The sequence below is a fragment of the Streptomyces sp. NPDC088124 genome (assembly GCF_040685895.1).
Classification (GTDB): Bacteria; Actinomycetota; Actinomycetes; order Streptomycetales; family Streptomycetaceae; genus Streptomyces.
The window spans coordinates 1-57,671 of sequence record NZ_JBFBJB010000012.1 but is presented as its reverse complement, the minus strand read 5'-3'; the positions used below and the strand labels follow the sequence as shown (position 1 = coordinate 57,671).

The following is a 57,671-nucleotide window of genomic DNA, read 5'->3' as shown; positions in this document are numbered from 1 at the left end:
TCGCTGGTGACGTGCGTGTCACCCTGCGGCTTGACGTCCCCACTCGTGACGTGTGTGTCCAGCGGCTTGGGCGTGGTGTCCGGCTCGTCGGTGACGTGCGTGTCGCCCTGCGGCTTGACGATCTGCTCGGTCTTCTTCTCGCTCATGGCCTGAACTCCCTCGTATAGAGCGATGCGGTGGGGCATGAGGCCCGTCCGGCCGTTCCCCCGAATGACCGGACGGGCGTCTCAAGGCCGCTCACCCTAGGGGTTCGGCCTCACATCGATCCGTCTGCCCCCCGACGCAACGGATTCGACGGGGACGACAATGCCGTGTCGTGCTAAACGAATGATGAACGTGCAGCCCAGACCGGTTATGCGACGACGGCGGAGCTGATGAGGCTGTGTACTTCCGTTGCCTCCGGTGACCCCAGTTCCTCGAAAATGGTCAGTGCTTCCTGCCAGCAGACCTGGGCGCGTCCCGTCTGCCCTATGCCGTTCAGGGCCCGGCCGAGCGCCGTCAGCACCTGCCCGCGCCGCCACTCCCCGCCGATGCCGCGCAGCACGATCAGCGCCATCTCCGCGTTGGACGCGGCCGGCGCGGGCCGCCTGCCCGCCAGATCGACCTCGGCGAGGCGGAAGAGCGTCATCCCCTCCCAGAGCCGCTGCCTGCTGTCCCGGAAGGTCTCCAGGGCCTCCGAGAACTGCTGGGCCGCGTCGGAGAGATGGCCGATCTTGGTGAGCGCCATGGCGAGCGCGTAGCGGGCGTTCGCGGCGCGCAGGGCGTCGCTGCCCATCTGCTCGTAGATCCGGATGCCCTCCTTGGCGAGGGAGACCGCGCTGGACGTACGCCCCATCGCGAGATGCGCGCGGGAGAGGTTGCAGAGCGCGGACGCCTCGCCCGGCAGGTTCCCGTCGGCCCGGAAGTCGTCGATCGCGCGCTTCAGATGGACCTCGGCGTCCGCGTTCCGGTTCTGGTAGAAGGCGATGGCACCGCGGAGGTTGCTCACCCAGCAGACGGTCAGCGTGTCGCCCGCGGGCTCCGCCAGCGCCATCGCCTGCCGGGTCCCCTCGTCGGCCTCCTCGAACCGGCCCGTGGACAGCCGGAGGTTGCTCAGGGCGATGAGCGCCCGGCCCTCGGCCCGGTCGTCGCCGAGGGCGTGCGCCGCGTCCCGTACGGCGGTCGCCGTCGCCTCGTACTCCTTGGCGTTGGCGCCCGACTCGCCGAGGTCGAGCGAGGCCCAGAGCAGGTCCACGGCCCGGCGCAGACCCTCCGCGTCGGGACCGCAGGCGGACTGGCGTACGCACGCCAGCAGGCAGTTGGCCTCCGCGTACAGCCAGTCCCGCGCGTCGTGCCGGTCCGTGAACGACAGTCCCTCGTACGACGCCGGCTCCAGGTGGTCGACCAGCCGGTCGCCGGGCCGCTCCAGCGCGTACACCCGCGCCGAGGTCGTCAGGTAGAAGTCCAGCAGCCGGGAGAGGGCGGAGCGCCGCTCCGAGGGGTTCTGCTCGTCGCGCTCGGCGCAGGCGCGCGCGTAGAGCCGTACGAGGTCGTGGTAGCGGTACCGGCCCGGCGCGGCCGATTCCAGCAGCGACGTGTCGACCAGCGACTCCAGCAGGTCCTCCGCCTTCCGCGGCGCCAGGTCGAGCAGCGCGGCGGCGGCCGCCAGGGAGATGTCGGGGCCGTCGGCGAGGCCGAGCAGCCGGAAGGCGCGGGCCTGGGCGTGGTCCAGCGCGCCGTAGCCCAGTTCGAAGGTGGCCGCGACCGCCAGATCGCCCGCCTGCAGCTCGTCCAGCCTGCGCCGCTCGTCCGCGAGCTTCGCCGCGAGGACCGACACCGTCCAGGTGCGGCGGGAAGCGAGGCGGGACGCCGCGATCCGGATGGCGAGGGGGAGGAAGCCGCAGGCGGCGACCACGTCGAGGGCGGCCTCGCGCTCCGCGGCGACCCGTTCGAGACCGACGATGCGGGTGAAGAGCTGAAGCGCCTCCTCCGGCGACATCACATCGAGGTCGACGAGATGCGCGCCCACCAGGTCGACCAGCCGGACCCGGCTGGTGATCAGCGCCGCGCACCCGGTCGTCCCGGGCAGCAGCGGCCGGATCTGCGCCGCGTCCCGGGCGTTGTCCAGCAGCACGAGGACGCGCCGGCCGTCGAGCACGGAGCGGAAGAGCGCGGAGCGCTCGGCGAGCGAGTCGGGGATCTCGGTGTCCGGGGTGCCGAGCGCGCGCAGGAACGACCCCAGTACGGCCTCCGGCTCCGCCACCCGCGTCCCGGCGCCCTGGAGGTCGACGTACAACTGGCCGTCGGGGAAGTGCGCGCGGGCCGCGTGCGCGACATGGACGGCGAGTGTCGTCTTGCCGACGCCGCCGATGCCCGCGAGCGCGGAGACCGCCATGACGGACCCCTCGGCGGTGGCCAGCCGGTTGCCCAGCTCCCGTACGAAGGCATCGCGGCCGGTGAAGTCGGGGACGGTCGCAGGGAGTTGAGCGGGACGCGGCACGGCGTGCACCGGCTCGGGCTCCTCCGGCGGGCGCGCCAGGTCCTCGTCCGCCTGGAGGATGCGGCGCTGCAGCTCCGACAGTTCGGGCCGGGGGTCCACCCCCAGCTCGTCGGCGAGGAGCCGGCGCGTGTCCGCGTACACGGCGAGCGCCTCCGCCTGCCGGCCGCTCCGGTACAGCGCCACCATCAGCAGCTCGCGGAGCCGTTCCCGCAGCGGGTGGGCGGCGGTCAGGGCGGTCAGCTCGGAGACGGCCTCCGTGTGGGCGCCGACCTCCAGATCCAGGTCGAGGAGGGCCTCGGTGAGCTGGAGGCGCCACTCCTCCAGGCGGGTGCGCTGCGTCTCGGCGTACGGTCCGGGCACGGAGGCCAGCGCCTCGCCGTCCCACAGGTTCAGCGACTTGCTGATCAGGGAGCGCGCCTGGCCGCGGTTGCCGGCGGCGCGCGCCTTGTCCGCGTCGGCGGCCAGCTCCTGCGCCACATTGAGGTCGAGGGCGTCGTGGCCGGTCCGCAGGGCGTAGCCGCCGGACTCGCTGACCAGCACGCCGGGGGAGAGGACCTTGCGCAGGCGGGAGGCGTACGTACGGACGGCGGCGAGCGCCTGCGAGGGCGGTTCGTCGCCCCAGAGCCCGTCGATGAGTTCGGCGGCGGTCGCGGTGCGGCCCTCGCGCAGCAGGAGCGAGGCGAGCAGGGCGCGCTGCTGCGGCGAGCCGGGGGGCAGCGCCTCGCCGCCGCGCCAGGCGCGTACCGGGCCGAGCACGCTGAAGCGGAGGAGCGCGGACTCGTTGGGTTCACCGGCCACGGTGCTGTCGGCCTTTCCGCCCATCACCTTGTCGAACGTGCCGAGTCTATCGGGCCTCATCGACGTGCCGTTGCCGTTGCGGGTCCCGTTATTGGGCCCGTTGCCGGTCTTGTTGACGGTCTCGTTGACGTGGCCGGTCCGGTTGATGTGCTCGCCGATCGGCGCCGCGGTGGTCCCGGTGGGCGCGGTGGCCGCCGCCGTAGCGGTGGTCGCGGTCGTCGCGTGACTCCGGTCGGAATCAACGCCGTTGGCGTGTCCCACGCCGCGCACGGTGTCGGCGCCGCTGCCGTTGGTGCCCCTGCCGTCATTGGTCGCGCCGGTCCTGTTCCTGTCACTCGGCGCGGCCGGAGCCCGTTGCTCCGGTACGCGCGGCCCGCCGTCGAGGCCCATAGCTCCCCCTGCCCGCCACTCACCGGTATCGCCCCGGACAGTCTGCCTTGCCGGAGGCTGTCCGTCAGCAGTGAGCAAGGCTCTGCACAAGCCCTCGACAGGATCAGGACCCCAAGTGGCCGAAGGGCTACGGGGTGAGCGAGGGGGCGGAGTGGCCCGCCGCCTCCCCCTTGGTCTTCCTCGGTCTTCCTTTCACTTCCCCCTCTTCCCGCCCGTACGAAACTGTCGTGTGAGAATCACGGACCGGGTGAGGGATGCCCGGCGAGCGACGCGCGGTGCACGACGCCGAGGGAACAGGGAGTGGAGTCATTGGAACCGCTGGACGCCCAGGATCCGCGCCGGGTGGGGGAGTTCCGGATACTGGGCCGCCTCGGTGAGGGTGGTATGGGACGCGTCTACCTGGCCCGAAGCCCTGGTGGCCGGGCCGTGGCGGTCAAGTTCATCCACGCCGACATGGCCGCGACGCCCGGGTTCCGGGAACGGTTCCGGCGTGAGGTGGACGTGGTCCAGCGGGTCGCCGGCGTGGCGGGGGCCGCCGGTGCGCCCGGCACGGGCACCGTCCCGGTGGTGGCCGCGGGCGTGGACGAACGCCACCCCTGGTACGCCTCCGACTACGTGCCGGGACCGTCGGTCCAGGAGGCCGTGGACCGGTTCGGACCACTGCCCGAGGAGACCTTGTGGAGGTTCGCGGCCGATCTCGCGAAGACCCTTCGGCACATCCATGCCGAGAGCCTGATCCACCGTGACCTCAAGCCGTCCAACGTGCTGCTGTCCAGCGCCGGGCCGCGTCTCATCGACTTCGGGATCGTGCACGCCGCGCTGGAGAGCGCCCTCACCATCTCCGGCGCCCGGATCGGCACGCCCGCGTTCATGTCGCCCGAACAGGCGTACGGGGAGCGCGTCACCCCCGCCACGGACATCTACAGCTACGGCCTGACGCTGGCCTTCGCGGCGACCGGGCAGGTCTCGCGCCGGGCCAGCCAGGAGGTCGATCTCGGCGGTGTGGACGAGCGGTTGAGGCTGCTGATCCTGCACTGCCTCGACCCGGAGCCCGAACGCAGGCCGACCGCGGCGGAGGCCCACAGCCGGGCCGCGGCCATGGACCGGACGACCGACACCTGGCTGCCCGCCCCGATCGCCTCGGCGATCGCGGGCACGTCGGAGCGGCTGCTCAACCTGGAGTCGCGGGACGACGGAGAGCGGGAGCAACCCGGGACCGTACGGGACGAGTTCCACCACGTGCGGACCCAGGGCCCGCAGTCCCCGCCCCCGCCGGCGTACGGCCCGCCGCCGCACAGCGCGCCGCACCCTGTGGGCCCGTACGGACAGCCGCTGTACGGCTCGCCGACGCCGCCCATGTACGGACCCGGGTACGGCTACCCGCAGGCGCAGGCGCAGGCGCACGCCCACCCCCAGGCGCAGGCCCACGTCCGGACGCCGCCGCCCCCGCAGCCCGCGACCGGCGCCCTCGGCTGGGCGTACGGCGGGCTGATCGGGCGCCCGGCACTCGGGCTGCTCTGGCTGGCGCCCCTCAGCCTCGGCTCGTTCCTGCTCCTCTTCGCCCGGTTCACCCTCCTGGGCGGGCTCACGGCCATGCTCCTGCCGGGGCTGCTCGTGCTGGCCGGCTGGCTCACCGTCACCAAGGGCCGCACGGAGCACCGGGTGTGGCACCGCTGGAACCACCGCTACTGGCTGCTCCTGGCCTACGTCGTGGTCCAGGGGTGCTGGGACCTCGTCACCTACGACACGCAGGACATCCTGCTGAAGCGGGGAAGGGCGTCGGCCTATCAGGAAATGATGATCCCGGTGGCAGGCCTGCTCGGCGCGCTGCTCAGCCTCGGCGTCCTCGCCCTGATCTACGTGGTGCCCACGGTCATCTCCCACCGACGGCGACTGCGCGCCGAGGGGCTCTGAGCCGCCGGACGGGCCCGGCCCCGTGGCCGGACCCGCTCCGCCGTCACTCCCCGAGGAACACCGGGTTCGTGAACGCCGCCAGCGCCCCAGGCAGCCCCGTCACCTTCGGGGCGTGCCGCACCTCCGCGCGTACGTAGGCGGCGTACGCGGCGGTCGTACGCCACTCCACCGTGCCCGCGCCGGACTCGGGGAGCGCGGAGCTGTACAGCGGCCCCTGGTCGGTGACGAAGTACACGGTGCACCCCGGGGCGCCGGTCACCTCCAGGCGTACGGTCACCGGGGCGTCCGGGGCGACGCCCAGCCGTTCGCCGATGCCCGCGTGGCGCCCCCGGCCGCCCGCAGCGCCGAAGGCCAGCGAGACCGCCGCGGACTCGGCGACGTAACTGCGGCCCGCCCGGATCCCGGCGAGGATGGCCTCGCGGGTGAGGTCGTCGGCGAGGACGACGGTCTGCGGTGTGCCGACCGGATCGGGGTCGCGGTGCGCGTCGCTGTTCCCCATCGCCGGGGTCCACTTCCGCCCCGTACCGCCCGAGCGGACCGACGCCACCAGGAGGTTGTCCCACTCGGCGAGGGAGATCTCGTCGTCCGGCGTGTACGCGCCGTTCCAGACCTCCACCGCGTCGGCGTCCGCGAAGCCGAACTTCCAGTTGCAGCCGATGCAGGTGCCGTGCGGGTGCGCGGGCACGACGAGGCCGCCCGCGCGGCCGATCTCGCGGGCGAAGCGGCCGAAGCGGTTCTCGCGGGCGCGGTAGCGCCAGTCGATGAAGGTGCCCGGGTCCGTACCGACCGCGAGGACATGGCCGTTGCGGGTCGTGACCTCCTCACCGGTGAGGATCAGCAGGTCGTCACCCCACAGGCCCTCCCAGGCGCGGTGCCCGGAGTATGTGTTGTGCTCGCTGGTGTTGATGAAGTCGAGCCCGGCCGCGCGGGCGAGCGCGGCGATCTCGGCGGGGGTGCGCCTGCCGTCGGAGTGCACGGAGTGGAGATGGCAGTCACCCCGGTACCAGGCCCGGCCGCGCCCCTTGGCCCGCAGCGGCGGGTGGACGGGCGGCGGGGTGGTGCCGGGGGCGCCGAACGTGAGCGTGATGGTGACCTCGTACGGCAGCCCCTCCGGCGCGACGGTGTACGGGCCGAGCGCGATGTGCCAGACGCCCGCGCGGACCGGGCCGGGGATATAGCCCGGGGTGGCCGCGTCGGCCCGTACGAAGAACTCGGTGCGGGCGCCGCCGGACCAGCCGCGGAAGCCCTTGCCGCCCAGCTCCGTGCCGCGCTCGTCGAAGAGGCCGATGTCGAGGGCGTTGCCCTGGGTGCCGGCCGGGACGGCGGGTCGCTCGTACGAGTAGGCGACATGGATCTCGTTGACGCCGCGCGGTACTTCGACGGGGAGGTACACGAAGTCGGGGGAGCCGGTCGGCAGGGTGCCGCGGACGGTCCTGGCCTGTCTGCCGTCGGCGGGCGGGCCTGCGGAGGCGGGGTCGGGGGAGTCGGCGGAAGCGGCGTTCGCGAAGCTCACGGTACTCAACGTAAGCGCGGTGGCGGCTCCCGTCACCAGGAGTCCGCGTCGTCCGATGGGCTGGCTCGTACTCATACCGGCTGCTCCAGAAGGCGAGAGGGGCGAGGATGGCGGCGGGGCTGAGGGGCTGAGGGGCTGAGGGACTGAGGGGCTGACGGAAACGGTGAGACGTTCCGTCACTCTCGTAGCCCGGGGTGAACCGGGGTACAAGGGTTGGCGGGTGGCGGATTGCGGGCAGACACCGGGCGGATGGCCCGGCGTGGGGTCCCGCTCGCCCCCGACGTCCGGCCCGGGGTGCGGTTCACGTCGCCTCCCCCGTGATGCCGAGCATCCACTTCCGGCGTGGGAAGTCACCCGGGGAGGATCAGCGGCCAGCGCCTTCTCGTCCAGTTCGGACGACCGGTCGAAGGGGACCTCGCGTTTGTCGGCGAAGTGGCGGAAGAAGGTGCGGGCGGTCACGCTGGCCCGGTCGGCGATGTCGGCCACCATGGCCTGTTCGAAGCCGGGTTCGATATACAGGGCCGGCGCGGCCTCGCGCAGTCGGTCACCGGCTCCAGGCTCCCACCCCCCATTCGCCGGTCGGTCTCAGTGCGGTCCTTTAGGCCCAGGCGTGGGCCCACGGGCCCTGTCGCTGGGCCCGGGCCGGACCATAGCCTTCGTCGTGCTCCGGGGGACTCGCAAGCGGGGGGAGCGAACAGAGCGACGGCTCACGTGAACTGACGGGCTGTCAGTTCTGACGCGACCATGTGTGTGAGTGCAAGTCAATTCACTTACATAAAAGTTGGGTGAGTCACTTGTCCGGGCTCGGTCTCCAGTCGCACACCGGAATCCTCGCGCGGTTCGCCGGCGATCAGGGGAAGCACGAACTCCCGCCGCCCCTCCGCGCCGCGCGTGTCCTGCTGCACGTGCTCTTCGGGCTCACGGCCGTGGGCGGGCTGGGGCTGGCAGGCGAGGCCGTGTCCACGGGGCTGATGACCCCGACGCTCTTCTTCCTCGCCCTGTACGCGGCGGCTCCGGGGGTGCTCGCCTGGGTGCTCACCTGGCGGCTCCGCGAGGGTGCCAACCGGGTCTGGGGCGGCCTGGTCGCCGTACAGGTGTGGCTGGTCTGCGGCGGCCTGTTCAACATCGCGAGCGGCTCGGTCCGGGGCCTCACCCAACTGGTGCTGCCGCTGGCGATCCTGGCGTTCCTGACCCGGCCGGGGAGCCGTATCTGGCTGGGGGTGCCGCTTCCCGCGAAGACCCTCCGGGAGCTGTTCTCCCGGTTCTCGTTCACGCGTGTGTTCTTCCGGCGGGGTGACCGGGCCCAGACGGCCGTGGAGTACCTGGGGATGATCGTGGTCGTCTCGGTGATCATCCTGGCGATGGTCACCGGGGGCATCTCCAGCCGCTTGACCGGCGGACTCCAGGAGGCGGTCTGCAACCTCGTCGGCGAGTCGTGCGAAGGGTCGGGCGGCACCGGCGGAGGTGCGTCGGGCGGTGCGTCGGGCGGTACGTCGGGTGGTTCGACGGGCGGAACCACCGGGGGCGCCAGTGGCGGCGCCACGGGTGGCTCGACCGGCGGCGAGGACAACGGCGGTACGACCACCGGCGGCACGGCCAACGGCGGGGGCGACAACGGGGGCACCACCGCTTCGGGCGGTGCCGACGGGGGTACGACCGGCGGCGACTCTGGGGGCGATTCCGGGGGAGCGAGCGGCGGCGCCAACGGCGGTGCGAACGGCGGTGCCAGTGGCGGGAGTTCCGGCGGTACGAGCAACGGCGGCCGCGACAACGGAGGCAGCACCGGCTCCGGCGGCGCGACCGGAGGTGCGAACGGCGGCGCCACGGGAGGCGATTCGGGAGGCGACTCCGGCGGTGATTCCGGGGGCGCCGCCACCGGGGGCACAGCTTCGGGCGGCAGCGGCTCCGGTGGCTCGGGATCGGGCGGCTCGACCGGGGGTGCGGTCGGAGGCACGAACAGCGGCGGCCCGTCGTCCGGCGGCTCGACGGGGGGCGACAGCGGCGGGAACAACGGTGGAAGCACGGGCGGCAGCACCGGGGGTGACGACGACAGCGGGGGCGCCGTCGGCGGCGTGGTCGGCGGTACGTCCGGGGGGACCAGCGGAGGGACGAACTCCGGTGGTGCCAGCGGGGGCGCGAGCGGCGGGGACAGCGGCGGCTCCGATTCGGGCGGCGCGACCGGTGGGGCGAGCGGCGGTTCCAGTTCCGGTGGGGCCAGCGGCGGTGCGAGCGGCGGGGCTAGCGGTGGAGCCAGTGGTGGGGCTAGCGGTGGAGCCAGTGGTGGTGCCAGTGGCGGGGCCAGTGGTGGTGCGAGTGGTGGTGCGAGCGGCGGGGCTAGCGGTGGTGCGAGCGGCGGTGCGAGTGGTGGGGCCAGCGGCGGTGCGAGTGGTGGGGCTAGCGGTGGAGCCAGTGGTGGTGCCAGTGGCGGGGCCAGTGGTGGTGCGAGTGGTGGTGCGAGTGGCGGGGCCAGTGGTGGTGCGAGTGGTGGTGCGAGTGGCGGGGCCAGTGGTGGTGCGAGTGGCGGGGCCAGTGGTGGTGCGAGTGGTGGGGCCAGCGGCGGGGCCAGCGGCGGGGCCAGTGGCGGGGCCAGCGGCGGGGCCAGCGGTGGTGCGAGCGGCGGTGCGAGCGGCGGTGCGAGTGGTGGGGCCAGCGGCGGGGCCAGTGGTGGTGCGAGCGGCGGTTCCAGCTCCGGTGGGGCCAGCGGCGGTGCGAGTGGTGGGGCGAGCGGCGGTTCCAGCGGCGGAACCAGCAGCGGTGGTTCCTCGTCCGGAGGTCCCTCGCCCGACCCCTCCAACTCTTCGGACGAGCCCGACGACCCTGACGACGAGCCCGAGGAGAAGCCCAAGGACGACTGCGACACCGCGCCCAGGGCCGCCGGCTTCCCCGCCGTGATGGACGCGGGATCGACCGGTCATCTCATCCTGGCGACCGGTGCCAAGCCCGGCCTCGACGCGCAGGCTACCCAGTCGATGCTGGAGCAGGCGGCCGCCGCCGCCAAGCAAATGGGCAGTTCCGCGGTCCCCGGTTACGACACGTACCAAGAGGCCGAAGATGCCGCCAAGGCGGCCTTCGGCAATGAGTGCAACAAAGACAACAAGGACGCCGACAAGGAGCAGGACAAGACCAGCGATGAGCTGGACAGGGCGGGGAGCGACAAGGACAACCGTCCGATGCAGGACCCGATGCACGCCCTGGACGGTATCCCGGACTACAAGCCGGGACTCGCCGCGCGCAAGGAGTGGGCCCGGGAGGTCGAGGAGATCGCCAAGAAGAATCCTCTGACCGAGAACTTCACCGCCAAGGACGCCCTCGTCATCGCGGACTACACCGGTAGTTGGGCCGCCGACCTCAACAAATACCTGCGGACCGGGAGCGCGCCCGGATCGTTCAGGAACCCCGATGCCAAGGTGCAGGCGATGGACGAGGCGCTGAGCCATCTGCCGCCGGTTCCCGATCTCACCGTCTACCGGGGCACGTTCATGCCGGAGAGCATCCTCCAGCAACTGACCGGCGGTAACGAGGTCAACTTCCCCGAGTACCTGAGTACGTCCACGGACCTCGGCAAGGCGGAAACCGCCCTGGGCCGGGCCAACGGCGGAGGTATGGCCGGTGAGAAGGTGCTGCTCGAAATCGAGACGAGCAACGGCCGCAACATCGACCCGCTCTCCCGCTACCGGGGCAAGGAGTCGGAGGTCCTCATCCCGCGTGACGGGAAGTTCACGATGACGAGTCAGGAGACGCGCGTCATCAACGGCCAGGAGGTCAAGGTCATCAAGGTGACGCAGACGGGCTGACGGCGGACCCCGTGCGGGCGGGCCGGCCGAGCCGGTCGCGTCCGCACGGGGCGGGCGGCCCCGACGCTCAGGCGGGGGAGCCGGCCGGGCCGTCCTTCTCGCCCAACTCGGCGAAGTGGTCGAACTCTCCGGCCATGACGCCCTTCACGAACGCGTCCCACTTCACCTGCGTCGTGGTGACGATGTTGTCGGGGTCGCTGGTCTCCCGGAGATGAATGAGATCCCCGGCCCCGGCGGCCACCTCGATCCACGGCCCGGGGCCGTCGTCGCCCTCGGCGGTGGCGCGGACCCATTCGAGACCGGTGGGTACGTCAGCCATGGTGATCGGACTCCTTGAGTGAGCGGATGAAGCCGGCCCAGGTGGCCGGATCCGTCGTCAGTATGGATTGCGTGGGGTCGGCGCTCTCGGTGAGCCGTATCGCGCGGTCGGGTGTCGCTGCGACGCTCAGACAGGCCTCGCCCTGAGCGCAGTACGACGACTTCTGCCAGGCGGACTCCGCCACGGTTTCCCCTTTCACAGGCACTTGACGATCTCGTGGATGAAGTCCCGGGACGCCGGCTCCGCCAGCGCCACGGAGTCCAGCCGCTCGAAGAGCAGCCGGTACTGGTTCAACTGGGCCTCGGCGTCGATGAACGCTACGCCGTGGGCCTGGTCGAGTTGCACTGTGTCCAGCGGAGGCACAGGCCCGTATCCGTAGTACGCGGTCTGCCCCGAGCCAGGGAAGGACCCGTGCGCGAAGGGGATGACGCGGATCGTGACCTGCGGCAGCTCACCCAGCGAGAGGAGCTGGCGCAGCTGTGCCCGTGTCACGTCGGTGCCGCCGAACCGCATGCGCAGGGCGGCCTCGTGGATGATCGCCCGGTACGGAGCGGGGTCGTCCCGGTACAGGACGGCCTGGCGCTTGATCCGGTGCGAGACGCGGTGCTCGACGTCCGGTGGGGTGAACGGCGGTACGGCCTGACGGTAGATCTCGCGCGCGTGTTCTCTGGTCTGCAACAGGCCGGGAATGTGTGAGGTGTGCACCGTGCGGAATCCGGTGGCGTAGTGCTCGAACTCCGAGAGATCGAGGAGCCCGGCGGGCAGGATGCCCCGGTACTCCTCCCACCAGCCGCGTGTCCGGTCCTGCGCCATGTCGACCAGCGCGGAGATGAAGGGCTCGTCCTGGCAGCCGTAGGCCAGGGCCATCGCGCGGACCCGTTCGCCGCCGACGCCGAATCGGGCCGTCTCGATATTGCTGATCTGCCCCGGCCGCGTACCGAGGAGCTCGGCGGCCGCTGTTGACGTCAGCCGGGCACGCTCCCGGAGCCTCCGCAGCTCAACGCCCAGGCGTACCCGCCGAGCCGTGGGGTCGGGCTTGGATGCCATTGCTCAACTTGCCTTTCGGGACCTACGGACGCACAGGGACGGGGCATCACTCACACGGGTGAGATCTGGGAGTATTACTTGGAACGCTATCAAGTATTCCTTTTTCTCGGTCTGGTCTCCAGGGTAGGCCACCGCCTGGAAGTACCCCGCTCGACGGAGCGACCTGGTCACCGGGCGCCGCACATGCCGCCCCCATATCTGGGCAAATCCCCGCCGTAAACGGAGACCTCCATGCAAACCGTATCCCCGCACTGGGCCTACACGCTCCAACTCCCGCCCGATCCCCGCGCCCCCGGAATCGCCCGTGGCACCGTGCGTAACGTGGTCCAGGCGCACCGCCTGGCCGAACTCGCCGACACGGCGGAGCTGCTGGCGAGCGAGCTGGTCACCAACGCGTACCGGCACGCGCCGGGCCCGTACGCCCTGCGCATCCGCGCCCTGGAACCGCACCGGCTCCGGGTCGGGGTCTGGGACAGCAACCCGGGGATTCCGCCGCCGTTCAACGGTGAACCTTCCCCCGGCGTGCCCGCGACGGACTCCCTGTCGGAGCACGGGCGCGGGCCTTCTCGGACCGGGAGATGACTTCGACCGCGAGCGCGAGCCCTACGTCCCGTGGGTCCGCGAGCCAGTTGTCGTCGTCGTCCCACGCGTCGGGCAGGACGATCAGATCCGGCGTCGCGTAGTCGGTGCGGGGCAAGTACGGCGAGGAGGTCCGCCTGCCCGCGCCGTTCTCCCTGGAGCTGGCCACGGACGGCCTACCGGTGTACGGGACGCCCGGCCCGCGCTGAGGGGCCTGCGTCCGGGCGGCCGTTCGGGTCACCAGGTCACGGGGATGGTCTCCGGGATGCGGAAGGCGACATCGGGCCGCCATGGCACCTCCGCGTCCGGTCCGGCGAGGCGCAGGGTGGGGGTGCCGGGGGCGGTCAGGGCTTCCAGTACGGCGGCGATCTGCATCCGGGCCAGCCGGTTGCCCGGGCAGTGGTGCTTGCCGTAACCGAAGCCCAGGTGCGGGCAGTGCTGCCGGTCGGTGGAGAAGCGGCCGGGGTCGAAGCGCTCGGGGTCCGGGAAGGCCACGGGGTCGTGGTTGGCGGATTCCAGGGAGAACAGCACGCACTCCCCGGCCTTGATGGTCAGCCCCTCGATCTCCACGTCACGCGTGGCGAGCCGCTTGGCGCCGCCGGTGGCCATCGGTGTTCTGCGCAGCAGTTCCTCCACCGTGGCCGGGATGAGTGCGGGGTCGACCCGGACGGCGGTGACGATGTCGGGGCAACGGGCCAGGGTCACCAGGGCGTTGGCGAGGAAACTGGCGGAGGTCCGGTATCCGGCGATGAGGAACACGTTGGCGACCTGGGCGAGTTCGGAATCGCTCAGCCTGCCGCCCGCTCCTTCGCGCCCCGCCGGGATCTCGGCCTCGGCGAGCCGTCTGAGCAGATGGTCGCCCGGGGTGGCGACCAGGCCGGGGAGCCGCCGCAGGAAGAAGTCGTACATGCGGGCGATCGCCGCCGTCATCGCCTCCGTGCCGGGGCCTCCCCAGGTCAGGACGGTGTCGCAGGCCTCGTTGAGCAGGCGCTTCTCCTCCTCGTCCAGCTCGCCGAGGAGGACCTGGCAGGCCACCAGGTAGGGCAGCGGTACAGCCAGCCCGGTGTACAGGTCGGCGGGCGGTCCCTTCCGGACGAGGCCGTCGATCATCGCCGTGGCCTGGCGGCGGGTCCAGGCGTGGTAGCGGCGTACCGCGCGCGGGCCGAGCGCGTCGCTCATGACCGAGCGCAGCCCGGTATCGCGGAGGGTGGCCATGATGTCGCCCCGGGTGCCCTCGGCGCGCGGGGCGATGGGTTCCTGGCGCGGGGCGCCCGGTCGCAGGGCGGCGGAGAGGCTCAGCCGGGGATCGCCGAGGAGGGCGCGGGCCACGTCGTACCGGGTGACGAGCCAGGCGTGATCGCCGGTGACCGTCCTGACCCGGGTGGCGGGTTGCGGGGTGTCCCGCAACAGGGCGTACACCGGGGAGATCGTGTCGCTCCAGTCCCCGAACGGGAAGTCGAGGGGCGGCGGTTCCGTACCCATGGTCAGCCTCCCGTGCGGGGTCGCGGGAGCGTGACGCCCGGCGCCGGGGCGGGCGGCGGGGCCGCGTCGGCGGGCCGTACCACCGCGAACGCCTGGCCGGGCGAGGCGAACAGCTCCTCGAACATCAGCGGCATGGTGGGGATCATGTGGTGGTAGATGTGCACGGAGGAGGGCACGCCGAGGATGGCCGGCGTGTCCGCGCACACGGGCAGCTCCGCGATCAGATAGCCCATGCCGACCTCCAGTTGCCGCTCGCTGGGCTCGACGCCCTTCAGGTGCGAGGCGAGGGCGAGCCCGCTCGCCTGGCGGAACACGTTCCGTACGCGGGGCTTCTCCGCCACCACCTGCTCGATGCGGCGGAGCAGCGACCGGTACGCGGGGTGCTCGGTGAACTCCGAGAGCACACGCACCCGGTGCCGGTACGCGGGCACCCCGGCGGCCGCCCAGGCCCGCGCGATACGCCGCCGCAGCCGCCGGGTCTCGCGCTGTGTGCTCGTCCGCACGCGCTCGGGGTCCCAGCCCAGCGCGCGGTACGTGTGGGTGAGCGACGTGTCCGGGATGACGGGGTCCACCTCGTCGAACACCGAACTGGTCCATCGCAGCAGGGCGGTGAGCCGCTGCTCGTTGAAGTACCCGTTCCCCGGGCTGACCCCGATCAGGGCGTGCTCGCCCCGTTCGCAGATCTCCCGGCAGTGGTCGGTGTACGGCTCGATGGTGAATTCGGGCGGGATCCTTCGTCCGGCGACCTCGTGCATGGGTTTCTCCCGTACATCAGGAAAAGTGATGACACGTGGCAGTGTGTTCGGCGCCGGGAGCGCGCGACAGCTTCCGCCGGGAGACTCCATTCGAATGAGTGGCCACCGCTGATCAAACGTGCGAGACGTGGCGTGTACTCGTCAAGTTCGGGCGGCGTGGTGGCCCACGGCCCGGCCCGTCAGCGCTCCCGGCGGGCGTTGAGCCGGGCGGCCTGGCGGGTCAGGTGGTCGCGTTCGGCGAGGTTGGTGGCCTGGTGGGCGGCGTCGGCGTACAGCCGTGCCGCCGTCTCCAGGTCGCCGTCGCGCTCGTGGAGGTACGCCGCCACCGCGGTGCGGCGGGGCAGGGGGTGTCTTCCCTTCGGGGCGGCCGGGGCGGCCGGGGAGGAGGACTCGTCCAGTGCCGCGAGCGCCGCCAGGCCCGCGCGCGGCCCGTCGGCCTCGCCGACGGCCACCGCGCGGTTGAGCCGGACCACCGGGCTGTCGGTCAGGCGGACGAGTTCGTCGTACCACTCGACGATCTGCACCCAGTCGGTCTCCCCGGCGGTGGGCGCGTCGGCGTGGAGGGCCGCGATGGCGGCCTGGGCCTGGAACTCGCCCAGCCGGTCCCGGGCGAGAGCCGTCTGCAGGATCCCGATGCCCTCGGCGATCGCGACGGTGTCCCACCGGGCCCGGTCCTGCTCGGCCAGCGGCACCAGGCTCCCGTCGGGCGCGGTCCGGGCGGCGCGCCGGGCGTGGTGGAGCAGCATGAGGGCGAGCAGCCCCGCCACCTCGGGATGGTCGATCACGGCGGCGAGCTGCCGGGTGAGCCGGATGGCCTCGGCGGCGAGGTCCACATCGCCGGAGTAGCCCTCGTTGAAGACGAGATAGAGGACGCGCAGCACGGTGGCGACGTCGCCGGGCCGGTCGAACCGTATCCCGGAGACGGTGCGCTTGGCCCGGCTGATGCGCTGCGCCATGGTCGCCTCGGGCACCAGGTAGGCCCGGGCGATCTGGCGGGTGGTGAGCCCGCCCACCGCGCGCAGGGTGAGGGCGACCGCGGACGTCTGGGGCAGCGACGGGTGGGCGCACAGGAAGTAGAGCTGGAGCGTGTCGTCCACCGCGGACGCGGGCCCCGGCGCCGGTTCCTCGTCGACGCGGTCCTCACGCCGACGGCGGGCGGCGTCCGCCCGGGTCACGTCGAGGAACCGGCGCCAGGCCACGGTGACCAGCCAGCCCTTCGGATCCCGCGGAGGGTCGGCCGGCCAGACGCGGACCGCCTCGACCAGCGCGTCCTGTACGGCGTCCTCGGCCGCCGCGAAGTCGGCTCCGCGGCGGACGAGGATCCCGAGCACGCTCGGGGTGAGGCTCCGGAGCAGGACCTCGTTCACCGGGGAGGTCACTCCGTGACGGTGGGCGGCTCGGTCAGGAACGGGCGCAGTTCGAGCCACTCGTGGATCGGCTCCCCGCCCGCGCCGGGGGCGGCCGACAGCTCCCCGGCCAGTTCGACGGCGCGCTCGTAACTGTCGACGTCGATCACCATCCAGCCGGCGATGAGGTCCTTGGTCTCGGCGAACGGGCCGTCGGTGACCGGCGGGCGGCCCTCGCCGTCGTACCGCACCCACGTCCCCTCGGGGGCGAGCGCCTGACCGTCGACGAACTCGCCGGTCTCTGTCAGCCGGTCCGCGAAGTCCTGCATGTACCGCACGTGGGCCGAGATCTCCTCCGGCGTCCACCGGTCCATGGGCACGTCGTTGGCCGGGGCCGGGGCGCCGCGGTAGTGCTTGAGCAGCAGGTACTTGGCCATGGTGTTCTCCTCGGTGCTGGTGCGGCCCATTGTGGCCGCGTTCACCCCTGGGACGGAGCGGGCCACGGGTTCTCGACATCCCCGTCCCATCTTTTTTGGTTCTCCTGGCCGAGCCCTCTGCCGGGGAGGCCGGGACTCTCGTCGTGGGAGCCGAGTCCTCCGCCCCGGAGGCCGGGCTTTCCGGCTCGGAACCTGGGCTCTCCGCCCCGGAGGCCGGGCTCTCCGTCCCGGAGGCGGGGCTCTCCGTCCCGGAACCGGAGCCTCCGTCACGGAGAGAGACATTTGCCACCACTTGGCGCAGATCCAAGTTCCAGGCGCGCGCTCGTATCCTCGGAGCTATGACAACCAGCAGCGCACCCCAGGGCCCCGGGACCGGGCAGCCGACCGCCAACGGCATGCGCCGCGCCCTCAAACGGGCCCGGGACGGTGTCGCGCTCGATGTCGCCGAGGCCACCGTGCTGCTCCAGGCGCGCGGGGCGGACCTCACCGAGCTGGCCCGGTCCGCCGCGCGGGTGCGGGACGCCGGGCTGGCGGCCGTCGGGCGGGCCGGGGTCATCACGTACTCCCGCAACGTCTTCATCCCGCTCACCCGCCTCTGCCGCGACAAGTGCCACTACTGCACCTTCGTCACCGTCCCCGGCAAGCTCCGTCGCGCCGGGCACGGCATGTTCCTCTCGCCCGACGAGGTCCTGTCGATCGCCCGCGACGGCGCCGCCATGGGGTGCAAGGAAGCCCTGTTCACCCTCGGCGACCGGCCCGAGGACCGGTGGCCCGAGGCGCGGGAGTGGCTGGCGGCGGAGGGGTACGACGACACGCTCGCCTACGTACGCGCCATGGCGATCCGCGTCCTGGAGGAGACCGGGCTGCTGCCCCACCTCAACCCCGGGGTGCTGTCCTGGACCGACCTCCAGCGGCTCAAGCCCGTCGCGCCGAGCATGGGCATGATGCTGGAGACCACCGCCACCCGGCTCTGGTCCGAGCCCGGCGGCCCGCACCACGGCTCGCCCGACAAGGAGCCCGCCGTCCGGCTGCGGGTCCTGGAGGACGCCGGCCGTTCCAACGTGCCGTTCACGACCGGTGTGCTCATCGGCATCGGCGAGTCGTACGAGGAGCGCGCCGACGCACTCTTCGAGCTGCGCCGGATCCAGCGGGCCTACCACGGCCTCCAGGAAGTCATCGTGCAGAACTTCCGCGCCAAGCCCGACACCGCCATGCGCGGCATGCCCGACGCGGAGCTGGAGGAGCTGGCCGCGACCATCGCCGTCGCCCGGCACATCCTCGGCCCCGCCGCCCGCATCCAGGCGCCGCCGAACCTCGTCGCGGGCGAGTACGCGCTGATGGTCGGCGCGGGCATCGACGACTGGGGCGGGGTCTCGCCGCTCACCCCCGACCACGTCAGCCCCGAGCGCCCCTGGCCGCACATCGACGAACTCCGCGCGCGCACCGCCGAGTCCGGCTTCGAGATGCGCGAACGCCTCACCGTCTACCCGGAGTTCGTCCAGCGCGGCGAGCCCTGGCTCGACCCCCGGCTGCTGCCGCACGTACGGGCCCTCGCCGACCCGGAGACCGGGCTCGCCCGCGAGGACGTCACCCCGGCCGGGCTGCCCTGGCAGGAACCGGACGAGGGCTTCACCGCCACCGGCCGCACCGATCTGCACCGCACCATCGACACCGAGGGCCGCACCGCCGACCGGCGCGACGACTTCGACGAGGTGTACGGGGACTGGGAGGCGCTGCGCGAGGCCGCCGCCCCCGGCATGGTGCCCTCCCGTATCGACACCGACGTACGGGGAGCCCTCGCGCAGGCCGCCGACGACCCGGTGAAGCTCACCGACGACCAGGCCCTCGCCCTGCTCCACGCCGACGGGCCGGCCCTCGACGCGCTCACCAGGATCGCGGACGAGCTGCGCCGCGACACCGTCGGCGACGACGTCACGTACATCGTCACCCGCAACATCAACTTCACCAACGTCTGCTACACCGGCTGCCGCTTCTGCGCCTTCGCCCAGCGCCGTACGGACGCCGACGCGTACACCCTCTCCCTCGACCAGGTCGCGGACCGCGCGCAACAGGCGTGGGAGGTCGGCGCCACCGAGGTCTGCATGCAGGGCGGCATCCACCCCGACCTGCCCGGCACCGCCTACTTCGACATCGCGCGCGCGGTGAAGGAGCGCGTTCCCGGTATGCACGTCCACGCCTTCTCCCCGATGGAGGTCGTCAACGGCGCCTCGCGCACCGGCCTTTCGATCCGGGAATGGCTGACGGCCGCCAAGGAGGCCGGACTCGACTCGATCCCCGGCACGGCGGCGGAGATCCTCGACGACGAGGTCCGCTGGGTCCTCACCAAGGGCAAGCTGCCCACGGCCACCTGGATCGACGTCGTCACGACCGCCCACGAACTGGGCATCCGCTCCAGCTCCACGATGATGTACGGCCATGTCGACCAGCCGCGCCACTGGCTGGGCCACTTCCGTACGCTCGCCCGCATCCAGCGGGAGACCGGCGGCTTCACCGAGTTCGTGACGCTGCCCTTCATCCACACCAACGCCCCGGTCTACCTGGCCGGTATCGCCCGCCCCGGGCCCACCGACCGGGACAACCGCGCGGTGATCGCGATGGCGCGGCTGCTGCTGCACCCGTACATCCCCAACATCCAGACCAGTTGGGTGAAGCTCGGCACGGAGGGTGCGGCGGAGATGCTGCGCTCCGGCGCCAACGACCTGGGCGGCACCCTGATGGAGGAGACCATCTCCCGTATGGCGGGCTCCAGTTACGGCTCGTACCGCTCGGTGCGGGACCTGGTCGCCATCGCGGAGGCGGCGGGCCGCCCGGCGAAGCCGCGGACGACCCTGTACGGGGAGGTCCCGGCGGAGCGGGTCGAAGCGGCGGCCGCGTCGGACGGACACCTGCCGGAGTTGCTGCCTCTGCTGGCAGACTGAGAGCCAGGGAGTTGAAGAGCGGGACGGCGCGGGAGCGCGCGATCGGGGGAGTACGTACGTGGCACAGGCGCGGGCGCATCAGCCGTCGATGGCCGAACTGATCGCGCGGCGCCGCAGATTCATCGGCCGCAGCGCCGAACTGTCCGCGTACCGCGACAACTTCGGCTATCCGCCCGAGGACGAGCGGCACCGCTACCTCTTCCATGTCCACGGCAACGCGGGCGTCGGCAAGACCTCCCTCGTACGGGAGCTGGAGCGCACCGCCCGGGAGTGCGGCGCGCTGACGGCGTACGTGGACGAGTCGGTCAGCAGTGTCCCCGAGGCGCTGGCCGCGATCGCCGAACAGCTCGACCGGCAGGGGCATCCGCTCAAGCAGCTCGACCGGCAGCTCGCCACCTACCGGCAGCGGCGGCACGAGGCAGAGGCCGTGTCGAGCGCCGCTCAGGCGGGCCCCGGTGCCGTGGGAGCGGCGCCTCCCGCCCCGTCCGCCGGGTCCACCGCCGCCGTCACGGCCGGGGTGATCGGGCTGCGGATGGTCCCGGTCGTCGGGGCGTTCGCGGACGCCGTCGACACCCAGCAGCTCGCGTCGGGAGCCGACCGGCTGCGGGCCACGCTCAGCGCGCGCTTCCGCGACCAGGAGGACGTCCAGCTCGTCCTCAAGCCGGACCAGGTGCTCACCCCCGTCCTGGTCACCGAACTGACCGGGATCTCCCGCGACATCCCCTGGATCGCGCTCTTCTTCGACACGTACGAACGCACCGCGCCCTTCCTGGACACCTGGCTGCGGGACCTGATCAAGGCCGGCCGGTTCGGGGACTTCCCGGCCCGCGTCGTCGTGACGCTCGCCGGCCAGCGCCCCCTCGACACCGCGGTCTGGGGCGGTTACGGCGGCTTCGCGACGGACCTGCCGCTCGCGCCCTTCACCGAGGGGGAGGCGCGCACGCTCCTCGCGGCGAAGCGGGTCACGGACGAGTCCGTCGTCGAGGAGGTGCTCAGGCTCTCCGGCGGCCTGCCCGTCCTCGTCTCCACCCTCGCGGAGAACCAGCCCGCCGATCCGGGCGACGTGGGCGACCCCAGCGCCAGCGCCGTCGAACGCTTCCTCAAGTGGGAGCAGGACCCCGTGCGGCGCGCCGCGGCCCTCGCCTGCGCCCTGCCGCGCCGACTGGACGAGGACGTCTTCCGCGCGGTCACCACCGAGGACGTCCTCGGCGCCGTCGTCGCCGAGGACCCGGCGGGGCTGTACGACTGGCTGCGGGCCCTGCCCTTCGCCATCCGCAAGGACGGCGCGGTCACCTACCACGGCGTCGTGCGCGCCCCCATGCTGCGTCTCCAGCGCACCCGCTCCCCGCGCGGCTGGCGCGAGCGGCAGGCCGCGCTCGCCGCGTGCTTCGCCCGCTGGCGCGCCGAGACCGAGGGCGAGCTGCGCGCCGACGAGGTCTGGGAGAGCGCCGAATGGCGCGCGCTGCGCTTCGAGGAGACGTACCACCGGCTGTGCGCGGGACCCCGCGGCGCGCTCCCCGGGGCGCTGCGGGACGTCGTGGAGGGCTGCCGCGAGAGCCCGGCCGCGGCCCGCCGCGCGGCCCAGGTGCTGGCGGAGGCCGGCACGGACACCGGCGACGAGGTGGCCCGGGAGTGGGGACGGCGGCTGGTGGCCGCCCTCGACGACGAGGAGGACGGCGCCCGGGCCGCCCTCGGCGCCCTGCTCGACCGGCCGGGACTGGACACCCCGGGCCGGGCGGCGGCGCACACCGTACGGGGCCGGGAACTGCGCGAGGCGGGCTCGCACGAACCCGCACTCGCGGAGTACGACCGGGCGCTCGCGCTCGACCCGCGGGCGCCCCTCGCGCACTTCGGCCGCGGCCTCACCCACCAGGAGAGCGGGGCGTACGAGCCCGCCCTGGCCGATCTGCGCCGCGCCGACGAACTCTCCCCGGACACGGTCTGGATCCTGGAGGTGTACGGGGAGACGCTGCGGATCGTCGGCAGGAACGACGAGGCCGTCGCCCTGCTGGACCGCGTCCTCGCGCTCGACCCGACCGACGCCTTCGCGCTGGCCTCCCGGGGCGTCGCCCAGCACGCGCTGGGCCGGCACGACGCCGCCCTGGCCGATCTCGACCGCGCCCTGGAACTGGACGACGAGTATCTGTGGGCCCTGGTCCGCAGGGCCCGCCTGCTGCGCGACCTGGAGGAGCCCGACCGGTCCTTCGCCGATCTGGACCGCGCGGTCGAACTCGCCCCGGACAACGCGTGGATCGCCTCCGAGCGCGGCGAGGGGTACCGGCTCGCCGACCGCGACGAGGAGGCGGAACGGGAGCTGACCCGTGCCCTGGAGCTCGACGCCGAACACGCCTCGGCGCTGGGCGGCCGGGGGCATGTCCGCCACCAACTGGGGCGGGACGCCGAGGCGCGCGCCGACCTCGACCGGGCGATCGAACTGGACCCCGAGTACGCCTGGGCGCTGGCGCACCGCGCCCGGCTGCGGCGGGAACACGACGATGCCGCCGGCGCGCTGGCCGACCTGGAGCGCGCCGTCGAGGCCGACCCGGACGTCCTCTGGATCCGGCGGGAGCGCGGCGAGGCCCGGCTGGACGCGGGACAGCACGAGGAGGCGCTCGCCGACCTCACCGAGGTGCTGGACCGGCGGCCCGAGGACATCTGGGCGCTCACGCTGCGCGGCCGGACCCATCACGTACGGGGCCAATACAGTGACGCCTTCGCGGATCTGGACCGGGCCCTGGAACTCGATCCGGACGACTCCTGGGCGTACTACTGCCGGGGCAGGACGGGCCAGGCCGCGGGCCGCCCGGAGCAGGCGTACGCCGATCTCGTACGGTGCGCCGAGCTGTACCCGGAGGCGGACCACGCCCGGCGCAGGGCGGCGGGCATCTGCCTGCTCCAGGGCCGGCCCGAGGAGGCGCTGCGCCTGCTGGACGAGGTGACCGACCCCGGCGACAACAGCCCGGTGGACCGCTGCGAGGCACTGCGCCGCAGCGGACAGTGGGCCGAGGCGCGCGCGGTGGCCGAGCGGCACAGCGCCGAGGCGCCGGTGTTCGGCACGCTCCAGCTGGCCATGACGGTGACCGTGGCCGAGGGCGCGGAGGCCGGGGTCCCGGTCTGGCGGGAACTGGAGCGGCTGATGGGCGAGGCCGGTGACCTCCCGGCCGACACGACCGCGTACGCGGCCATGCTGAGCGGGGCCGTACGGGGGGACTGGGCGGCGCTCGACACCGCGCTCGCCGCCCTGTTCGACACCGCGGACGCGTGGGACGACCTCGCGAACATCGCCTGCGACCTCGAAGAACTGCTCCACGCACCCGGCGTCGACACCGCCGGCCTGACCCCCCGCCTCGCCCGGGTCGTCGCCGCGCGCGACGCGTTCGCCGCCCGCTGGGCATGAACCGGGGACGGGGCCGGGGAGGAGGAAGACCGAAGAGAACCGCCGCGCTACTTTGGTCGGATGCGGCACCGCGCCCGCCCTCCGTAACGTCGTACGGTATGACAGCACCGTTTCCCGCCCAGTCCGCCGGCGGACCGCCCGCGCCCGGCCCGCAGGTCGGCGGTTGGGCCGCTCCAGGTCCGCAGGTCGGCGGAACGCCCGCCCCCGGCAAGTCCGCCACCGCGCGCCTCGCGGATGTCGACGCGCTCCGCGGCTTCGCGCTCTTCGGCATCCTGATGGTCAACATCCCGTTCTTCGCGAGTGGTTACACCCTGCTCGACGTGGCCGACCCGGCCAGGACCGCGTGGCACGACCATCTCGCCACGGACGTGGTCCAGTTCCTCTTCGAGTCGAAGTTCTACCTCCTCTTCTCCTTCCTCTTCGGCTACAGCTTCACCCTCCAGCTCAACTCCGCCGCCGCGCGCGGGGTCTCCTTCCGCCCCCGCTTCCTGCGGCGGCTCGGCGGGCTGCTGCTGATCGGGGTCGCCAACGCGGTGCTGCTCTTCTACGGCGACATCCTGGTGACGTACGCCTTCCTCGGCCTGCTGCTCTTCTTCGTGCGGGGCATCTCGCCGCGCCGCGCACTGTGGGTGGCCGGGATCATCACCGGTGCCGTCACGTTCGCCTTCCTGGCCCTGGCCGTCCTCGTGGCCCTCATCGACGAGGCGTCCGCCTCCGCGACCCCCGCCGAGCGGCTCACCATGCTGGCCGACGGCCACGCGGCCACCGAGGCGATGCGCGGCGGACTCGGGGAGGTGCTCGGGGAACGGGGCTCCTCGCTGTCGACCGCGTTCCCGCTGATCTTCTTCTTCCAGGGCCCGCTGGCCTTCTCCGCCTTCCTGGTCGGGCTGGCGACCGGCAAGCACCGCGTGCTCGACCACACCGCCGCCGCGGACCCGGACGCGTACCGGCGGAAGCTGCGGCTCGTCCAGCTCATCGGCTTCCCGGTCGGCCTGGCGGGCGCGTTCTGGTACGCCGCCGCCGGCCCCGAGGACCTCTTCGCGCCCGCCGTGCACCTCGTCACCGCGCCCTGCCTCACCGCCGCGTACGTCGCCACCCTGCTGCGCTTCTTCCGCACCGCGCGCGGCGCCCGGCTCGCCGAGACGCTGGCCCGCCCCGGCCGCATGGCGCTCACCAACTACCTGAGCCAGTCGCTGCTCTGCGGACTGATCTTCACGGGTGTGGGCCTCGGCCTCATCGGGCGGATGCCGTACGCCGCGGTGATCGCCGTCGCGGTGGGGATCTTCGCCGTCCAAGTGGGGTGGAGCGCCTGGTGGACGCGGCGGTTCCGGATGGGACCGGTGGAGTGGCTGCTGCGCGCCGTCACGCACCTGGAGCGGCCGACACTGCGCGTCTGAGTGCGCCCTCAACCCACTGTTCCCGTTCGATTACAGTGCTGCGCAACCGTGCGCAGTCCGATCGGGGGCCGACAGGGGAAGGGGCCGCGTGAGCACACCGTCCGGAGTCGTCTGGGGCCGTGCCGAGCAACAGGACTTCCGCAGCCGGGTACGGGGCACCCTGCTCGGCGGCGGGCTGGGCGACGCGCTCGGCGCCGGGGTCGCCACGCTCACGCTCGACGAGATCAGAGCCGCGCACGGCGCCGCCGGTGCCACCGATGTCGTCTCCGCGTACGGCCGGCGCGGCGCGGTCACCGCCAACACCCAGCTCACCCTGTTCACCGTCGACGGGCTGATCCGCGCCCAGGTGCGCCGCGACATCGGCGCCTGGCACCCGCCCACCGATGTGCACCGCGCGCATCTGCGGTGGGCCGCGACCCAGCGGGACTGGGGGCCCGACCTGCGGCGCAAGGACAACGGGTGGCTCGCCCAGGAGGAATGGCTGTACGTACGCCGCGACCCGACCATCTCCTGTCTCACCGGCCTCGGCGACCAGGTCATGGGCACGCTCGACCAGCCGAAGAACCCCATCGCGCGGGACGCGGGCGCGCTCGTACGGTCCGCGCCGTTCGGGCTGCTCGTCGGGTGGGAACCCCAACTCGTCTGCCAGCTCGCGCTGGAGTGCGCCGTCCAGACGCACGGCTGTCCGGGGGCCTACGTCTCGGCAGGCGCCTACGCCGTGATCGTCCACGAGATCGCGCGCGGCGGGACCCTGGAGGCGGGGGTGGAGCGCGCCTGCGTGCTGATCGCGCCGCGCACCGGCCACGAGCCCGTCACGGCGGCCCTGCGGCAGGCGCTCGACCTCGTCCGGCGGGGCGTGCCGGGCCCCGAGCAGATCGCCGCGCTCGGCGACGGGCGCACCGCCGAGTCGGCGCTCGCGGTCGCCGTCTACTGCGCGCTGGTCGCCGAGGACGTACGCCAGGGGCTGCGGCTCGCCGTCAACCACGACGGTCCCTCCGCCGCCACGGGCACCCTCTGCGGCTCGCTCCTGGGGGCGATGCACGGTGAGACGGCCCTGCCGCCCGCCTGGCTGGCGGAGCTGGAGGGCCGGCCCACCCTGCTGGAGATCGCCGACGACTTCGCGATGGAGATGACCCAGGGGCCGGCCCTGCACAGCCCCGATGTCACGGAGTCGGGCTGGCTGACCCGCTACCCGCGCGGCTGATCCCGTTCCCCTTGCCGTTCGCGTCGCCCGCCCCGTCGGTCTCCTCGTGGCCGTCCCCGTCGATCCGCCCCAGCAGCGCGTCACGCTCCGGTGTGTCCTCCGGCTTCAGGAAGCCGATGACGATGTACAGCACGAGCGACACCGCGAGCGGCACGGAAACCTGGTACTGGAGCGGCACGCCGCCGTCCACGTTCCAGTTGATGGGGTAGTTGACCAGCCAGAACGCCAGCAGTCCCATCGCCCAGCTCACCAGCGCGGCCGTCGGCCCGGACTTGCGGAACGGCTTGAGCAGCCCCAGCATGAACGGGATCGCGATCGGCCCCATCAGCCCCGCCACCCACTTGATGACGACGGTGATGATGTCCTTGAACGTCGGCGAGTTGACCTGGGTGGCGATCGCCATCGACAGCGCGAGGAACGAGATCGTCGACAGCCGCGCCGCCAGCAGCCCCGCCCGGTCCGACCAGCTGCGCGCCGCCCGGGAGAGCACCGGGGCGATGTCCCGGGTGAAGACCGCCGCGATGGCGTTGGCGTCCGACGAGCACATCGCCATGGTGTGCGAGAAGAAGCCGACGATGACCAGGCCCAGCAGCCCGTGCGGGAGGAGCTGTTCGGTCATCAGGGCGTACGAGTCGGACGCGTCGGGCTTCTGCGCCTCCACCAGCAGCGGCGCGCACCACATGGGGAAGAACAGGACCAGCGGCCACACCAGCCACAGGACGGCCGAGAGCCGCGCCGAGCGCGTGGCCTCGCGGGCGCTGGCCGTGGCCATGTAGCGCTGCGCCTGGTTCCACATGCCGCCGTTGTACTCGAAGGTCTTGATGAAGAGGAACGCCAGCAGGAACGTCACGGTGTACGGTCCCGCCGTCGGCTCGGCGTGGCCCTCGGGGAGCTTGTCCCAGACCGTCCACAGCGCGCTGACGCCGCCGAGTTCGCCCATGACCGCGACGAGCATCGCGATCCCGGCGAAGAGCTGGATGATGAACTGGCCCAGCTCGGTGAGGGCGTCGGCCCACAGCCCGCCGACGGTGCAGTAGATGCCGGTGATGACACCGGTGATGAGGATGCCCTGGTTGAGGGAGATCCCGGTGAAGACGGAGAGCAGGGTGGCGATGGCGGCCCACTTGGCGCCCACGTCCACGATCTTCAGCAGCAGCCCGGACCAGGCGAGCGCCTGCTGTGTTCTCAGGTCGTACCGGTTCTTCAGATATTCCAGCGGCGAGGCGACCCGTAGCCGGGAGCGCAGCCGGTTGAGCCGGGGCGCGAAGATCTGCGCGCCGATCCCGATGCCGATGGCTATGGGGAAGGACCAGGTCACGAATGATGTGACGCCGTAGAGATAGGCGATGCCGGCGTATCCGGTGAACATCACGGCGCTGTACCCGGACATGTGGTGCGAGATGCCCGACAGCCACCAGGGCATCTTGCCGCCCGCGGTGAAGAAGTCGCTGACGTTGTCCACTCGTTTGTGCGACCAGATGCCGATCGCGATCATGACGCCGAAGTACGCGATGAGCACGATCCAGTCGAGGCTGTTCATGTCACCCCTCCAGGGGTCCGCCGGATGAACGTCGGAGCGCTTCGTCAGTGGGCGCGTTCCGGTCGGCGGCAACCCCCGTGCGGGAGCGGGGACTTGGGGGATTGAACCGCCTGGCGGGGCGGCGGGTCAAGGGTGTACACGGTCATGGACGTGAACGAAGGTCAGTGAGTCGAACGTTTTTACCTGTTCTTGACTCTCCGTGGCGTTGTCGCGACCGTGCCGGTTCACCCAGGATGAGCGGGCACTTCGTCAGCGGGCTCCGGTCGTGGGCCGCGGGTCTTTGGCGTACGGAGCGGGTGGGCCGTACGGAACGGAAACAGCCGCGCGGGATGCGGGTCCCGCGCGGCCGGGCATGGTCGAGCCCCCTCGGCCAGGACGGCGGACCGGTCGAGAGGGCTCTGTCTGTGCTGCGGTAAAACGCGGCGTGCCTCAGTCGAGGCCGGCGGCGCCCTTGCCCATTTCCTGGACGAAGGCATTCCATGAGCTGGGGACGAAGGAGATCGACGGCCCCTCGGGAGCCTTCGAGTCCCGGACGGCAACGGCCTGGACGAAGGGGGACCTGACCTCTACGCATGCGCCGTTTCCGCCGGAGTACGAGGACTTCGTCCACGTGTCCGTAGCGCCCTGAAGAATTGCCATATTCGCTCCGGTTCAGCAAGTGAGGTGACATAGCGCCAACTTCTGCTGGCATGATCGACGCTACTCGCCTCACGTGATGAGTGGGATGTGCGTTCACTCGTCCGGATGGTCTATTGGGGAACAGCCTTACGCCTGGCGCGGATTGAGTAGTACACTTCTCCCGCCGTCATGTGTAAAAGCGGATCAGTTCGACAATCCGGACCAATGTGACGAGTGCTCAAGGGGTGCTCAACGGGCGTAATCCTTGGCGATATCCGCGATGTACTGCCGCGTCTGATCCGCATTCAGGGCCTGTGCGCGCAGATGTTCGTACATCACGCTGTACCGCTGCACATCATTCGCCTTCTCCAGATAAAGGTCGCTCGTCACGCCCTCGATGTAGACCACGCTGGAGTCCGACGCGTCGGGGAATTCGAGAATCGCGTAGTGCCCGCTGATTCCGGGATGCGCGCCCATGTCGAAAGGAAGCACCTGGACCGTCACATGCGGCAACTGCGACTGCTCCACCAGGTGTTCGAGCTGCTCGCGCATGAGCTGACGGCTGCCGACGACCCGCCGCAGCGCCGCCTCGTCGACCACGGCCCAGAGCCGCAGCGGCTCCTCGGGCGCGTTGATCCGGTCCTGTCGCCGCATCCGTACCCCGACGCGCTTCTCCACATCCGGTACGGCCGACTCCGGAAGCGCGCCGTTGATCAGCGCCTCGGCGTACGGGCGTGTCTGGAGCAGCCCGGGAACCACCTGCGGTTCGAACACGCGCAACGAGGCCGCGTCCGTCTCCAGGCCGATGTAGACGCTGTACGGGATGTCGCCGAAGGCATGCCACCAGCCCTGCTGGCGGGAGTCCTTGGCCATTTGCATAAGCGAGTCGACGATCCGGCTGTCCTCGACGTCGTAGACCCCGCAGAGATCCCGTACATCGCGCTGGCTGATCGAACGGCGGCCGTTCTCCAGTCGGCTGATCTTCGACTGGGAGACCAGCAGGCGTTCCGCGACTTCCTCGGCCGTCATGCCTTTGAGTTCGCGAAGCCGGCGCAACTCCTGGCCCAATCGGCGTCGCCTGACGGTGGGATTGACGTTGGACGCCACGGAAACTGCACCTCCGGCTGTGTAGCTGTAGCTGTACGTATCTACTGCTCAGCAGACTGCCACCAAAGGTCCCGGCTGCGCTGGGAAATGGCTACAGAGGTGATTGCGCCGTTCTGCGCGCCGCGCCGCGCGCCCTCACGCGCGCCCTGGCGCCGTCGCGGGCCTCAGGGCCCCTCCCGGGGCTTCAGCGGCCCCGCGGACCCCTGGCCAAAGGTCTGGCCCTTTGCCGGGGCTCCAGGCGCCCGTGGGGCGGCCGCGAGGTGGCTGATACGCGACGCGCGGGGCAGCCAAATGGTGTTGGCTGCCCCGCGCGTCCTGTGCGGCTCCCGAACCGGGTCCGGTCTGCTGGACGACGACGGCACGTCGGTGCGTCGGTGCGTCGGATTGCGGTGTGTCAGTGCGCCGGCACGCGCGCCATGCCACCGCGCTGCGGCTGCATGGGCACGCCACCGACCGGCCGCGCGCCGGCCGGAGCACCGGCGGCGCTCTGGGCCGGGTTACGGCGTGGCTGTGCGCCCACCCCGTTCTGGACGTCCATCACGGCGTGCGCCACGAGACCGCCCATCGGGTCGTGCCTGATCAGGTCCCGGAGCCGGGAGCGCGACGAGCGCCCCTCGTTCCCGGGGTAGAGGTGCTTGCCGAGTCCGACCGCGTGGGCCAGCGCGGCGAGCGCCGCGGTCCGCGGGTCCGGCGGAACGCCGGTGCGGATCGCGCTGTCCAGCCGGGACCTGATCTCCCGGCTGATCGCCGTCTCCGTCGCCTGGTAGCGAGTCGTCGGCAACACCCCGCACATCTGGCCCGCGACGGCATGCACCATGCCGCACCGCTCCAGATGCGAGAGATAGGTCTGGCGCAGCCCCAGCCGGGGCCCGCCGATCCAGTGGACCGCCCGAACCGGGCTGCCGCGTCTGCGCAGCAGCTCCAGTGCGGAGTCCAGAGTTGGATCTCCGGTCGGCCGTGGCATCACCACGGCGATACGATCCCCGTCAGGGGCTATCCGTCCTGCCAGAGCCAGCTCCACTAGCTGTGCTCCGGCCAGGCCGAGGTCGAGCGACTGCGGCTGCGCTGTGGTACCCGTGGCCGGGTCCAGAGCGAGCAGCAGAAGCTCCTCCGGAATTGTTCTGCGGCTCCTGCCCATCCATGCCTCCCCGCGTGGATGAATGACAGGGTGACCCCTCTCACAATGGTCTGTCGAGGGTGCCTGGGTGCTTTGTGTGGGAACCGTTATGTATGTCGTTCTCGTCTAGCACTCGGGCCGAGGTCCCAGAGCGGGACACTGATAGATGCTTCGGACAGTGCGGTTTACGGCGCATGAGACATGAAGGAGACGCGGTGGCGGGCGAGTCCCCCGACAAATCGGATCAGCGGAAGTCGTCGGGGGAGACGACTCCTGGCGAACGTGACCCGAGGCTTTCGGTCTTCCGTGAATCGGCCGCGGCCGTACCGGACCGGAGAGACGGGGGCGAGGGGGCCGAGGGGTCGGAATCCGGCTCGGGGGTGTCGACAAAGGTTGCGACCGCAAATCGCGACGAGGACTCCGTGACGGAACCGGAGTCCGGCCCGGCGGCTGCCGAGGACGCGGCGAGCGGGTCCCCGGAGCGCCCGAAGTCCGACAACCGGACGATGACCCTGAAGGGCGCCGGGTCGCCTTCATGGGCGAGGTCCGGGGCCGAGCCGAAGGAGTCGGAGAAGGCCGGGGAGTCGGAGGAGTCGGAGGAGTCGGAGAAGGCCGGGGACACCTCGGCCGAGTCCGCCGCCGGGACAGGACCGGTCGGCTCGCCCGCCCCTGACGGGACGAAGGACGAGGAAGAGGCCGGGAAGACGCCGGGGAAGACGTCCGGAAAGGCGTCCGACGCGGGGTCGCAGGAGCCGGAGGAGCCCAAGGAGTCCCCGGAGTCGAAGGACTCCGACAACGCCGACGACGCCGAGAAGTCGGAGAAGGCGTCGGCGAAGTCGTCCGAGAGCGGGGGCGGGGGCGGCGACGACCGGCCCGCGCCTGCTTCCGGGTCCGGATCCGAGCCCGGGGCCAAGCCCGAGTCCGGGGCCACGACGGGGGCCAAGTCCGGGGCCGGGTCCGGATCTGACTCCGGGTCCAAGTCCGAGCCGGGGGCCGGGTCCAAGCTTGGTTCTGCCCCCGACCCCGAGTCCGGCTCCAAGTCCGAGTCCGGGGCCAAGTCCGAGTCCGGGTTCAAGCCCGAGTCCGGGGCCAAGTCCGAGTCCGGGCCGGTCGATCAGGCCACCGCTGTCTTCAAGACCCTTCCCAAGCCCGCCACCGACCAGCCCACCACCGCGCTGAAGCTGCCCAAGCCGGCCGACGTGGCCGAGGCCCCGGCGGAGCGGACGAGTACGTTCGTACCCCTGCGCCGCGACGACCGTCCGGCCCCGGCGGCGTCCAAGCCTGCCCAGCCCCAGCCCCAGCCCCAGGCATCGGCTCCGGCTCCGGCGCCCGCGCCGTCCGGGTTCCCGGAGGCCGAGCGCACCCGGCAGCAGCCGTTGCCGCCGATGCCCCCGCTCGACCTGCTCGCCGAGCTGACCAACAAGCCGGCCCCGCCGGAGACCCCGGTCCGCACGATGGTCCGCCGGGTCAAGATCTGGACGCCGCTGGTGCTGCTCGCGGTGGTCGTCTTCGCGATCGTCCAGGCGGTACGGCCGCTCCCCGCACCGGAGTTGATGCTCAGCGCGGACTCCGAGTACTCCTTCGACGGCGACAAGCCGACGCTGCCGTGGCCCGACCACGGGCAGGGCGCCATGTCGGTGGCGGGGCTGGGGGAGGTGGACTCCTTCGGCGAGCAGAAGCCGGTTCCGATCGCCTCCGTGACCAAGTCGATGACGGCGTACATCATCATGCGGGACCACCCCATGAAGGTGGATCAGGACGGTGCGATGATCCCGGTCGACGCCCTGGCGGAGAAGGAGGGCGGCTACGACGAGTCCGGCAACGAGTCGACGCTGAACACGATCAAGGAGGGCGACAAGCTCTCCCAGAAGGACGCCCTCAGCGCGCTCATGATCCCGTCGGCGAACAACGTGGCCCGGCTGCTCGCGCGCTGGGACGCCGGTTCGCAGGACGCGTTCGTCAAGAAGATGAACGACGCCGCCGAGGAACTCGGGATGAAGGACACGAAGTACACGGACCCGTCGGGTCTGGACGCCACGACCGTCTCCACCGCGTCCGACCAGGTGAAGCTGGGGCTGGAACTGGTGAAGATGCAGGCGCTGATGGTGATCACCCAGCTGCCGCAGTGGACCGACCCGTCCGGTAAGACGTGGCCCAACTGGAACACCCTGGTGCCCTACAACGGCGCCATCGGGATAAAGACCGGTACCACCACCAAGGCCGGCGGCAACCTGCTCTTCGCCGCGACCAAGGACGTCGAGGGCACGAAGAAGCAGTACGTCGTGGGCGCCATCCTCGGCCAGCGGGGCCCCTCGATCATCGACGCGGTCAACGCGGCGAGCAAGAAGGTGCTGATCGACACGCGTGAGCTGCTGGTGTCGCAGACGGTGGTGAAGAAGGGCCAGACGGTCGGCTACGTCGACGACGGCCTGGGCGGCCAGACCCCCGTCGTCGCCACCAAGGACCTGACGGCGGCCGGCTGGCCGAGCCTGAAGATCTCCCTCGGGATGACGGACGGCGGCAAGGCGGTTCCGCAGACGGCGTCGGCCGGCACGGTGGTCGGTCAGCTGACCGTCGGTTCCGGACCGGGCCAGGTGACCGCACCGGTCGCGCTCCAGGAAGACCTGGTCGAGCCCGGTTTCGGCGCGAAGCTGACCCGCGTCGGCTGACCGGTCGCGGGAGACGGGTGAAGGCCGGTGGCCCCGGAGCGCATGCTCCGGGGCCACCGGCCGTAGGGCCGCACGTGACGGCCCCGGAGCACGCGCCTGCCGTACGCGCCAGCCATACGTGCTAGCGTCGCGAAACGGACATCTGTTGGGCGCCGCCCCGTCATCTGCCCGGCCGGCCGTTCGGCGGGCCGCCCGGGCAACTGAGCACCACGGGTTCGGCGTCCTGGAAGATGCGGGCGTCCTGCAAGGATGCCGGGGTCGGCACACCGGGCCACGGGCCACGAACTACGCGTGACGAATGACGGGTTACGGAGAAGAGCTCCGGGCGACCGCGGGACGGCAGGACCGCGGGACCGCGCGACGGAGCGACGGGAAGACGTGGAGAGCCGCAGTGACGACCGCTGAGCCGCCGCGCGCCGACGGCGGCGCCGCCCGCAGTGCGCCCGCCCCCGGTGCGCCCGCTGCCGAGGCGCGAATAGATCTGCCCGCGGACCGATCCGCGGCACCGCCCACGGGACCGGCCCCGGAGCCGCTCACGGACGCGTCCGCGCGCCCCGCGCCCCCCGGGGGCAACGGGGACCCCGGCGAAGGCGGGCGGTTTGCAGGCGTCCGGGAGCGGGTGCGGCGGCATCCCGTCCTCTTCGCCACTCTCGTCGCCGCGGCCGTCCACGTCCTCTGGTTCTTCTTCTTCGCGAACAGCGGCGGCGACATCGCCGCTCAGGACGCCTGGGCCGAGTTCGTGGGCCGCCACCCCGACTCCGCGTACAACCTCGCCTGGTACGGCGGGATGCACCCCGTCTCGTACAGCGTCGTCTCGCCGTACCTGATGTCGGTCCTCGGTGTCCGTTCGACCATGATGGTGGCCGGGACGGTCTCCGCCGCCCTGACCGCGCTGATCCTCGTCCGTGTCCCGGCCGTCCGTAACCCCGTCGCGTGCGGGCTCGCCGGGGTGTTCGCGTTCCTGTGCAACGCGCTCTCCGGGCGCGTCACCTTCGGCCTCGGCGTGATGTTCGCGCTCGGCGCCGTCGCCGCCGTGTTCTGCTGGCCCCACCGCTGGCGCCGCAAGCGCTGGCTCAAGGGCGTGGCCGCCGCGCCGCTCGCCGCGCTCGCCACCGCCGCCAGTCCGGTCGCCGGGCTGTTCCTCGGTGTCGTGGCCGCCGCGCTCTTCCTCAACAAGCGCCGCCCCGGGGCCTACGCGCTCGGCCTCGCCCCGGCGGCGGTCGTGGCGCTCTCCGCCTGGCTGTTCCCGTTCTCCGGTACGCAGCCGATGTCGGTCGGCACCGCCTCGCTGCCGTTCCTCTTCTCCGTCCTCACCTTCGTCCTCGTCCCCGGGGAGTGGCGTACGGTCCGGGTCGCCACGGCCGTCTACGGCTCCGGGGTGCTGCTCACGTACGTGATCGACTCGCAGATCGGCTCCAATGTCTCCCGGTTCGCGATGATCGTCGGCGGGGTGGTGCTGCTCGCCGCCCTGCCGTACACCGCGCCGCGCACCCGCCGCTGGTACGCCCTGGTCGTCGCCTTCGCCGGGCTGAACTTCTGGATCGGCTTCAAGGGCGTCGACGACATCGTGCGGACGGCCCCCACCGCCTCCTGGGCCCGCGAGCTGGCGCCGCTGGTCAACCAGTTGCAGCGCAGGGGCGCGGACAAGGGCCGCGTCGAGGTCGTGCCCGCCAGCAGCCACCGCGAGTCCTCCGCGCTCACCCCGTACGTCAACCTCGCCCGGGGCTGGAACCGGCAGGCCGACATGGAGCGCAACCCGCTCTTCTACGACGACACCCTGACCGAGACGACGTACCGGGACTGGCTGGACCGCTGGGCCGTGCACTACGTGGTGCTGCCCGAGGGCCGGTTCGACGACGGCGCCGCCGTGGAGGCCGAACTGGTCCAGGGCGGCCTGCCCTATCTGGAGCGCCTGTGGGGCGACGCCAACTGGACGCTCTACGAAGTCCAGGACCCGACGTCGCTCGCCGACCCGCCCTCGATCGTCGAGCGGGCGGGCGCCGAAGAGGTGACGATCCAGGTGAAGTCCGCCGGGCGGGTGCTCATCCGGATCCCGTACTCGCCGTGGCTCGCGCTGGTCGACGAGGACGGCAAGCGGGTGCTGCCGCCGCAGGAGACGGCCGCGTCCAAGGCGGCCGGGGAGGCGGACGGGAACAGCCCGAAGACCTTCACCAACCCCAACGGCTGTCTGCTGAAGGCCGAGCCGACCGCGCAGGGCGACGAGTGGACGGAACTGCTCGCTCCCCGGGCCGGGGTCTACCGACTGGCCGCGCCGTACCAACTGCCGCGCGGGACGGGCTGCCCGGAGGAACTGCGCTGAGCCACGGGGGGTTCGGGCGGCCGACGCTCTGTGCCTGATGGGGCTGTGACATCCTCCTCGGCCGCCGGGGTATCGCCGGATTGCCGTGCGACTGGCCGGGTGAACTGGGATTCCCGGGACGGGCAACAGAAGAATGGGCGGACGAGGCGACTTCCCGACGTTCTGGAAGTGGCCCAGCGGGGCTGCATGGATTTGTCCCGGATGACTGGGACGCTTCGCGCGTAGCGTTGACGCTGCGATCACAGCGCCCTACGTGGGCCACCGGGATCGTTGCCCCACCGACTCACCCGAGGAACCCCATGCGCGCCATCACCGTCCAGGACCGCGACGCCGGCATCAGCGGCCTCACTCTCAACGACCTGCCCCACCCGCACGCGGCCGAGAACGACGTGATCGTCCGCGTGCACGCCGCCGGCTTCACTCCGGGTGAGCTTGCCTGGCCCGGCACCTGGACCGACCGGGCCGGCCGCGACCGCACCCCGTCGGTCCCCGGCCACGAGCTGTCCGGCGTGGTCACCGAGCTCGGCTACGGCACCACCGGCCTCACGGTCGGCCAGCGCGTGTTCGGGCTCACCGACTGGACGCGCAACGGCTCGCTCGCCGAGTACACCGCGGTCGAGGCCCGCAACCTCGCCCCGCTCCCCGCCGACGTCGACCACGCCGCTGCCGCCGCCCTGCCCATCTCCGGACTCACCGCCTGGCAGGGCCTCTTCGATCACGGCCGCCTCACCACCGGCCGGACCGTGCTCATCCACGGCGCCGCGGGCGGCGTCGGCTCCCTCGCCGTACAGCTCGCCCGCGAGACAGGCGCCCGAGTGATCGGCACCGGCCGGGCCGCCGACCGGGAGACCGCGCTCGGCCTCGGCGTGCACGCGTTCCTGGACCTGCGGGCCGACCGCCTGGAGGACATCGGCGAGGTGGACGTCGTGTTCGACGTCATCGGAGGAGAGATCCTGGAACGCTCCACGGCGCTGGTCCGCGCCGGCGGCACCCTGGTCACCATCGCGCAGCCGGTCACCACCCACCCCGCGGACGCCCGCGCGGTCTTCTTCGTCGTCGAACCCGACCGCGTCCGTCTCGCCGACCTCGCCCAGCGCCTGCGCGACGGGCGACTCAAGCCGATCGTCGGAGCGATCCGCCCGCTGCAGGAGACGGCCGCGGCCTTCGCGCCCGACAAGCGCACCCCCGGCAAGACGATCATTCAGGTCATCGAAGGCGGGTAGCCGAGGTGCCGGCCTTCGAAGTCGTCTGCGCAGACGACCGAAGTCGTCTGCACTCGCTGATGGAGGATTGCGCTGGTGCCGGCCAGGAGAGCCTGGCCGGCCCTTCTCCTGTCAGGCCTTGTTCACCGGTTCTTGGAGTTCGGTGACCCACTCGTCGTGGTCGTCGGGGCATTCCAGGTTGATCTCTCGGGGATAGCCGATCGAGCGGTAGCCGTTGGCGTCGATCCAGCGGCCGAGGGTCTGGACGGTGGGCAGAACGGTCTCCATCGAGCCGCGGTGACCGTGCCCGGGCGAAGTCTCCGATGGTGAACATGATGTCTCCGAGTTGACCGCCTGACACGGTGTGAGGGTCAAGAACACTGCTCGGATGCCTGGAAAGGACCGTGAGCGGGATCGGTTGGCTTCGTTCACTTCAAGCAGCGGCGTTCGTCCATCGGTTCGGGAGGCAGCTGGCGGTTGGCGGCGTCATGAATGTTCGCGAGAAATGACGTCAGTGGAGGTCTGTCATCCGTCGGTGATGGCCAGCAGGAGGCCGGAGGCGATCAGGCCCGCCTCGATGATGAGGACGAAGACGTGGGCCGGCAGCCGGTCGACGATCTTCTTGCCCGCCCAGGCCCCGGCCGCGCCGGCCGGGGCGAGGGCCAGACCGATGGTGGCGCTGGTGGCGGTCAGCACGGCGGCGGCGCCGAAGATGACGAGTTTGGTCAGGTGCATCACCACGGCGGAGGCGGCCTCGGTGCCGATGTAGGCGCCGCGCAGCAGGCCGCGGGCGAGGAAGAACGGGGCGACCATCGGCCCGACCGAGCCGACCAGTGCGGAGCTGAAGCCGGAAGCGGCTCCGACTGCGGCGAACGCGCGGTCGCCGAGCCGGGCCGCGTGCGGCTTCCAGCGCCGCCAGGCGACCATGACCAGCAGGAACACGCCGATGACGCGCGTGAGGGCGGGCAGCGGCGCGGTGGCGAACAGCAGTGCCCCGGCTGCGGCGGCCGGGACGGCGCCGATGGCGAAGACGCCGACCAGGCGGCGGTCGACCTCGCGCCGGTTGAACCACACCCGGCTGCCGTTGCTGGCCAGCTGGGCGACGGTCAGGACTGCGACCGCGTCCCGGGTGCCGAGGACGGCGACGAACACCGGCAGCAGGAGCACCCCTCCGCCGAACCCGGCCACCGCCGACAGCGCCGCGGTGGCGAACGTCGCGGCCACCATCAGGACCACCAGCAGCACCGTCTCCACGACAGCACATTCTTTCCGACGCGTTGCCGCGGGCCGCCGCGGGGGCGCCAGGCCGAGGACAGGGGCAGCGGGACGTCGACGAGATCCTCGGCGCCGAACTCGGGCAGGGCGATCTCGCCGGCCGGCACCGCCTTGAGGAGGAAGCCCTCGCTGAAGTTCTGGTGGCCACCTGCCTCGACGCCGTCCACGTCCGTGACTCCAAGGTGCGGCAGGGTCCGCAGCTCGCCCTCGCACCGGAGGTCTGGAGCAGCTTCCTCTCGTACGCGACCCGGGGCCGGGCCTGACCCTCGGCGTAGCGGCGTACACGTACGAGCGCCCCGCCCCGGAGTTGACTGGTCCGGTGCGGGGCGCTCGTGGTGGTGTGCGTCAGAGGCGCTTGGCCGCTCGCAGCAGCGCCGCGTAGAAGCCGTTCCCGTCCAGGCGTGAGGTGCCGCCCTGGTCGCCGATGGTCGGGCCGTTGACCTCCTTGCGGCTGGAGACGAAGATCTGGTGGCCGTCGGTGTCGTTGCCCACGTACAGGCCCACGTGGTCCATCCTGTTGCCGGTCCGCTTGTCCATCTTGAAGAAGACCAGGTCGCCCGGCTGGAGCTTGCTGGTGGATTCCGGCCGGGTGTACCAGGGGGCGGGGCCGCCCAGCTTGTAGATGTCGACGCCGACGTCCGAGCGCGTCATGCCGTTGGCGGTGCGCGGCAGACCGTCGCCGACCTTGTCGCTGGACATCAGCGGGTAGCGGGCGCGGTAGCCGAAGACCGTCCTGATGAAGCCCGAGCAGTCCATCGCGCGGTAGCGCGCCTGCTGCGACTGCTTGGTGGTGCCGTCGCGGAAGGTGTACGGGATGCCGAGGTAGTCGTAGAAGTCGGACTGCTCCAGGCGGTTGCCGGGGGTGCTCTCGTCGACCGGCCCGAAGTTGGCGTCGCCCGCGTACGGGACTCCCTCGTCGTCCTTCTTGAGCGGCGCGCCCTCGATGTACTGGAAGGCGAACGCGAAGATGTCGTCCTCCTCGCTGCCGTAGTACTCCTTGAACCAGTCCTTGAACCACTTCTCCTTCTCGGCGCCCTCCGTCCACGCCTCCGGCATCAGCCGCACCCAGTTCTCCGTGACGACACGGGACTTGGTGTTGGTCGGCTCGTCGAAGGTACGGCTGGGGCCGGTGAGGGTGGCGGTGCGCGCGCCGTCGGTGAAGGTGGCGAGGATGTCGCCGTCCCCGCCGCGCAGCACCGAGCGCTCCGGACTCTTCAGCCGCTCCCAGGTCTGCTCGCCGGTCGCCTTGGACCCGTTCGCCAGCTTGCCCGGGGTGTCGGTGATCGCCTGGACGGCGGGCGCCTTCGCCTGCTCGTCCTTGCGGAGTTCTACGGTGAGGTAGGCGCTGCCGGCCAGCAGCGCGAGGACCGTCGCGGCGTGCAGGACCGGGCGGCCCCGCTTCTTGGACTTGGCACTCATGACGAATCGGCTCCCGTGGGTGGGCTGGTCAGGCTGACGGCAGTGCGCCGAGCAGGATGCCGGCGGTGAGGACGACGTAGGCCGTGAGCGTGACCGTGCCGGTGGCGAGGATGGTCGCGCCCTTGGGCTGGCGTACGAGCTGGTACGCGATCAGGCCCGGGACGATGAAGCCGAGCGTCTGGTTGGCGTACATGAGGGGGAACTCCAGCGACAGCACGATCATCACGGTGCCCTGGAGGAGCACGCCGATCAGAACGACCGCGGAGAACAGGCGCTTCCCGTAGAGGATCACGAAGCGCTGGACGAGCAGCGTGCTGACGTACGTCAGTACGGTCACGCCGACGACCATGGCGGCGCGCTGGAGGTCCTCGACGAGGGTCAGGGCCAGCCAGCCCGGGGTGATCATGCCACCGGGGGAGAGGTTGGTGGTGAGGTAGCAGATCAGGGAGAACATCAGGCCCAGACCGATGCCGATCGCGGCGATCTCGGGGGTGAGGACTGCGGGGATCAACGGAGCTCTCCTGGGTTCTGCCGCGGGGTCTGGTGGGGCGAGGGGTGCTCCGGGTGCTCCGGGTACTCGCCGTCGGGGTAGTGGTGCTGCGCCTGCTGCTGCCGGCCGTGCGGGTCCTGGTAGCCCTGGCCCTGCCCTTGGGCCTGGCCTTGGGCTTCGTTCTGGCCCTGGACCGGCATCTGGACCGGTTCGAACGCGCCGCGCGGGCGCGGCACTTCGGTGGCGGGGCGCTGCTGGTAGCGCTGCTCGTACGCCTCGGGATAGGGGCGGAACGGGTCGAGGCGCGGGGCGTAGCGGGGCAGTGCCAGGGTCTCGTCGTGGCGGGGGTGCGCGGCGGGCCCCGGGGTCTCCTGCCCGGCCGGCTGCCCGCTCTGCCGTACGTCGGCGGGCGCCGGCGGGAGGGCGCGGAGCGCCGGGGCCGGGGAGGCAGCGGCGGCCCCGGGCGCGGACACGACCGGGATGGCCACGGTACCGGCCGCGTCGGGCGCCGGGTCGGGCGTGGCGGCGGGAGGCGTCCGTACCGTACCGGCGCCGCTCGCGCCGCCCGTGCCGCCGGACGACCCGCCGGGGGCTCCGGGGGGTCCGTTCTCATCCTCGGGGTCCGGCGTCTCGTCCGCCGGCAGTTCCGCGAGGTGCTCCAGCAGCAGTTCGCCCTGGCCGTGGATGTTGCCGATCGCGACCAGCGAGGACTCCTGCCCCAGCATCCCCAGCAGTTCGCGCATGAACTCCTCGGGATCGCGCTTGTCGCCGCCCAGGTCGACGGCGTGGGAGCGCCACTCGGCCGGGATCGCGTCGATGGCGCTCTTCGCGGGGTGGCCGATGACGAAGACCTTCTCCGGCTGGAGGTCGGGGATGATCTCGCCCATCTGGCCGTTGCGCTCGACGCGGTCGGGACGGCAGTTGATGACCACGTTGAGCGGGCGGGAGATCGCGCCCAGGTCGAGGAGCTGGTTGATGTTCATCAGCGTCGACTCGGGGTCGTTCGCCGCGAAGACGTTGGCGAACCGCAGCTTCTTGCCGTCCGGCGTGAGGTAGCGCTCGACGGAGAGGACACCCGGGTCCGGCGGCGCGTCGTACATGCCCTGGAGCGCGGTCTCGCGTTCGACGCCCATCAGCTCGGCGACCTTGAGCGCGATCGCCACGTTCTCCTTGAACGTGAACCAGCTGAAGCCGCGCAGCTCCTCGTCGGAGACGGTCTCGGGGTCCGCGTAGATGAGCCGGCAGTTACGGGCGTCCGCCTCCTCCTGGAGGATGTCGAAACGGTCCTTCTCCGCCGTGACGCAGATACCGTCCTCCGGCATGGAGCGCGACAGCGAGCGGGCCACGTCGTCCAGGGTGGGGCCCATCTCGGCGAGGTGGTCCTCACGTACGTTGCACAGCACGCCGATCGTGGAGCGGATCAGCTTGGACTGGTTGATCTCCTGGAGCGCGGGCATCACGGCCATGCACTCGATCACCAGCGCGTCGGGGTTGTACGCGGCGGCCCGCCGCACGATCCCGATCTGCTCCACGACGTTGGCGATGCCGAACTTGCGGTAGACGGGTTCCTCGGTGGCGTCCGGGTGGATGAAGCGCGCCGCGGTGCCGGTGGTCTTGGCGACCGTGACGAGGTCGCCGCCGCGCAGCGCGCCCGCGCAGAGCCGGGTGATGGAGGACTTGCCGCGGATGCCGTTGACGAGCACCCGGGTGGGGATCCGGTTCAGGTTGGTGAAGTGCCTGCGCTGTTCGACGAGTCCCGCGACCAGCAGGATCGTGCTGCAGATGAGCAGCACGAAGTAGAGGAAGAGCACGGTCGGTCAGTTCCTTCCGGCGAGGGCGGACGGCGCGCCATCGCGCTTGCGTTGCTCCTGGAGCTGCTGGCGCAGCAGTTCCAGGGAGCGGGCGATGGCGCCGACCTCGTCGTGGTGGCGCGGGTAGAGGACGGTACGGCGGTCGCCGTCGGCCAGCGTCTCGGCCTGCTTGGCCAGGTCGCGCAGCGGACGGACGACGATGATGTGCAGCCAGCCCAGGCAGCCGGCGGCGGCCGTGACACCGAGCAGTCCGGCGAGGACCGTACGGTTCTGCGCGCTGTACTCGGGGATGGCGAGTCCGGAGGCGGGCTGCCAGCTCACGACGGACCAGCGCAGCGCCTTCGCGACGCCGCCGCCCGCGAAGGGCGCGGCGGCGGCGATCTGGATGCCGTCGCCGCTGCGGTAGAGGACGCTGCTGGGCTTGGCGCTCAGGCCGACCTGCTGGTTGGTGCCCGCGACGAACGAGTCGAGCCGCTCGGACGGCAGCTTCTCGAAGGCCAGGTAGCCGGTGTTCGAGCCGAGGACGCGCCGCTCGGCGTCGACGATCCGCACCTGGCCGAGGCCGGGCCGCTTCAGGAGCGAGTTGAGGAAGTCGACGCGGAACTCGCCGACGACGACGGCGCCGTCGCGTCCCGGCAGCTCGGCGTAGCCGGCGATGCGCGGTTCCTTGCTGTCCGTGTCGAGGACGGTGATGGGGTCGGCGCCGGGCTTCTGCCCCTCGGGGTGCTTCGGCGCGTCGCCGGCCTTGGCGATGACCTCGCCGTCACCGGACAGGACGTACATCGACTGGTAGCGCGCGTGCTCCTCCATGGTCCGCTCCAGGACGGCGGACATGGCGTCGGGCTCGGTCCTGTCGCCGATGAGGGTGGCGACGGAGACGATGTCGGCGTGGCCCTCGTTGAGGGCGCGGCGCACCCGGTCGGCGAGGGTGTCGGTGCGCTCGCGCTGGTCGCTGACGATCTGCTGCGGTACGACGACGGAGTCCCCGGCGCGGTTGAGCAGCAGCATCATCGGGGCGGACCAGACGAGCAGCAGGATGCCGCCGGTGGCGAGCAGCGCGCGGGTGCCGACGCGGCGTCCGCGGCGGCGGCGCGGCGCCTTGCCGCCGGGGCCGTCGCCGTTCGGTGCCGTGGCGGGCGCGCCGTCGGCGGTGGCTTCCGGCGTCTCGCCGAGGAGCTGGCGGCGCAGCCGGTCCAGGGCGTGGCCGATCCGCCGCGTCTCGCCGAAGCGGGGCACGGTGACGGGCCGGGTGAGGTCGCCGCGGGAGAGGCGGCGGCTCTCCAGGAAGAGCCGGATCAGGGGACGCTGGACCGTACCGAGCAGCAGGGTCACGGCGAGCGCGCCGATGACGAGCAGCGCGGCGGCCGAGAGCAGGCCGAACAGCGGGCTGTTCACGCGGCTGGTGTTCTCGGGGACGGTGACGAGGGAGACGACGGAGAGTCCGAGGCCGGTGGCGTCGGTGGACTCGCCCGGCTCGGGCGCGGCCAGCGAGGCGTATCCGGCGATCGGGCGCTCACCACTGATGCGCTTTCCGGTCATCGTCCCGCTGACGCCGAGGAAGCCGCCGGAGCCGGGCTCCTTGGCCTTGAGGGGGTTCTCGGCGGCCTTCTCGGCGCTGCGCTTCGCGAAGGAGGCGAGCTGCTTCTTCGTCTGCTTGACCTCCTCCTCGACCGTGTCGGAGGGGATCTTCTCGGGGACCGGGATGCCGTCGCTGCTGAGGATCTGGCCGCCCGAGTCGACGACGGCGATCACCCGGAACTTGCCGAGGCTGACGCCGGGGAACTTCAGGCTGTTCGAGGTGACCAGGAGCTGCTGCGGCTGTCCCTCCCAGGAGAGCAGGGCGAAGGTGAGCAGCCGGGTCTCGCCGTTCTTGAGCCGGACCATGCGGGGCGCGAGGCCGCCGGGGTCGGCGAGCTTGTCCCGGTCGACCGCGAGCAGCGGTACGTTCTCGCCGCGCGCGGCGAGCAGCTTGCCGGACTTGATCTCGACGACGGCCGAGCCGCGCCACTTCTGGTAGACGCTGCCGAGCTTGTCGAGGACGGTGTCGGCCGAGACCGGGTCGCCCGCGTTGAAGAGGGCGGCCGTCCGGTTGAGGTCGGTGATCGACTCGTCCAGCGAGGCGCGCAGCGCGATGGCGCCGTCCTCGGCGAAGTGCTGCTGAGAGGTGAGTACGGCCTTGGGCAGCGGGTCCTTGATGGGGTTGCCGAGACCGAAGGCGGTGAGGGCGGCCAGCGCGAGCAGCAGGGCCGAGAGGGCCGCGATCGGTGGACGAATGCCGCCCAGTAGCGACATATCGGCCCGTTTGCGGACCTTGTGCCGCCGCTTCGCAGACGACGCGGCCATGCGGGTACCTCTCTCAGGACAGTGTGTGCGGGCACAACTGGCGGCGGCCACGCGCGGGCGCGGGGCCGTTCAGGCGGGGTGATGGGGGACGGACGGAGGCGTGAGAACACTGCCCCTGTCGCGATACGAGCCCCCGTCGCGATATGAGGACTGGTCAGGCTCTCGAATGGTTGTCCCAGGTTCGAACTAATTCATGTGTGATCTGTGTTACAGGTGGTGTGCGAGTGGGTAAAGCGCCTGGTTCGGGGCATACGGCGGGCGCGCGGCGCACGGGCTTACCGGCGGACGCGCTGACGCGCTCACCGGCGCACGGGCTCAGGACCCGCAGACTCACGACCCACGGGCTCACGGCCCACGGGCTCACGGCCCACAGACTCACGACCTACGGACCCATGGGCTCACGGGCACCTGACCCGGACCACAACGTCCACTCGGGTCGCCCGGACCGCACACGTCCGCTCAGGTTGCCCGGACCACATGTCCACTCGGGGTGGGCCCGGACCACACAGTTCACTCAGAGTTTGCCCGGGGGCGCCTGGTAATTCAGGGCAGGGCCGGGCCCAGGACCGGGCCCGGGGCGTTCGGCGGCGCGGGCAGGCGGGACGCCGGATCATTCGGGCAGGGCCTGGAGGGGCGTCAGCCCGTCCTTCTCCGCGCCACGGTTCAGCATCGTCCCCTGGGTACGGTCGAAGGCCAGCCGATAGCGGGCGAGCTGCTCCGTGGTGTACTTCTTCCCGTCGGCGCCCTTGCCGTCCTTGATCGCCTGCACCGGGTTGAGCAGCCGGAAGTCCGTGACCGCCCCCGGCGGCAGGGAGTCCGGGTCCTCGTGGTCCTCCGGGGCGGGCGGGGTGTCCACGTACGTCGGCAGGTACTGCGGCCGTACGTCCCACTTGCCGGCCCGCTCGGTGAAGGTGAACCAGCCGATGACGCCCTCCTCGGACACACCGCTGGGCACCTCGTGCCGGGCGACCTGATTGCCCAGACCGTAGGCGAACCAGGTGCCGCCGACCTTCTCCATCGGCTGCACGACATGGGCGTGGTGCCCGATCACCAGGTTGATGCCGGTCTTCTCGGCGATGCGCCGGGCGAGCTTCATCTGCGCGGTGCTGGGCTCCTGCTGGTACTCGCGTCCCCAGTGGATGCTCAGGATGACGACATCCGCGCCCGCCTTGCGCGCCGCGCGCTCGGCTGCGGCGATCGCCTTGAAGGAGGTCTTGTTGACCAGCCAGGGCTTGTCCGCGGGCACCTCGTGCTTGACGAAGCCGAAGGCGAAGGAGATCTGCGCCACCTTCACGCCCTTGACGTCCACGATCAGCGGCGTCTCGGCCTCTTCCTGCGTCCGGGCGGAGCCGGTGTGCTTCAGGCCGGCCGCGTCGAGCGCGTCGAGCGTGCGCTTCACGCCCTCGGGGCCGTGGTCGATCGAGTGGTTCGACGCCGACGAGCAGGTGTCGTACCCGATCTTCTTGAGCGTGGTGGTGATCTCCGGCGGGACCTGGAAGTTCGGGAAGCCCTCGTACGGGCCGCCCTTCTTGGCGATCACCGGCTCCATGTGGCAGATCGCCAGATCCGCCTTGCTGATCACCGGCTGCACGCCCGCCATCAGCGGGCCGAAGTCCAGCGCCTCGCCGTTGCCGCCCGGCGCCTTCGCGTCCTTGGCGGCCTGGTCGATCAGGGGCGGGTGGATCAGTACGTCGCCGGCCGCGGCCACCGTGAACGAACGGCCCTCGCCCTTCGCCCCGTCGCTCCCGCCCGATCCGCCGTCGTCGCCCGCGCCGAGTGCGGAACACCCGGCGACGGCGGTGGCGAGGGCGAGGACCGCGGCGGCACGGAGGGTGGTGCGCGCCGCCGTACGCAGGGCCGTGCGGGGCACTGCGCGGGACAGGGGGAGGGATCTCTTCACACCGGTATTTTGACCCGCATATGACACGATCTCCGACCGTGAAGATAACAATCATGGCAAGCCTGCTGGCCGGAGCCTTGATCGCGGTGATTGTGGTGATCGTCACCCCGATCCTGGGCCGGTCCTCCGACGGGTCCGGCCCGCCCCGCTCCGGGTCCGGCGACGAGGGCCGGATCACCGAGGTCGACCTGGAGCGACGCATCGCCGACTTCACCACCGGGAAGGTCGTGGACGCCCGCTACCTGCCGCCGGACCGCGCCCAGCGCGACACCCTCGCCGAGGGGGTGGCGCTGTACGTGGACGGCAAGCACGAGGAGGCCGAACGCAGACTCGCGGAGGTCGACTTCGGCGTACGGATCCTGCGCGACATCGAGGCCCCGGCCGACCGGCCCGGCCGCCGGTACGCGGAGATCGCGGACCGGGCGTCCGAGAACATGCGCGGCTGGGGGCGGGTGTACGTGGCGCTCGACGATCCGGTCCGCTTCTCCGTGCAGGTGCCGCACCCCGTCGCGGACGCGTACAGCGACCGCCTCGGCGTCGGCATACTGCGCGGGGCGCCCGGCGGGGTACTGGTGATCGCCGGGACGCACCGCAAGGCGGGGGAGGGCCGGGCCGCCGATGTGGCGCACCGCCGCGACACGGTCTTCCACGCCGTCTGCGCCGAGCTGGTCGCCCGCCGGATGCCCGGGATCCAGGTGCACGGATTCGCCGACAGCAGCGTCCCGGAGCATGACCTGGTCGTCTCCACGGGCGCGGGCGAGGCGGCCCGCCCGCAGGCCGTCACCCTGGCGCGCGCCCTGGTCGACGACGGCTTCCGGGTCTGCCGCGCCTGGTCGGAGAAGTGCCCGCTGGCGGGCCGTACGAACAAGCAGGGCGTCCTCGCGGCCGAGGAGGACGTACCGTTTCTCCACATCGAGGCCAACCGCACGGTCCGCACGGACCCGGACCGCCTGCGCGGCGCGGTCGACGCCATGGCGGCGGCGGTACGGGATCGGCGGTAGGCGGTCCCGGTCCAGTACGCGGCCACCTGGGGCCCGATGTGCGGACCGGGCCGGGCTCGTGAGCCTGACCTCGGGGCAAGGTCAACTCGGGGAGCGGGAGAATTGGCAGACCAATCGTGTTCTTCTGCTGCCGGAGTGCGGTGCGATCCCCCATAGTGAGGCGACATGAGGTGTGAACGGTGCGGGAGTGGCCACGAAGTCTGGCTGCCGGGCATGCAATGCCCCGTATGCGGCGCGGGCACCGAGGAGATGCGGGGCGAGGCGGGCGGGCCGCGGGCGCCGGGTGCGCCCGGTGTGCCGGGCGGGCCGGGGGAGTTGCCTACGTACGGGACCCCCGTGGCGGACGAGGACCTCTGGGTGTCCAGAACGATGATGCCGGGGAGTTCCCCGGACGACGAGGGACCGCTCCGCCCCTTCTCCCCGCCCGGTTCTTCCAGCTCCTCCTCCCGTTCCTCCCGTTCCTCTCGCTCTTCCCGTTCCTCTCGTTCCTCCGCGTCGAACGCCAACGCCAACTCCGCCTCCGCCGACGGCACTCCGGCCTCGCGCAAGCGCCTGCTGACCACCGTCGCGGTGGTGGCGCTCGGCTGCCTGGGCGTGACGGTCGCCGTGGTCGCGGGCACGGGCGGCGGTGACGGAGGCGGCGCCACCGGCGCCGGACAGCCGTCGCGGATCGGCTCCCCCGAACTGCCGGGGCTGGGCGGGGAGGTCACCCCGAGCACGATCCCCGGCAACGCCGGCGGAGGCGGCGGCGACAACGAGGGGGAGGGTGACGCCGGTCAGGCGGGCGGCGTGGCCCCCGGCCCCGGAGCCTCCGCGACCACGGACCCGCCCGCCGCCGCCCCGCCACCGGAGGACGGACCGGGGGCGGGGGAGTGGGCGGGCCCCGGCTGCACGACCGGCACGTACCGCGAGCACGGCCGCTTCGAGAACGGCAAGGCCGCCTGGTACACCGTCCACTCCGGTGGCTACAAGGGCAGTTCGTGCGACGGGCGGTTCTCCGCCGTCCCGATGTCGGGCAGCCCGAAGGTGGACGGGAAGTCCTCCGCCGTCTGGTCCTGGAAGCTTGACGCGTCGTACGAGAAGTGCGCCCTCGCCGTCTACGTACCGGACAGCGGGCACGACCCCGACGTCGCGGGTGATCCCACCGTCTACCAGGTGCTCGCCGATCCGGCGGACCGCGCCTCCGGCTTCGCGACCTTCGGAGTACGCCAGGTCGCGCACCGCGGCAGCCTGGTCCAGGTGGGCAGTTACCCGGTCAAGGGGAAGACGTTCGCCGTACGGCTGGTCGACCGGGGCCAGGACTGGGGCAGCGAGGAGCGGTTCGGAGCGCACCACGCCGCGGCGCAGATGCGGGTCAAGTGCGCGTAGGTCGCGCGTAGGCGACGGGCCGGGCCCGGCATCGGCCGGCCCGTCGCCGGCCGGTCGTCGGCCCGTTGTGCTCGGCCCGTTGTGCAGGGCGCGGGCGCGCGTCGGCCGGACGCGCGTCGGCCCGTTGTGCAGGGCGCGGGCGCGCGTCGGCCGGACGCGCGTCGGCCCGTTGTGCGCCGGCGCGCGAGTAACACCCGTACCCGCGTTCTTAATTGACTTTATGTCAAAAAAGCGGCCCTGCCCCCGATCGCCTTGTTTCCCGTGAGTCACTTGTGGAAAGGTGCACTCACTCGTGCACGGTCAATGGCCGCCCTCGCTCCGCCGCTCGAATTCCGGGCCGCCGACCGCGCAGGTTCGCAGCGCCATACCGGCAGGTATGTACCAATCGAGGGTCTGCTTTCTCAGGCCGGAACTTCTGCGTGTGACATTGCGCCTTGGAAGGAAGTATCTCTGTGCACACCCCTCACCCCCCACGCCCGGCCTATCCTCCCCGTTCCGCCGGCGGTCCTGGTGAGTACGGCGGTCCTGGTGAGCACTCCGGCCCCGCCGGGTCCGTAGGCCCCGGGGAATCCGACGCGCGCCTGCTCACCGCCGCGCGGGCGAGGGCGGGCACGGGGGACACGTACCCCGTGGCGCTGCTGATGGCGCGGCACTGGGAGGCGGTCCACGACTACGCGGCCGTCTGTCTCGCCTCGCCGGAGAAGAGCGCGTCGGTGGTCGCCGCCGCGACCTTCCACCAAGTGCTCGAAGCGCTCCGCAGGGTCGAGCCCTCCGCCGCGATCAGGCCCCAACTCCTCGTGACCGTACGGGAGATGGTCGGGGTGTGGTCGTCCGTGGAGCCCATCACGGAGCTGCTGCCCGAACTGCGCAGACCGGCGGTGCGGCGCGGGGCGCGGGTGGCGAGGTCGAGGGACACCGACCACCGGAAGCTCGCCCTCCGCTCTTTTCGGGCGATGTCGGGAACCGCGCAGTGCCTGCTCTGGCACACCGAGGTGGAGGCCGAACCCATATCCGTGCCGGCGGCATTGCTGGCGCTCGACACCGATACCGCGCATATCGAACTGGAACAGGCGCGCGAGGAATTCCGGCGAGGATGTCTCCGAGCGCACATCGAAATCGCCCCGAAGTCGGAATGCCGGTATTACAACCGTCTGCTCGACGTGCCGATTCGCCGTGGCGGTTCCCTCCTCCCCGACGTACGGGACCATCTCGCCGAGTGCGCGCACTGCCGGGACGCCGCCGACCAACTGGCCCATTTCAACGGCAAGCTGGGCGTCCTGCTCGCGGAGGCCGTACTGGGCTGGGGCGCCCGCCGCTATCTCGACCTGAGGGCCGGTGCCCGGGTGCCGGAATCCGGGGTCCGGGGCACCGCGCGACCGGTGGGCCGCCACTCGGCGCCCGGGCGGCAGCGGCTCCTGCAGGCGTTCACCGTGCTCGACCGGGTGTCGTCCCTGGCGCCGGTGCCCTCGCGCGTGTTCTTCGCCGGCCTGGGGGCCGGCTCGGCGGTCCTGCTCGCGACCGTCCTGGCGGTCAGCCTGTGGCCCGCGCGGCACGCCTCCGACGACTACGGCTCCGCCGCGTCCAGCAGCGCCTCCGCCCCGTACCCCTCGCCCTCGGGCTCCACCGGGGCCAACGGCGGCGGGGTCCCGCCCGACCCCTCCGGCATGGCCACGGGCCCGCAGGACATCCGGCTGCGCAACGCCGCCACCGGCCTGTGCCTCGACATCCGCGACGCGCGGCCCCAGCGGGGCGCCGAGGCGACGACGGCGGCCTGCTCCCCGGCCGGCACCCAGCGCTGGTCGTACGAGGACGACGGCCTCCTGCGCAGCGCGGCCAAGCCCGAGCTGTGCCTCAACTCCCGTGGCGTCGACGGCATCGCCGTCCTCGACCGCTGCGCCGTCCGCCCGGCGCGCGGCGCCGACGTACGGTACGACCTGACGGTGCAGGGCACCCTGATCCCCCGCTGGCAGGACAACCTGGCGGTGACCCCGGTGTCCGGGGACCCGGGCGCCGATGTGGTGGTCCGCCCCCGCGACGGCTCCCCGGAGCAGCGCTGGCTGACCGACCGCGTCACGACGGCCGCGGGCTCCCGCCCCATCACCGGCGGGACACCCCCGGCCTCCCCGCCCTCTCCGGCCTCGCCACCTGCCACGGATCCGCCCGAGTCGGCCCCGCTGCCCAACCAGCACGACCCGCTCCAGGACGTCGTGGAGAGCACGCGGCGCGCCCTCGTCCGGTAGCGGGGGCGCGCGGGCTCGGTATCCACACCGGGGATCACACCGGGGATCACCGTGATTCAGCGCGTCGCACGGGGGAGCGGGGCCATGTGGTCGGTGAACCAGTCACGGGCCAGCTCGGTGACCTTCTCCAGGGCGCCGGGTTCCTCGAAGAGGTGGGTCGCGCCGGGGACGACCGCGAGCCGGCTCGGGCAGCGCAGCCGGGCCTGTGCGGCGCGGTTGAGGCCGAGCACCAGCTCGTCGTTGCCCCCGACGATCAGCAGCGTGGGTGCCGTCACGGCCGGCAGCCGTGGTCGGGCCAGGTCGGGCCTGCCTCCCCTGGAGACGACCGCGGCGATCCGCGCTCCGGGCTCGGCCGCCGCCCACAGCGCGGCGGCGGCACCGGTGCTCGCGCCGAAGTAGCCGACGGCCAGCCCCCGGGTCTCCGGCCGGCCGCCCAGCCAGCGGGTCGTGTCCGCCAGCCGCCGGGCCAGCAGAGCTGTGTCGAACACGTTGGCCCGGTCCGCGCCCTCCTCCTCGGTGAGCAGGTCGAACAGGAGCGTGCCGAGCCCGGCCCGGTTCAGCCCGCGCGCGACGAATTGGTTGCGCGGGCTGCGTCGGCTGCTGCCGCTGCCGTGCGCGAACAGCACCACCCCGGCGGCGCCCTCGGGCACCGTCAGCCGGCCGTGCAGCACGGTCGCGCCGGCCCGTACCTCCACCTCGGAGTCCTCCTCCGGCACCGAGTGGTGCGGCCCGGTCCCGCGGACGCCCCGCGTGCGGGCCACGGCTTCCTCCAGGCAGGCGACGACCTCGTCGTCACCGGTCTGGGCGAAGTCGGCGTAGAACTGCCCGATCGCGTGGAAGCCCCACGGGGCGTGCGGGCACACCAGCTCGTCGGCGTCACCGCCGAGCCGCGCGGTCCAGTCGTGCGGTGCCACCGGGACGCCGAGCACGATCCGCGCCGCTCCCCGGGCACGGGCGATCCGGCAGGCCGCACGCGCCGTCGATCCCGTCGCCACCCCGTCGTCGACCACCAGCACCGTACGGCCCTCCGTACCGGCCGGCTCCCGCTCTCCCCGGTAGCGCCGGGCGCGGCTCTCCAGTACGTCCCGCTCCTGGGCCTCGACCCGGGCCAGCTCGGCCGGCGTGACACGCGCCGCGCGCACCACGTCGTCGTTGATCACCCGCACGCCGCCCTCCCCGATCGCTCCCATCCCCAGCTCCGGCTGGAACGGCACACCCAGCTTGCGCACGAGGCAGACGTCCAGCGGCGCGTCCAGCGCCCGCGCGACCTCCGCGGCGACCGGCACCCCTCCCCGGGGCAGCCCCAGCACCACCACGTCGGTCCCTTTCAGATGCCCCAGCCGGGCGGCGAGCTGCCGGCCGGCGTCACGACGATCCCTGAAGAACACGACACGACCTCCTCCTCACTCCCAGTACACCCTTGGGCCCACGGTTTCGCGCGCCGAAGGGCTCGGCCCGGCCCGGCCCGGACGTCCTCGGCGGCCGCGGTGCCGCCCGGCACACCCTCGACATGCAGGTCGGGCACATCGGTTCCTACGCTGGGACATGTGGTCCCGCCCAACTAAGAGGTCGAGGCGCTCCTCCAGGAGTACGCGGATCTCATCGCCATCACCGGAGGCGAGGCGTTCAAGGCGCGCGCCTACGAGAAGGCCGCCCGCGCGATCGGCGGCCATCCCACCGATGTCTCCCACCTCGACGTCGCGGCTCTGAAGGAGATCCCGGGGGTGGGCACGTCCATCGCCGAGAAGGTCGTCGAGTACCTCCGCACCGGCAAGGTCACCGTGGTCGAGGAGCGACGGGCCAGGATTCCCGCAGGGGTACGGCAACTCGTCTCCATCCCCACCCTCGGCCCCAAGCGGGCGATGACACTCCACGAGGTTCTGCACATCTCCTCGGTGGACGAGCTGGCCGACGCCATCGAGGCGGAGAAGCTGCGCGACCTGAAAGGCTTCGGGGAGAAGACCGAGGAGAACATCCTGCACGGCATCGCCCTCCTGCGGCAGGCGGGAGAGCGGATTCTGTCGAGCACGGCCCTGGAATCCGCCGAGGACATCGTCGCGGAACTCTCCCGGGTCACCGGCTGCGAGAAGTGCGCGTACGCCGGTTCGCTGCGCCGCGGGAAGGAGACCGTCGGTGACATCGACGTCCTGGTCGCCGCCGACCGGGCGGCCCCCTTCATGGACGCCCTCACCGAACTGCCGTCCACCGCCGAGGTCATCGCCCACGGCGCGAAGAAGACCTCCATCCGTACCGACCAGGGCGTCCAGGTCGACCTGCGCGTGGTGCGACCGGACGCGTGGGGCGCCGGCCTGCAGTACTTCACCGGCTCCAAGGCGCACAACATCCGCACCCGCACGATCGCCGTCCGCCTGGGGCTGAAGCTCTCCGAGTACGGCCTGTTCGAAACCGAGGGCGGCAAGCGGGTCGCCTCCCGTTCCGAGGACGAGGTGTACGCCAGGCTCGGCCTGCCGTGGATCCCGCCCACGCTGCGCGAGGACCGCGGGGAGATCGAGGCGGGGCTGCGCGGCGAGCTGCCCGCGGTGGTCACCGACCAGGACATCCGCGGCGACCTGCACACCCACACCGACCTCACCGACGGCCTCGCCACGCTGGAGGAGATGGTGGCGGCGGCCGCCGGGCGCGGATACGCGTACTACGCGATCACCGACCACGCACCGGACCTGTCCATGCAGCGCATGACCGACGAGAAGATCCTCGCGCAGCGCGAGAGCGTGCGCGCACTGGACGGCAGGCACCACCGGATGCGGCTGCTGCACGGCACCGAGCTCAACATCGGCCCGGAGGGGGAGGTCGACTGGCCCGACGAGTTCCTCCGGGGCTTCGACATCTGCGTGGCCTCGGTGCACTCGCACTTCAACGCGGGCCGCGAGGCGATGACCCGGCGCCTCGTCCGGGCCTGCGAAAACCCCCACGTCAACGTCATCGGCCACCCCACCACCCGTCTGATCGGCAGGCGGCCGGGCATCGACGCCGACTGGGACGAGGTGTTCGCCGCCTGCGCCCGCACCGGCACCGCCCTGGAGATCAACGCCCAGCCCGACCGCCTCGACCTGGGCGACGAGGACATCCTCCGCGCCAGGAGTCACGGGGCGAAGTTCAGCATCGCCACCGACGCCCACTCGATCCCCCAACTCGCCTGCCTGCGCTACGGAACCGGCACGGCGCAACGCGGATGGTGCACCCCGGACGATGTGATCAACACGTGGCCACTGCGGCGACTGCGCCGGTTCCTGCGCAAGGACGGGGCGGCCCGAGCGGACTGATGCCGCCGCGCGACGGTTTTCCCCCCGTGCCATGGTGGAAGCTGCCGACGACAGGTTGGCGCGGGGAGAACGGCGCCCGACTGTCGCGGGAATCACCGGGTGGGCGTTCCTGGCGGAGGCGGACGGCATCCGGCATGCCGGACCGGCGGTGGGACTGACCGGCATCAGCCCGTCCACCACCGGCGGCGGGGCCGGAAGCAGTCTGTTCACCCGCGCGAACGGCTGGCGGAGCCTCCCGGCGCTACGAACTGGCCTTGGGCCGTGCGCATCAGGCCCGGAAGGTCTGCGAGGCCGAACATGGCCATGCCCAGCACACGTACGAGCGGCGCAAGGAGAGCTGATGAATCACAGTACGTGGAGGACGCGCCGGGCCCGGCAGCTTGCGGGGGAGGCGGTGGAGTACGACCAGGAGTACGTCGATGCACGGCTGGCCGGCGATGTCGGGCAGGCGGTCTACAACGTCGGATCGAGCTCGGCCTGTCCCAGGTGGAGCTGGCAGAGCGGGCTGGGATGACTCAGCCTCAGGTCTCTCGGATGGAGGGCGGTGACACCGTGCCGACTCTCCCCCTGCTGCGGCGCTTGGCCAAGGCGCTGGAGGGCACGCTGAACCTGACCATCGACGAAGGCGACTCGCAGGTCACCTTCACCCCGCACGCCGCCTGAGCATCTGGGGGCGTCGGCCATGAATCCCGAAGGGCACCTATGAAAGTCCGTAGGTGCCCTTCTGCTGTGCCCTCGGCAGGATTCGAACCTGCGATACCCGCTTTGAGGAGTTCGATCCATGAGCCGTGCGGGCTGCTTGGGAGCGTGCTCGCCGGGCGAATCGGGATCCAGTTTTGGACGCCGGGATCCGTCGTTGTCTGGCGGTGTTGATGTCAGCTGGTGATGTCAGTCGGTGGGGTGTTCGTCGGGCAGAGGAGCACGGACGAACTCGGTACACCGCTCGTCACAGGCTCCCATGTCATGGAAGTTCCGACGTGCCTCCGTGAGACTCAGCCGACCGTTCGGACCGCCTCGGACCCGGTCCGCATCGTGGTCGTCGTGCCCGTCATCCTCCCAGAAGCACACGGGGCAGATCTCGTAGCTTCCGCGCTCATCGAGCGTCAGGAAGCCACAGCAGGGACAGCGGCACGGGCCATCCACGCCTTTCCGCCGGATGTCGACGAAGGGGCCGACCATCACGGCATCCTGCCTCGCTGTGCCGCTGATCGCGACCCAATAGAAGGAAAGAGCTGCCCAGCCGTTGAGCCATCAGTTTGGGAAGCTGAGGCCATCTGGAGGTCGATGGGGGAGGTCCCGAGTTGAGCTCCGCAAGGGGGGATCTGGGCGCCGAAGTTCTGGAGTACCTCAACTCTGCTTCACTGATCGGCACCTGCGCCGGTATCCGAAGCACCGTCTCTGAGCGGGGGCGGTCGGCAACTGTCGTCGTCTGTAGTCTTCGGCCGCCCTCGGACGGCCCACAGGCGGCCCCAGGGATAAGCCCGGGCTTGGACAGCATCACGCCAGGCGCGACGGGCAACGAGGCATCTCATCCGCTCAGTTCGTCCGGCAGCTTCGTGATGTGTACAGCCGTAGGAGTGATCAAAAGATGAATGACGTTACGCTCCGGTGCCTTTCGTGCATGTTTCTCCAGGTATCTGCCCGATCCGGGGCGCAGTAGCGGAGGAGAAACATATGAGGACCGTCCAGAAGATGGCAGGGGTGGCCGTAGCCACCTGCGGAATCCTTCTCGCCGGCATCGGCGGGGCAAGCGCTGCCCCCGGTGACGGGGGGGACAACATCCCCGTGCTCAGCGAAATCAAGACGCTCGACTGGGATGACTCGCCCTTCTGTGGAATTCAGGTCAAGACCAAGGAAAGCGAGCAGGAGACGTCCTGTTCGGTAGTGCACAACGAGGGCAGCTCCAACAGCCCGGTCTACGTCGTCACCCTCGGGGGTTGATCTTTCGTAGCGGTCCGGCGGTCCGGCGGTTCGCCCGTCGGGCCGTTTGGCTTGTCGGTGCGTTGGCAGGCAGGTGAGTGATCCGGCTGTTGTGTCGGGTGGGCTCCCAGGGCTTCGGCGTGGTTCGGCCTCGCTGTAGTGGATGTCAAAGGCCCCGGACCATGATCGGTCCGGGGCCTTTTGGCTGGTGCCCTCGGCAGGATTCGAACCTGCGACACCCGCTTTAGGAGCGGGATCGGATCTCTGACGGGTGGTGCTTGGTTATGCCGGGTGGTGCTCTTCTGCCTGATCAGCGCCGCGCGGCACGGCCGGCCCATCCGGCTCAGGACGGTTCTTGTTGCGCAGTCCGCTCACGCGCCGCTCACGCATCCGGCGACCGTGGGCGTCCAATGGCGGACCATGCTGGGGCACGGAAGGTTGATCTTCTCCCGTGGGTGCACCCGGGTGAGCGGCATCTTCCCGAGTCCATTCTGTGACTAACTCTAACGTTGCTAACGGTGATGTTAGTATCTGTGCCGTTAGTGGTACTGGGGAGGTGGCGGCATGGCAGATTTCGTGGGCAGGCGGCACGAGCTCGAGACGCTGGATCGCGAGCTGGGCAAGGTGACGGCCGGGGTCGGTGGGGAGCGGCCCGGGCGGTGCGTGATGCTTCGGGGGCGCCGCCGGGTGGGTAAGTCGCGGTTGGTGGAGCGGTTCGCCGAGAGGTCCGGTGCGCCGTTCCTGTTCTATGCCGCCACGGGGGCGTCGCCCGGTGCGGACCTGGAGCGGCTCAGCCAGGATGCGTGGTCGTCCAGCCTTCCGCTGGCGAATCTGCTGTCCGCGGCCCGCCCGGCGAGTTGGGATGCCGCCTTCGACGTACTGGCGGCGGCACTGCCGCACGACCGGGCGAGCGTGGTGGTCATGGACGAGGTGCCCTATTTGATGGATGCGGAGGGCGCCTTCGAGGGCATGCTTCAGCGGGCCTGGGACCGAGTGCTGGAGAAGAAGCCGGTTCTGCTCATTCTGATCGGCTCCGACCTGTCGATGATGGAGGTGCTGAACAGCTATGGACGCCCGTTCCACCAGCGCGGACGGGAGATGGTGCTGGGTCCGCTCAACCCGGCGGAGGTGGGCGAGATGCTCGGCCTCGATCCCGCCTCGGCCTTCGATGCGGCTTTGATCACCGGTGGACTGCCTCTGATCTGTGCAGAGTGGACGCACGGCGCCGGGATGTGGGAGTTCCTGAAGGCGGCACTCAGTGATCCGGTCTCGGCCTTGCTGGTGTCGGCGGAGCGCTCGCTCGCCGCGGAGTTCCCCCAGCAGGTCCAGGCCCGCACCGTCCTCTCGGCGATCGGCAGCGGTGAGCGGACGTTCTCCAATATTGCCCGCGCCGCCGGCGGGATCGGGGCGACTCCGCTACAGCGGTCGCTGGGGATCCTTGCGGACAAGCGGGTGATCGCGGCGGAGCTCCCCGTGTCCACACGGCCTTCGAAGGACCGTCGCTACCGGGTTGCGGACCCCTATCTCCGCTTCTGGCTGAAGCACCTGGGTCCGGCGATGGAAGAGATCGAGCGGGGCCGGGGTGACCTGACTCTGCGGCGCGTCCGTGAGAACTGGACCAGCTGGCGTGGCAGGGCCATTGAGCCTCTGGTGCGCGAGGCACTGGCACGGCTGTTGCCCGACGCGAACATCCCCGCCGCCCCCGCCATCGGCGGTTACTGGACCCGTACCAACGATGTGGAGATCGACGTCGTGGGAGCGGACCGCGCGCCGATCGCCAAGGAGCTGTTGTTCGTCGGCTCGGTGAAGTGGCTGGAGAATTCCCCGTTCGACCGGCACGATCTCGCGGCGCTGCACCGACACCGCGCCGCGCTCACCCCTGCTCCCGTGCCGGTGATCGCTGTCTCGCGCAGCGGTACCGACTGCGCGGGACTCGACGCCGAGTACGGCCCAGCGGAACTCCTCGCGGCCTGGTCCTCCTGAGCACGCCGGAGTGGGCGGTCGCAGTGCTGGTCGGCACCAGGCACTCATTGATCCGGCGCGCGCCCCCATTGTGCGCTCGGCGCGCCAAGTGGACCCGGCGGCACTCTGCCCTGGCGCTCTGGCAACTGCTTCTCTGGAACAGCTGATTCAGACCGACCGGCGAATGGGGGGCGGCGTCGCGGGGCTGGGGCACGCACCTCGCGGCGTTGTCGTCACTCACCATGGCTCCGCCATGCCTCGATCCTCCGCCTTGCGATGCACGCACCCCAGCCCC

38 protein-coding genes and 4 pseudogenes (1 of these 42 running past the window's edge) are annotated in these 57,671 nt (G+C 71.6%); 18 read left to right on the top strand and 24 right to left on the bottom strand.

What is annotated here, in order from left to right:
- Together AB0P17_RS12060 and AB0P17_RS12055 are read right to left on the bottom strand one after the other, a co-directional pair.
- Nucleotides 1-146, bottom strand: partial view of a hypothetical protein gene (locus AB0P17_RS12060; RefSeq protein WP_365810007.1) — the 5' portion only. It extends 10 nt beyond the left edge of the window; only the first 146 of its 156 coding nucleotides appear in the window; it begins with the start codon at nt 144-146; its stop codon lies off the left edge, out of view.
- 206 nt (nt 147-352) lie between these two features.
- Complete coding sequence (locus tag AB0P17_RS12055) at nt 353-3,301, bottom strand: BTAD domain-containing putative transcriptional regulator (RefSeq protein WP_365810193.1); 2,949 nt, start codon at nt 3,299-3,301, stop codon at nt 353-355.
- Between the two features lie 666 nt (nt 3,302-3,967).
- Between AB0P17_RS12055 and AB0P17_RS12050 the strand changes: the two genes are divergently transcribed.
- A complete protein-coding gene (locus AB0P17_RS12050) occupies nt 3,968-5,581 on the top strand; it encodes a protein kinase (RefSeq protein WP_365810006.1) in 1,614 nt (537 codons plus the stop codon).
- 43 nt (nt 5,582-5,624) lie between these two features.
- Here the strand turns inward: AB0P17_RS12050 and AB0P17_RS12045 are convergent, their stop codons facing one another.
- Nucleotides 5,625-7,169: a CehA/McbA family metallohydrolase gene (locus AB0P17_RS12045; protein ID WP_365810004.1), complete on the bottom strand. Its 1,545-nt coding sequence runs from the start codon at nt 7,167-7,169 to the stop codon at nt 5,625-5,627.
- A 351-nt stretch (nt 7,170-7,520) separates the two neighbouring features.
- Nucleotides 7,521-7,634 (bottom strand): annotated as a pseudogene (locus tag AB0P17_RS12040) (TetR family transcriptional regulator); the annotation flags it as partial.
- A gap of 245 nt (nt 7,635-7,879) precedes the next feature.
- Between AB0P17_RS12040 and AB0P17_RS12035 the strand changes: the two are divergent.
- Nucleotides 7,880-10,888, top strand: coding sequence for an ADP-ribosyltransferase (locus tag AB0P17_RS12035; protein ID WP_365810002.1), 3,009 nt, complete (start codon nt 7,880-7,882; stop codon nt 10,886-10,888).
- Nucleotides 10,889-10,955: 67 nt separating this feature from the next.
- Here AB0P17_RS12035 and AB0P17_RS12030 read toward each other — a convergent pair whose 3' ends face one another.
- Genes AB0P17_RS12030 through AB0P17_RS12020 form a run of 3 tightly spaced genes read right to left on the bottom strand, consistent with a single transcriptional unit; the run spans nt 10,956 to nt 12,254 of the window.
- Nucleotides 10,956-11,207 carry a DUF397 domain-containing protein gene (locus AB0P17_RS12030; protein ID WP_365810000.1) on the bottom strand — a complete coding sequence of 84 codons (252 nt, stop codon included), beginning with the start codon at nt 11,205-11,207 and terminating at the stop codon, nt 10,956-10,958.
- Complete coding sequence (locus AB0P17_RS12025) at nt 11,200-11,391, bottom strand: DUF397 domain-containing protein (protein WP_365809998.1); 192 nt, start codon at nt 11,389-11,391, stop codon at nt 11,200-11,202. Before AB0P17_RS12025 ends, AB0P17_RS12030 begins: the two co-directional genes overlap by 8 nt.
- A gap of 11 nt (nt 11,392-11,402) precedes the next feature.
- Entirely contained in the window at nt 11,403-12,254 is an 852-nt protein-coding gene (locus AB0P17_RS12020) for a Scr1 family TA system antitoxin-like transcriptional regulator (protein ID WP_365809996.1), read from the bottom strand.
- A gap of 231 nt (nt 12,255-12,485) precedes the next feature.
- On the opposite strand from AB0P17_RS12020, the gene AB0P17_RS12015 reads away from it, so the two are divergent.
- Nucleotides 12,486-12,836 carry an ATP-binding protein gene (locus tag AB0P17_RS12015; RefSeq protein WP_365809995.1) on the top strand — a complete coding sequence of 117 codons (351 nt, stop codon included), beginning with the start codon at nt 12,486-12,488 and terminating at the stop codon, nt 12,834-12,836.
- Between the two features lie 234 nt (nt 12,837-13,070).
- Here AB0P17_RS12015 and AB0P17_RS12010 read toward each other — a convergent pair whose 3' ends face one another.
- The 4 genes from AB0P17_RS12010 to AB0P17_RS11995 all read right to left on the bottom strand — a co-directional run bounded on the left by AB0P17_RS12010 (nt 13,071) and on the right by AB0P17_RS11995 (nt 16,853).
- Entirely contained in the window at nt 13,071-14,315 is a 1,245-nt protein-coding gene (locus tag AB0P17_RS12010) for a cytochrome P450 (protein WP_365809994.1), read from the bottom strand.
- Nucleotides 14,316-14,317: 2 nt separating this feature from the next.
- Nucleotides 14,318-15,070, bottom strand: coding sequence for a tRNA-dependent cyclodipeptide synthase (locus AB0P17_RS12005; RefSeq protein WP_365809992.1), 753 nt, complete (start codon nt 15,068-15,070; stop codon nt 14,318-14,320).
- 179 nt (nt 15,071-15,249) lie between these two features.
- On the bottom strand, nt 15,250-16,437 hold the full coding sequence (locus AB0P17_RS12000; RefSeq protein WP_365810191.1) for a DUF6596 domain-containing protein: 1,188 nt from the start codon (nt 16,435-16,437) through the stop codon (nt 15,250-15,252).
- Nucleotides 16,438-16,445: 8 nt separating this feature from the next.
- Nucleotides 16,446-16,853, bottom strand: coding sequence for a YciI family protein (locus AB0P17_RS11995; RefSeq protein WP_365810189.1), 408 nt, complete (start codon nt 16,851-16,853; stop codon nt 16,446-16,448).
- A gap of 338 nt (nt 16,854-17,191) precedes the next feature.
- On the opposite strand from AB0P17_RS11995, the gene AB0P17_RS11990 reads away from it, so the two are divergent.
- From AB0P17_RS11990 to AB0P17_RS11975, 4 genes are all read left to right on the top strand, one after another.
- Complete coding sequence (locus AB0P17_RS11990) at nt 17,192-19,792, top strand: bifunctional FO biosynthesis protein CofGH (RefSeq protein WP_365809990.1); 2,601 nt, start codon at nt 17,192-17,194, stop codon at nt 19,790-19,792.
- Nucleotides 19,793-19,850: 58 nt separating this feature from the next.
- Entirely contained in the window at nt 19,851-23,189 is a 3,339-nt protein-coding gene (locus AB0P17_RS11985) for a tetratricopeptide repeat protein (RefSeq protein WP_365809988.1), read from the top strand.
- A gap of 98 nt (nt 23,190-23,287) precedes the next feature.
- Nucleotides 23,288-24,586 carry a DUF418 domain-containing protein gene (locus tag AB0P17_RS11980; protein ID WP_365809987.1) on the top strand — a complete coding sequence of 433 codons (1,299 nt, stop codon included), beginning with the start codon at nt 23,288-23,290 and terminating at the stop codon, nt 24,584-24,586.
- Nucleotides 24,587-24,674: 88 nt separating this feature from the next.
- Entirely contained in the window at nt 24,675-25,790 is a 1,116-nt protein-coding gene (locus tag AB0P17_RS11975) for an ADP-ribosylglycohydrolase family protein (protein WP_365809986.1), read from the top strand.
- Here the strand turns inward: AB0P17_RS11975 and AB0P17_RS11970 are convergent.
- The 4 genes from AB0P17_RS11970 to AB0P17_RS11955 form a co-directional block, all read right to left on the bottom strand.
- Nucleotides 25,750-27,330, bottom strand: coding sequence for a sodium:solute symporter family protein (locus tag AB0P17_RS11970; protein WP_365809985.1), 1,581 nt, complete (start codon nt 27,328-27,330; stop codon nt 25,750-25,752). The two genes, AB0P17_RS11975 and AB0P17_RS11970, sit on opposite strands and share 41 nt — an antisense overlap.
- Before the next feature lie 429 nt (nt 27,331-27,759).
- Nucleotides 27,760-27,969 carry a DUF397 domain-containing protein gene (locus AB0P17_RS11965; protein ID WP_365809983.1) on the bottom strand — a complete coding sequence of 70 codons (210 nt, stop codon included), beginning with the start codon at nt 27,967-27,969 and terminating at the stop codon, nt 27,760-27,762.
- A gap of 228 nt (nt 27,970-28,197) precedes the next feature.
- On the bottom strand, nt 28,198-29,055 hold the full coding sequence (locus AB0P17_RS11960) for a helix-turn-helix transcriptional regulator (RefSeq protein WP_365809981.1): 858 nt from the start codon (nt 29,053-29,055) through the stop codon (nt 28,198-28,200).
- Between the two features lie 394 nt (nt 29,056-29,449).
- A complete protein-coding gene (locus AB0P17_RS11955; RefSeq protein WP_365809980.1) occupies nt 29,450-30,193 on the bottom strand; it encodes a GPP34 family phosphoprotein in 744 nt (247 codons plus the stop codon).
- 401 nt (nt 30,194-30,594) lie between these two features.
- Here AB0P17_RS11955 and AB0P17_RS11950 point away from each other — a divergent pair, with 401 nt between their 5' ends.
- From AB0P17_RS11950 to AB0P17_RS11940, 3 genes are all read left to right on the top strand, one after another.
- The gene (locus tag AB0P17_RS11950) at nt 30,595-32,841 is read left to right on the top strand and encodes a D-alanyl-D-alanine carboxypeptidase (protein WP_365809978.1); all 2,247 of its coding nucleotides are present in this window, start codon (nt 30,595-30,597) and stop codon (nt 32,839-32,841) included.
- Nucleotides 32,842-33,232: 391 nt separating this feature from the next.
- Nucleotides 33,233-35,161 (top strand): MFS transporter, encoded by a 1,929-nt coding sequence (locus AB0P17_RS11945; RefSeq protein ID WP_365809975.1) that lies wholly within the window; start codon nt 33,233-33,235, stop codon nt 35,159-35,161.
- A gap of 299 nt (nt 35,162-35,460) precedes the next feature.
- Entirely contained in the window at nt 35,461-36,384 is a 924-nt protein-coding gene (locus AB0P17_RS11940) for an NADP-dependent oxidoreductase (protein WP_365809972.1), read from the top strand.
- Between the two features lie 111 nt (nt 36,385-36,495).
- Here AB0P17_RS11940 and AB0P17_RS11935 read toward each other — a convergent pair.
- Together AB0P17_RS11935 and AB0P17_RS11930 are read right to left on the bottom strand one after the other, a co-directional pair.
- Nucleotides 36,496-36,663: pseudogene (locus AB0P17_RS11935) on the bottom strand (GyrI-like domain-containing protein); the annotation flags it as partial.
- Nucleotides 36,664-36,888: 225 nt separating this feature from the next.
- The gene (locus AB0P17_RS11930; RefSeq protein ID WP_365809971.1) at nt 36,889-37,617 is read right to left on the bottom strand and encodes a sulfite exporter TauE/SafE family protein; all 729 of its coding nucleotides are present in this window, start codon (nt 37,615-37,617) and stop codon (nt 36,889-36,891) included.
- A 23-nt stretch (nt 37,618-37,640) separates the two neighbouring features.
- Here AB0P17_RS11930 and AB0P17_RS11925 point away from each other — a divergent pair, with 23 nt between their 5' ends.
- Nucleotides 37,641-37,901 (top strand): DUF397 domain-containing protein, encoded by a 261-nt coding sequence (locus tag AB0P17_RS11925; protein ID WP_365809969.1) that lies wholly within the window; start codon nt 37,641-37,643, stop codon nt 37,899-37,901.
- 82 nt (nt 37,902-37,983) lie between these two features.
- Here AB0P17_RS11925 and AB0P17_RS11920 read toward each other — a convergent pair whose 3' ends face one another.
- The 5 genes from AB0P17_RS11920 to AB0P17_RS11900 all read right to left on the bottom strand — a co-directional run bounded on the left by AB0P17_RS11920 (nt 37,984) and on the right by AB0P17_RS11900 (nt 45,601).
- Nucleotides 37,984-39,057, bottom strand: coding sequence for an NlpC/P60 family protein (locus tag AB0P17_RS11920; protein WP_365809967.1), 1,074 nt, complete (start codon nt 39,055-39,057; stop codon nt 37,984-37,986).
- Between the two features lie 28 nt (nt 39,058-39,085).
- Entirely contained in the window at nt 39,086-39,568 is a 483-nt protein-coding gene (locus AB0P17_RS11915) for a poly-gamma-glutamate biosynthesis protein PgsC/CapC (protein ID WP_365809965.1), read from the bottom strand.
- Entirely contained in the window at nt 39,565-41,358 is a 1,794-nt protein-coding gene (pgsB, locus tag AB0P17_RS11910) for a poly-gamma-glutamate synthase PgsB (RefSeq protein WP_365809963.1), read from the bottom strand. The genes AB0P17_RS11915 and pgsB overlap by 4 nt, the downstream gene beginning before the upstream one ends.
- A 6-nt stretch (nt 41,359-41,364) precedes the next feature.
- Nucleotides 41,365-43,701, bottom strand: a complete 2,337-nt coding sequence (locus AB0P17_RS11905; protein ID WP_365809961.1) for a HAMP domain-containing protein — start codon at nt 43,699-43,701, stop codon at nt 41,365-41,367.
- Nucleotides 43,702-44,311: 610 nt separating this feature from the next.
- Nucleotides 44,312-45,601 (bottom strand): CapA family protein, encoded by a 1,290-nt coding sequence (locus tag AB0P17_RS11900; RefSeq protein ID WP_365809960.1) that lies wholly within the window; start codon nt 45,599-45,601, stop codon nt 44,312-44,314.
- 53 nt (nt 45,602-45,654) lie between these two features.
- On the opposite strand from AB0P17_RS11900, the gene AB0P17_RS11895 reads away from it, so the two are divergent.
- From AB0P17_RS11895 to AB0P17_RS11885, 3 genes are all read left to right on the top strand, one after another.
- On the top strand, nt 45,655-46,602 hold the full coding sequence (locus AB0P17_RS11895) for a hypothetical protein (protein WP_365809958.1): 948 nt from the start codon (nt 45,655-45,657) through the stop codon (nt 46,600-46,602).
- Nucleotides 46,603-46,815: 213 nt separating this feature from the next.
- Nucleotides 46,816-47,970 carry an adhesin gene (locus AB0P17_RS11890; protein WP_365809956.1) on the top strand — a complete coding sequence of 385 codons (1,155 nt, stop codon included), beginning with the start codon at nt 46,816-46,818 and terminating at the stop codon, nt 47,968-47,970.
- Between the two features lie 452 nt (nt 47,971-48,422).
- On the top strand, nt 48,423-50,210 hold the full coding sequence (locus tag AB0P17_RS11885) for an RICIN domain-containing protein (RefSeq protein ID WP_365809954.1): 1,788 nt from the start codon (nt 48,423-48,425) through the stop codon (nt 50,208-50,210).
- Between the two features lie 56 nt (nt 50,211-50,266).
- Here AB0P17_RS11885 and AB0P17_RS11880 read toward each other — a convergent pair whose 3' ends face one another.
- Nucleotides 50,267-51,598 carry a phosphoribosyltransferase family protein gene (locus tag AB0P17_RS11880; RefSeq protein WP_365809952.1) on the bottom strand — a complete coding sequence of 444 codons (1,332 nt, stop codon included), beginning with the start codon at nt 51,596-51,598 and terminating at the stop codon, nt 50,267-50,269.
- A 159-nt stretch (nt 51,599-51,757) separates the two neighbouring features.
- On the opposite strand from AB0P17_RS11880, the pseudogene polX reads away from it, so the two are divergent.
- A pseudogene (polX, locus tag AB0P17_RS11875) lies at nt 51,758-53,494 on the top strand (DNA polymerase/3'-5' exonuclease PolX).
- Between the two features lie 340 nt (nt 53,495-53,834).
- Nucleotides 53,835-54,157 (top strand): annotated as a pseudogene (locus AB0P17_RS11870) (helix-turn-helix transcriptional regulator).
- Nucleotides 54,158-54,382: 225 nt separating this feature from the next.
- On the opposite strand, the gene AB0P17_RS11865 reads toward AB0P17_RS11870, so the two are convergent.
- Entirely contained in the window at nt 54,383-54,673 is a 291-nt protein-coding gene (locus tag AB0P17_RS11865; RefSeq protein ID WP_365809950.1) for a CPCC family cysteine-rich protein, read from the bottom strand.
- A 495-nt stretch (nt 54,674-55,168) separates the two neighbouring features.
- On the opposite strand from AB0P17_RS11865, the gene AB0P17_RS11860 reads away from it, so the two are divergent.
- Nucleotides 55,169-55,435, top strand: coding sequence for a hypothetical protein (locus AB0P17_RS11860; protein ID WP_365809947.1), 267 nt, complete (start codon nt 55,169-55,171; stop codon nt 55,433-55,435).
- Nucleotides 55,436-55,978: 543 nt separating this feature from the next.
- Entirely contained in the window at nt 55,979-57,397 is a 1,419-nt protein-coding gene (locus AB0P17_RS11855) for an ATP-binding protein (protein ID WP_365809945.1), read from the top strand.
- The last annotated feature ends 274 nt before the right edge of the window (nt 57,398-57,671 follow it).

Excerpts from the sequence above, each read along its gene's own strand:
- AB0P17_RS12055 (WP_365810193.1), bottom strand. The coding sequence starts at position 3,301 with ATGGGCGGAAAGGCCGACAGCACCGTGGCCGGTGAACCCAACGAGTCC.
- AB0P17_RS12045 (WP_365810004.1), bottom strand. The coding sequence starts at position 7,169 with ATGAGTACGAGCCAGCCCATCGGACGACGCGGACTCCTGGTGACGGGA.
- AB0P17_RS12030 (WP_365810000.1), bottom strand. The coding sequence starts at position 11,207 with ATGGCTGACGTACCCACCGGTCTCGAATGGGTCCGCGCCACCGCCGAG.
- AB0P17_RS12020 (WP_365809996.1), bottom strand. The coding sequence starts at position 12,254 with ATGGCATCCAAGCCCGACCCCACGGCTCGGCGGGTACGCCTGGGCGTT.
- AB0P17_RS12015 (WP_365809995.1), top strand. The coding sequence starts at position 12,486 with ATGCAAACCGTATCCCCGCACTGGGCCTACACGCTCCAACTCCCGCCC.
- AB0P17_RS12010 (WP_365809994.1), bottom strand. The coding sequence starts at position 14,315 with ATGGGTACGGAACCGCCGCCCCTCGACTTCCCGTTCGGGGACTGGAGC.
- AB0P17_RS12005 (WP_365809992.1), bottom strand. The coding sequence starts at position 15,070 with ATGCACGAGGTCGCCGGACGAAGGATCCCGCCCGAATTCACCATCGAG.
- AB0P17_RS11995 (WP_365810189.1), bottom strand. The coding sequence starts at position 16,853 with ATGGCCAAGTACCTGCTGCTCAAGCACTACCGCGGCGCCCCGGCCCCG.
- AB0P17_RS11990 (WP_365809990.1), top strand. The coding sequence starts at position 17,192 with ATGACAACCAGCAGCGCACCCCAGGGCCCCGGGACCGGGCAGCCGACC.
- AB0P17_RS11980 (WP_365809987.1), top strand. The coding sequence starts at position 23,288 with ATGACAGCACCGTTTCCCGCCCAGTCCGCCGGCGGACCGCCCGCGCCC.
- AB0P17_RS11970 (WP_365809985.1), bottom strand. The coding sequence starts at position 27,330 with ATGAACAGCCTCGACTGGATCGTGCTCATCGCGTACTTCGGCGTCATG.
- AB0P17_RS11965 (WP_365809983.1), bottom strand. The coding sequence starts at position 27,969 with ATGGCAATTCTTCAGGGCGCTACGGACACGTGGACGAAGTCCTCGTAC.
- AB0P17_RS11955 (WP_365809980.1), bottom strand. The coding sequence starts at position 30,193 with ATGGGCAGGAGCCGCAGAACAATTCCGGAGGAGCTTCTGCTGCTCGCT.
- AB0P17_RS11940 (WP_365809972.1), top strand. The coding sequence starts at position 35,461 with ATGCGCGCCATCACCGTCCAGGACCGCGACGCCGGCATCAGCGGCCTC.
- AB0P17_RS11920 (WP_365809967.1), bottom strand. The coding sequence starts at position 39,057 with ATGAGTGCCAAGTCCAAGAAGCGGGGCCGCCCGGTCCTGCACGCCGCG.
- AB0P17_RS11905 (WP_365809961.1), bottom strand. The coding sequence starts at position 43,701 with ATGGCCGCGTCGTCTGCGAAGCGGCGGCACAAGGTCCGCAAACGGGCC.
- AB0P17_RS11895 (WP_365809958.1), top strand. The coding sequence starts at position 45,655 with ATGGCAAGCCTGCTGGCCGGAGCCTTGATCGCGGTGATTGTGGTGATC.
- AB0P17_RS11890 (WP_365809956.1), top strand. The coding sequence starts at position 46,816 with ATGCAATGCCCCGTATGCGGCGCGGGCACCGAGGAGATGCGGGGCGAG.
- AB0P17_RS11865 (WP_365809950.1), bottom strand. The coding sequence starts at position 54,673 with ATGGTCGGCCCCTTCGTCGACATCCGGCGGAAAGGCGTGGATGGCCCG.
- AB0P17_RS11860 (WP_365809947.1), top strand. The coding sequence starts at position 55,169 with ATGAGGACCGTCCAGAAGATGGCAGGGGTGGCCGTAGCCACCTGCGGA.
- AB0P17_RS11855 (WP_365809945.1), top strand. The coding sequence starts at position 55,979 with ATGGCAGATTTCGTGGGCAGGCGGCACGAGCTCGAGACGCTGGATCGC.